This is a genomic window from Nocardia sp. NPDC005745 (genome assembly GCF_040630775.1).
Lineage (GTDB): Bacteria > Actinomycetota > Actinomycetes > Mycobacteriales > Mycobacteriaceae > Nocardia.
In genome coordinates this window covers 57672-109655 of the sequence record NZ_JBEXYF010000025.1, presented here as the reverse complement: position 1 = coordinate 109655, position 51984 = coordinate 57672, and the positions used below count along the sequence as shown (strand labels likewise).

General features: G+C 68.7%; 53 protein-coding genes, 1 tRNA gene and 1 pseudogene (1 of these 55 cut by a window edge). 27 read left to right on the top strand and 28 right to left on the bottom strand.

Going from position 1 to position 51984, the window contains the following annotated elements; translation table 11 throughout:
- From ABZ420_RS24900 to ABZ420_RS24885, 4 genes are all read left to right on the top strand, one after another.
- The coding region (locus ABZ420_RS24900; RefSeq protein WP_357127082.1) for a hypothetical protein at nt 1–186 on the top strand (186 nt) is incomplete at its 5' end.
- Nucleotides 187–352: 166 nt separating this feature from the next.
- On the top strand, nt 353–1648 hold the full coding sequence (nhaA, locus tag ABZ420_RS24895) for a Na+/H+ antiporter NhaA (RefSeq protein WP_357127079.1): 1296 nt from the start codon (nt 353–355) through the stop codon (nt 1646–1648).
- A gap of 33 nt (nt 1649–1681) precedes the next feature.
- Nucleotides 1682–2188, top strand: a complete 507-nt coding sequence (locus ABZ420_RS24890; RefSeq protein WP_063052025.1) for a phage holin family protein — start codon at nt 1682–1684, stop codon at nt 2186–2188.
- 45 nt (nt 2189–2233) lie between these two features.
- A complete protein-coding gene (locus tag ABZ420_RS24885; protein WP_357127076.1) occupies nt 2234–3169 on the top strand; it encodes an alpha/beta hydrolase in 936 nt (311 codons plus the stop codon).
- 53 nt (nt 3170–3222) lie between these two features.
- Here ABZ420_RS24885 and ABZ420_RS24880 read toward each other — a convergent pair whose 3' ends face one another.
- From ABZ420_RS24880 to nth, 4 genes are all read right to left on the bottom strand, one after another.
- Nucleotides 3223–4416 (bottom strand): MarP family serine protease, encoded by a 1194-nt coding sequence (locus ABZ420_RS24880; RefSeq protein ID WP_062978082.1) that lies wholly within the window; start codon nt 4414–4416, stop codon nt 3223–3225.
- Nucleotides 4413–5129 (bottom strand): CoA pyrophosphatase, encoded by a 717-nt coding sequence (locus ABZ420_RS24875; protein WP_357127072.1) that lies wholly within the window; start codon nt 5127–5129, stop codon nt 4413–4415. The genes ABZ420_RS24880 and ABZ420_RS24875 overlap by 4 nt, the downstream gene beginning before the upstream one ends.
- Nucleotides 5130–5214: 85 nt before the next feature.
- The gene (locus ABZ420_RS24870; protein WP_357127069.1) at nt 5215–5859 is read right to left on the bottom strand and encodes a TlpA disulfide reductase family protein; all 645 of its coding nucleotides are present in this window, start codon (nt 5857–5859) and stop codon (nt 5215–5217) included.
- Nucleotides 5856–6557 (bottom strand): endonuclease III, encoded by a 702-nt coding sequence (nth, locus tag ABZ420_RS24865; RefSeq protein WP_357127093.1) that lies wholly within the window; start codon nt 6555–6557, stop codon nt 5856–5858. Before nth ends, ABZ420_RS24870 begins: the two co-directional genes overlap by 4 nt.
- Before the next feature lie 223 nt (nt 6558–6780).
- Here nth and ABZ420_RS24860 point away from each other — a divergent pair, with 223 nt between their 5' ends.
- Both ABZ420_RS24860 and ABZ420_RS24855 read left to right on the top strand, forming a co-directional pair.
- Nucleotides 6781–7023 (top strand): hypothetical protein, encoded by a 243-nt coding sequence (locus ABZ420_RS24860; RefSeq protein WP_040864458.1) that lies wholly within the window; start codon nt 6781–6783, stop codon nt 7021–7023.
- Between the two features lie 132 nt (nt 7024–7155).
- Nucleotides 7156–7830 (top strand): Crp/Fnr family transcriptional regulator, encoded by a 675-nt coding sequence (locus ABZ420_RS24855; RefSeq protein ID WP_039794544.1) that lies wholly within the window; start codon nt 7156–7158, stop codon nt 7828–7830.
- A gap of 65 nt (nt 7831–7895) precedes the next feature.
- Here the strand turns inward: ABZ420_RS24855 and ABZ420_RS24850 are convergent, their stop codons facing one another.
- The 3 genes from ABZ420_RS24850 to ABZ420_RS24840 are packed head-to-tail and all read right to left on the bottom strand — an operon-like array spanning nt 7896 to nt 9364.
- Entirely contained in the window at nt 7896–8687 is a 792-nt protein-coding gene (locus ABZ420_RS24850; protein WP_357127066.1) for an MBL fold metallo-hydrolase, read from the bottom strand.
- 39 nt (nt 8688–8726) lie between these two features.
- Nucleotides 8727–9185, bottom strand: coding sequence for a RidA family protein (locus tag ABZ420_RS24845; protein WP_357127063.1), 459 nt, complete (start codon nt 9183–9185; stop codon nt 8727–8729).
- A gap of 17 nt (nt 9186–9202) precedes the next feature.
- The gene (locus tag ABZ420_RS24840) at nt 9203–9364 is read right to left on the bottom strand and encodes a DUF4177 domain-containing protein (RefSeq protein ID WP_085994820.1); all 162 of its coding nucleotides are present in this window, start codon (nt 9362–9364) and stop codon (nt 9203–9205) included.
- A 731-nt stretch (nt 9365–10095) separates the two neighbouring features.
- Between ABZ420_RS24840 and ABZ420_RS24835 the strand changes: the two genes are divergently transcribed.
- Nucleotides 10096–11133 (top strand): ArsA-related P-loop ATPase, encoded by a 1038-nt coding sequence (locus ABZ420_RS24835; protein ID WP_357127060.1) that lies wholly within the window; start codon nt 10096–10098, stop codon nt 11131–11133.
- Complete coding sequence (locus ABZ420_RS24830) at nt 11130–12269, top strand: ArsA family ATPase (protein WP_357127057.1); 1140 nt, start codon at nt 11130–11132, stop codon at nt 12267–12269. Before ABZ420_RS24835 ends, ABZ420_RS24830 begins: the two co-directional genes overlap by 4 nt.
- 94 nt (nt 12270–12363) lie before the next feature.
- On the opposite strand, the gene ABZ420_RS24825 is transcribed toward ABZ420_RS24830, so the two are convergent.
- Complete coding sequence (locus ABZ420_RS24825; protein ID WP_014981178.1) at nt 12364–12687, bottom strand: WhiB family transcriptional regulator; 324 nt, start codon at nt 12685–12687, stop codon at nt 12364–12366.
- A gap of 367 nt (nt 12688–13054) precedes the next feature.
- On the opposite strand from ABZ420_RS24825, the gene ABZ420_RS24820 reads away from it, so the two are divergent.
- Nucleotides 13055–15424, top strand: coding sequence for a transglycosylase domain-containing protein (locus tag ABZ420_RS24820; RefSeq protein ID WP_357127054.1), 2370 nt, complete (start codon nt 13055–13057; stop codon nt 15422–15424).
- Nucleotides 15425–15478: 54 nt separating this feature from the next.
- Here ABZ420_RS24820 and ABZ420_RS24815 read toward each other — a convergent pair whose 3' ends face one another.
- A complete protein-coding gene (locus ABZ420_RS24815; RefSeq protein WP_040864453.1) occupies nt 15479–15943 on the bottom strand; it encodes a GatB/YqeY domain-containing protein in 465 nt (154 codons plus the stop codon).
- 133 nt (nt 15944–16076) lie between these two features.
- On the opposite strand from ABZ420_RS24815, the gene ABZ420_RS24810 reads away from it, so the two are divergent.
- The 4 genes from ABZ420_RS24810 to ABZ420_RS24795 all read left to right on the top strand — a co-directional run bounded on the left by ABZ420_RS24810 (nt 16077) and on the right by ABZ420_RS24795 (nt 19852).
- Nucleotides 16077–17039 (top strand): metallophosphoesterase, encoded by a 963-nt coding sequence (locus ABZ420_RS24810; RefSeq protein ID WP_357127051.1) that lies wholly within the window; start codon nt 16077–16079, stop codon nt 17037–17039.
- A 653-nt stretch (nt 17040–17692) separates the two neighbouring features.
- Nucleotides 17693–18706, top strand: a complete 1014-nt coding sequence (locus ABZ420_RS24805) for a hypothetical protein (protein WP_357127048.1) — start codon at nt 17693–17695, stop codon at nt 18704–18706.
- Nucleotides 18707–18766: 60 nt separating this feature from the next.
- Nucleotides 18767–18840: transfer RNA gene (locus tag ABZ420_RS24800), tRNA-Pro, on the top strand.
- Between the two features lie 289 nt (nt 18841–19129).
- The gene (locus ABZ420_RS24795; protein ID WP_357127045.1) at nt 19130–19852 is read left to right on the top strand and encodes an SDR family NAD(P)-dependent oxidoreductase; all 723 of its coding nucleotides are present in this window, start codon (nt 19130–19132) and stop codon (nt 19850–19852) included.
- Nucleotides 19853–19893: 41 nt separating this feature from the next.
- Here ABZ420_RS24795 and ABZ420_RS24790 read toward each other — a convergent pair whose 3' ends face one another.
- Entirely contained in the window at nt 19894–20352 is a 459-nt protein-coding gene (locus ABZ420_RS24790) for a hypothetical protein (protein ID WP_357127042.1), read from the bottom strand.
- A gap of 204 nt (nt 20353–20556) precedes the next feature.
- Between ABZ420_RS24790 and ABZ420_RS24785 the strand changes: the two genes are divergently transcribed.
- The 4 genes from ABZ420_RS24785 (at nt 20557) to ABZ420_RS24770 (ending at nt 28004) form a co-directional block, all read left to right on the top strand.
- Entirely contained in the window at nt 20557–21264 is a 708-nt protein-coding gene (locus tag ABZ420_RS24785; RefSeq protein WP_357127040.1) for a GntR family transcriptional regulator, read from the top strand.
- 12 nt (nt 21265–21276) lie between these two features.
- Nucleotides 21277–24885, top strand: a complete 3609-nt coding sequence (gene uca / locus ABZ420_RS24780; protein WP_357127037.1) for an urea carboxylase — start codon at nt 21277–21279, stop codon at nt 24883–24885.
- Nucleotides 24886–26613 carry an allophanate hydrolase gene (gene atzF, locus ABZ420_RS24775; protein WP_357127034.1) on the top strand — a complete coding sequence of 576 codons (1728 nt, stop codon included), beginning with the start codon at nt 24886–24888 and terminating at the stop codon, nt 26611–26613.
- 161 nt (nt 26614–26774) lie between these two features.
- Nucleotides 26775–28004, top strand: a complete 1230-nt coding sequence (locus tag ABZ420_RS24770) for an FAD-dependent monooxygenase (protein WP_357127031.1) — start codon at nt 26775–26777, stop codon at nt 28002–28004.
- Between the two features lie 66 nt (nt 28005–28070).
- Here ABZ420_RS24770 and ABZ420_RS24765 read toward each other — a convergent pair whose 3' ends face one another.
- Together ABZ420_RS24765 and ABZ420_RS24760 are read right to left on the bottom strand one after the other, a co-directional pair.
- Nucleotides 28071–28661: a helix-turn-helix domain-containing protein gene (locus ABZ420_RS24765; protein WP_357127028.1), complete on the bottom strand. Its 591-nt coding sequence runs from the start codon at nt 28659–28661 to the stop codon at nt 28071–28073.
- 146 nt (nt 28662–28807) lie between these two features.
- Nucleotides 28808–30034, bottom strand: coding sequence for a cytochrome P450 (locus ABZ420_RS24760; RefSeq protein WP_357127025.1), 1227 nt, complete (start codon nt 30032–30034; stop codon nt 28808–28810).
- A 419-nt stretch (nt 30035–30453) separates the two neighbouring features.
- On the opposite strand from ABZ420_RS24760, the gene ABZ420_RS24755 reads away from it, so the two are divergent.
- Both ABZ420_RS24755 and ABZ420_RS24750 read left to right on the top strand, forming a co-directional pair.
- Nucleotides 30454–30591 (top strand): hypothetical protein, encoded by a 138-nt coding sequence (locus ABZ420_RS24755; protein WP_157114101.1) that lies wholly within the window; start codon nt 30454–30456, stop codon nt 30589–30591.
- A 281-nt stretch (nt 30592–30872) separates the two neighbouring features.
- Entirely contained in the window at nt 30873–31268 is a 396-nt protein-coding gene (locus ABZ420_RS24750; protein ID WP_357127022.1) for a VOC family protein, read from the top strand.
- 78 nt (nt 31269–31346) lie between these two features.
- Here the strand turns inward: ABZ420_RS24750 and ABZ420_RS24745 are convergent.
- The 3 genes and pseudogenes from ABZ420_RS24745 to ABZ420_RS24735 all read right to left on the bottom strand — a co-directional run.
- Nucleotides 31347–31453 (bottom strand): annotated as a pseudogene (locus ABZ420_RS24745) (class A beta-lactamase); the annotation flags it as partial.
- 68 nt (nt 31454–31521) lie between these two features.
- Entirely contained in the window at nt 31522–32994 is a 1473-nt protein-coding gene (locus ABZ420_RS24740; protein ID WP_357127019.1) for a catalase, read from the bottom strand.
- 63 nt (nt 32995–33057) lie between these two features.
- Nucleotides 33058–33483: a Fur family transcriptional regulator gene (locus tag ABZ420_RS24735; protein WP_357127016.1), complete on the bottom strand. Its 426-nt coding sequence runs from the start codon at nt 33481–33483 to the stop codon at nt 33058–33060.
- A gap of 481 nt (nt 33484–33964) precedes the next feature.
- On the opposite strand from ABZ420_RS24735, the gene ABZ420_RS24730 reads away from it, so the two are divergent.
- Nucleotides 33965–35206 carry an APC family permease gene (locus tag ABZ420_RS24730; protein WP_357127013.1) on the top strand — a complete coding sequence of 414 codons (1242 nt, stop codon included), beginning with the start codon at nt 33965–33967 and terminating at the stop codon, nt 35204–35206.
- A gap of 236 nt (nt 35207–35442) precedes the next feature.
- The gene (locus ABZ420_RS24725) at nt 35443–36792 is read left to right on the top strand and encodes a serine hydrolase (protein WP_357127010.1); all 1350 of its coding nucleotides are present in this window, start codon (nt 35443–35445) and stop codon (nt 36790–36792) included.
- Nucleotides 36793–36805: 13 nt separating this feature from the next.
- Here ABZ420_RS24725 and ABZ420_RS24720 read toward each other — a convergent pair whose 3' ends face one another.
- The 4 genes from ABZ420_RS24720 to ABZ420_RS24705 form a co-directional block, all read right to left on the bottom strand.
- On the bottom strand, nt 36806–37729 hold the full coding sequence (locus tag ABZ420_RS24720; RefSeq protein WP_062972272.1) for an aminotransferase class IV: 924 nt from the start codon (nt 37727–37729) through the stop codon (nt 36806–36808).
- Between the two features lie 61 nt (nt 37730–37790).
- Nucleotides 37791–38048, bottom strand: coding sequence for a Txe/YoeB family addiction module toxin (locus tag ABZ420_RS24715; protein WP_357127007.1), 258 nt, complete (start codon nt 38046–38048; stop codon nt 37791–37793).
- A complete protein-coding gene (locus ABZ420_RS24710) occupies nt 38045–38293 on the bottom strand; it encodes a type II toxin-antitoxin system prevent-host-death family antitoxin (RefSeq protein ID WP_357043570.1) in 249 nt (82 codons plus the stop codon). The genes ABZ420_RS24715 and ABZ420_RS24710 overlap by 4 nt, the downstream gene beginning before the upstream one ends.
- Before the next feature lie 106 nt (nt 38294–38399).
- Nucleotides 38400–38825, bottom strand: a complete 426-nt coding sequence (locus ABZ420_RS24705) for an SgcJ/EcaC family oxidoreductase (RefSeq protein ID WP_357127004.1) — start codon at nt 38823–38825, stop codon at nt 38400–38402.
- 84 nt (nt 38826–38909) lie between these two features.
- Between ABZ420_RS24705 and ABZ420_RS24700 the strand changes: the two genes are divergently transcribed.
- A complete protein-coding gene (locus ABZ420_RS24700; protein WP_357127002.1) occupies nt 38910–39473 on the top strand; it encodes a helix-turn-helix domain-containing protein in 564 nt (187 codons plus the stop codon).
- Between the two features lie 60 nt (nt 39474–39533).
- On the opposite strand, the gene ABZ420_RS24695 is transcribed toward ABZ420_RS24700, so the two are convergent.
- Entirely contained in the window at nt 39534–40568 is a 1035-nt protein-coding gene (locus tag ABZ420_RS24695; protein ID WP_357126999.1) for an aspartate-semialdehyde dehydrogenase, read from the bottom strand.
- Between the two features lie 3 nt (nt 40569–40571).
- Nucleotides 40572–41837, bottom strand: a complete 1266-nt coding sequence (locus ABZ420_RS24690) for an aspartate kinase (protein WP_040864436.1) — start codon at nt 41835–41837, stop codon at nt 40572–40574.
- A 163-nt stretch (nt 41838–42000) separates the two neighbouring features.
- Here ABZ420_RS24690 and ABZ420_RS24685 point away from each other — a divergent pair, with 163 nt between their 5' ends.
- Nucleotides 42001–42414 carry a secondary thiamine-phosphate synthase enzyme YjbQ gene (locus ABZ420_RS24685; RefSeq protein ID WP_357126996.1) on the top strand — a complete coding sequence of 138 codons (414 nt, stop codon included), beginning with the start codon at nt 42001–42003 and terminating at the stop codon, nt 42412–42414.
- Nucleotides 42415–42503: 89 nt separating this feature from the next.
- Here ABZ420_RS24685 and ABZ420_RS24680 read toward each other — a convergent pair whose 3' ends face one another.
- Together ABZ420_RS24680 and ABZ420_RS24675 are read right to left on the bottom strand one after the other, a co-directional pair.
- Nucleotides 42504–43079 (bottom strand): dihydrofolate reductase family protein, encoded by a 576-nt coding sequence (locus tag ABZ420_RS24680; protein WP_357126993.1) that lies wholly within the window; start codon nt 43077–43079, stop codon nt 42504–42506.
- A 27-nt stretch (nt 43080–43106) separates the two neighbouring features.
- On the bottom strand, nt 43107–43682 hold the full coding sequence (locus ABZ420_RS24675; RefSeq protein WP_357126990.1) for a dihydrofolate reductase family protein: 576 nt from the start codon (nt 43680–43682) through the stop codon (nt 43107–43109).
- Nucleotides 43683–43737: 55 nt separating this feature from the next.
- Between ABZ420_RS24675 and ABZ420_RS24670 the strand changes: the two genes are divergently transcribed.
- A complete protein-coding gene (locus tag ABZ420_RS24670; protein ID WP_357126987.1) occupies nt 43738–44331 on the top strand; it encodes a TetR family transcriptional regulator in 594 nt (197 codons plus the stop codon).
- Nucleotides 44332–44395: 64 nt separating this feature from the next.
- Nucleotides 44396–44587, top strand: a complete 192-nt coding sequence (locus ABZ420_RS24665) for a DUF1918 domain-containing protein (protein ID WP_040864432.1) — start codon at nt 44396–44398, stop codon at nt 44585–44587.
- Between the two features lie 82 nt (nt 44588–44669).
- Here ABZ420_RS24665 and ABZ420_RS24660 read toward each other — a convergent pair whose 3' ends face one another.
- Entirely contained in the window at nt 44670–45017 is a 348-nt protein-coding gene (locus ABZ420_RS24660) for a sporulation protein (protein ID WP_357126985.1), read from the bottom strand.
- A 252-nt stretch (nt 45018–45269) separates the two neighbouring features.
- Between ABZ420_RS24660 and ABZ420_RS24655 the strand changes: the two genes are divergently transcribed.
- Nucleotides 45270–45728 (top strand): SRPBCC family protein, encoded by a 459-nt coding sequence (locus ABZ420_RS24655; RefSeq protein WP_357126982.1) that lies wholly within the window; start codon nt 45270–45272, stop codon nt 45726–45728.
- Nucleotides 45729–45811: 83 nt separating this feature from the next.
- Nucleotides 45812–47023, top strand: a complete 1212-nt coding sequence (locus ABZ420_RS24650) for a low temperature requirement protein A (protein WP_357126979.1) — start codon at nt 45812–45814, stop codon at nt 47021–47023.
- Here ABZ420_RS24650 and ABZ420_RS24645 read toward each other — a convergent pair.
- The 4 genes from ABZ420_RS24645 to ABZ420_RS24630 all read right to left on the bottom strand — a co-directional run.
- Nucleotides 47001–47876 (bottom strand): ion transporter, encoded by an 876-nt coding sequence (locus ABZ420_RS24645; protein WP_357126976.1) that lies wholly within the window; start codon nt 47874–47876, stop codon nt 47001–47003. The genes ABZ420_RS24650 and ABZ420_RS24645 overlap by 23 nt on opposite strands.
- Before the next feature lie 106 nt (nt 47877–47982).
- The gene (locus ABZ420_RS24640) at nt 47983–49602 is read right to left on the bottom strand and encodes a GMC oxidoreductase (protein ID WP_357126973.1); all 1620 of its coding nucleotides are present in this window, start codon (nt 49600–49602) and stop codon (nt 47983–47985) included.
- A gap of 76 nt (nt 49603–49678) precedes the next feature.
- The gene (locus ABZ420_RS24635) at nt 49679–51307 is read right to left on the bottom strand and encodes an alpha/beta hydrolase (protein WP_357126970.1); all 1629 of its coding nucleotides are present in this window, start codon (nt 51305–51307) and stop codon (nt 49679–49681) included.
- Between the two features lie 95 nt (nt 51308–51402).
- Nucleotides 51403–51984, bottom strand: the 3' portion of a protein-coding gene (locus tag ABZ420_RS24630) for a sulfite exporter TauE/SafE family protein (RefSeq protein ID WP_357126968.1). 186 nt of this gene lie beyond the right edge of the window; 582 of the gene's 768 nt are visible here — the last part of the coding sequence; its start codon lies beyond the right edge, outside the window; the stop codon is at nt 51403–51405.

Sequence of the window (51984 nt, the reverse complement as noted above, 5' to 3'; positions counted from 1 at the left end):
GCCCACCACATCAGCCCCATCGCCAAACCCCGCGAAATCCACATCGTCCCCGAACTCCCCAAAACCCGCAGCGGCAAAATCATGCGCCGCCTCCTGCGCGACATCGCCGAAGGACGCGAACTCGGCGACACCTCCACCCTCGTCGACCCGAGCGTCTTCGAGGCGATCCGGGCAGGCAAGGACTGACCGAGCAGCGCTGAGACGGCCGGTGGCGGACCTGTCACCGGCCGCACCCGTTAAGATTGCGTGAGGTGTGCCGGGAAGTCTGGTCGGCGAGCGGTCGCGCACCCGTTGAGCCGGTTCCGGCGGGTGGCGCCGCAGTGCTGCCCGATCGCCGCCCGAAAGGTTTCCCGTGATCACGCGAGTGCACTCGGAATTGTCCCGCTACCTCCGCACGGAAACCTTCGGCGGCGCACTGCTTCTGATCGCGGCCGCGATCGCGTTGCTGTGGGTGAACTCGCCCTGGGCAGCGAGTTATGTGTCGATGACCGAGACGGTCGTCGCGATCCCGCCGCTGCACCTGGACCTGACCTTGGCCGACTGGGCCGAGGACGGCCTGCTGGCGGTGTTCTTCTTCGTCGCCGGACTGGAACTCAAACGTGAACTGGTCGTCGGCGAACTCGCCGACCGCCGACGCGCCACCCTGCCGGTCATCGCGGCGATCGGCGGCGTGGTCACCCCCGCGCTGATCGCGGCGGTCGTCGGGTTCGGCATCCCCGGCATGGAGCGCGGCTGGGCCATCCCGGTCGCCACCGACATCGCGTTCGCGCTCGCCGTGCTGGCGCTGACCGGTTCGCGCATCCCGGCGGGCGCGCGGGTGTTCCTGCTCAGTCTCGCGGTGGTCGACGACCTGATGGCGATCGTCGTGATCGCGGTGCTGTTCACCACCGCGGTGTCGCTGCTGTGGTTGCTCGTCGCGGCCGGATGCTTCGCCGGGTGGTCGATGGGGCAACGCGCGCGGATCGGCACGCCCTGGCTCTATGTCCCGCTGGCGTTGGTGTCCTGGTACGCGCTGCACGAGGCGGGCATCCATCCCACGCTGGCGGGCGTCGCGCTCGGCCTGCTCACCCGGGTGCGCCCGGATCCCGGAGAACGCCGAACGCCCGCCACCCGGCTCGAGCACCTCTTCCAGCCGGTCTCCGCCGGGTTCTGCGTTCCGCTGTTCGCCCTGTTCGCCGCCGGGGTTCCGTTGAATCCCACGGTATTCGGCGAGTTGTACACCAATCGGCTCGCGCTCTCCGTGATTCTCGGGCTCCTTGTTGGCAAGCCCCTCGGGATCTTCGGGATGAGCTGGGTGGCAATCCGGTTGGGCGTCGCGAAGCGCCCCAGCGGGCTCGGCTGGCGGGACATGTTCGCCCTGTCGGTGCTCGGCGCGATCGGCTTCACGGTTAGCCTTCTCGTGGCGGAACTCGCGCTCGCCGATGTCGCGGACGTCGAGTTGGCGAAAGCCGCTGTGTTGGTCACATCAATGGCGGCGTCGCTCGCCGGTTCGGCGCTACTGTTGCGGCGTGGGCGTGTCCACCAGGCTCGGCGGGACGCCCGTGCGCTAGAACGTGAACAGTACGGCGGCACGAGCGATCCGCCCGGAGGCGGTAGCCTGCGTGACCACGGAGGGCACCGGGAGCGCCGCCGATCGAACGGGAGTTGAAGCAGTGCCGGGACAGGGAGAAGGGTCGACCAAGTGAGTTTCAACCACGGCGGTAACGGGAGCGGCGCGGAGCGCGGTCGTACGGTCACCTCCATTCCCCTCACAGACGCCGATCCGCTCGGCTCCGCGAGCTTCGGGAGCCTGGTCCGCGACGCCGCCGAGCAGATGTCGACCCTGGTGCGCGCCGAGGTCGAACTGGCCAAGGCCGAGGTCACCGGTGAGATCAAGAAGGGCCTGCAGGGCAGCGTCTACTTCATCCTCGCGCTCACCGTGCTGCTGTTCAGCACCTTCTTCTTTTTCTTCTTCCTCGGCGAACTGCTCGACGTGTGGCTGGCGCGCTGGGCGGCCTTCCTGATCGTCTTCCTGCTGATGGTCGTGGCCACCGCGGCACTGGCGTTCCTCGGATACCGGCGGGTGAAGAAACTGCGCGCGCCGGAGAAGACGATCGATTCGCTCAAGCAGGCGCGCACGGTGCTGCCGCACAGCTTGGGCGCGTCCGCGCACGACGACCGTCTCGCCCTGGAGAAGCCCGCTTCCTAGGCGCGCGTGCGCGAGCCGGTACGACGGCTACTAGGCTCGGTCGCCGTGTCGGCGAACTTGCTTCCGGATCCGTCCAGCGTCCGTTACGACGGACCGTGGACGCATCGGGACGTGCGCGCCAATGGCATTCGATTCCACGTGGTGGACGCGGCGCCCGAGCGGGCCGACGCTCCGCTGGTCGTGCTGCTGCACGGCTTCGCGGACTTCTGGTGGTCCTGGCGTCACCAATTGACCGGCCTGGCCGATCTCGGTTACCGCGTTGTCGCCGTCGACCTGCGCGGCTACGGCGACAGCGACAAGCCGCCGCGCGGCTACGACGGCTGGACGCTCGCCGGTGACGTCGCAGGCCTCATCCGGGCGCTCGGCTACACCGAGGCGACGCTGGTCGGGCACGCCGACGGTGGACTGGTCTGCTGGACCACCGCAGTGCTGCATCCGCGACTGGTTCGCTCGATCGCGCTGGTCGGCTCGCCGCATCCGTCGGCGCTGAAGAGTTCCGTGCTGCGCAACCGCCGCCAGCGCGCGGCCTGGCTGCCGAACTTCCTTCGCTACCAGCTGCCCCGGTACGGCGAACACTTGCTGACCACCGCCGACGGCTTCGAGGTGGAGCGGCTGCTGCGTCAGCGGGTGAGCGCGGGATGGACCGGCACCGCCGAATTCGTCGACACCGCCCAGCGGATGCGTTCGGCGATCCGGATTCCCGGCGCCGCGCATTGTGCGCTGGAGTACCAGCGCTGGGCCTTCCGCAGTCAGTGGCGTCCGGACGGCCGCCGGTTCATGGCGACCATGCGCGAACCCATCCGCATCCCGGTCCTGGCCCTGCGCGGCGATCTGGACCCGTACGTGCTGGCGGGAACCTTCCGCCGCGATCCTCATCTCTCACCGGAGCGGCGACTGGTCACCATCCCGGCGGCGGGGCACTTCGCCCACCAGGAGAACCCGGACGCCGTGACGACGGAACTGGCCAAACTTCTGGCCTGAGCCGCGGGAAATGCCTCCCCGGCCACGAATTACCTGTGGCCGGGGACGCCGATTCAGCTGAGAACGCAGGCGCCGGTGTCCACCGCGGCGCTGACCCGTTCGGCCGCGTCGAGCTGCGCGCGGACCTCCGCGAGCGTGAGCACGTAACCGGTGTCGTCGTCGGTGACGGCGGCGCCGAAGACCACGCCGAGCACCTGCCCGTCGGTATCCACCAGCGGCCCACCGGAATTACCCGCCCTGACCTGGCCGCGGACGGTGTAGACCTCGCGTTCGACGGTGCCGTTGCGGTAGATGGTCGGACCGGTCAGATCCAGGGTCTCGCGCACCCGGGCGGCGCTCGCGGTGTAGGGGCCGCCACCGGGGTAACCGAGCACGATCGCGCTGTCGCCCGACCGCGCGGGCGCGGGCGCGCGCGGGACCACCGGGGCGGTGAGACCGGGCACGGCGAGCACCGCGACGTCCTTGGACGGGTCGAACAGGACCACGTTCGCGTCCAGCGGGCCGCGCGGGGTGTCCACCGCGACGCTCGTGGTGCCCGCGACGACGTGGGCGTTGGTCATCACGCGCTCGGGCGCGATGACGAAGCCCGAGCCCTCCAGCGCCCGCTGACAACTCGGCGCGACCCCGCGGATGCGCAGCACGCTCTGCTGGAGCGAGGCCGCGACCGGGCTGGCCAGCACGCTCGGATCGGGGGGTTCCACGGCCGCGATCGGCGCCCGACCGAACGGCCCGATCACGTCCGGCAAGCCGGAGGTGTTGAGCAGCTTGGAGAACTCGTTGGGCAGCCTGCGCAGCCAGTTCGGCGCGACGTCGTTGACATCGGCGAGCACCCGCGAGCCGTTGATCGCCGTCGCGATGGCCGGCTGCGACGACGTGGCCAGCGGCAGTGCCAGCAGCCACGCGGTGACCAGCACGGCGACCGCCTGCAACACCGCGCCGACCGCGCTGTCCACGCTGCGCGTGAACGGATGACGCATGCCGCTGCGCGCGGCGCGCCCCAGCACCATGCCCGCGACCTCACCGACGATCACCAGCACCACGATCAGCAGCACACCGGTGAGCACTCTGGTGCGGCCCTCGTCGACGTGCACCAGGATGTGCGGCGCGATCAGAATGCCCGCGACCGCGCCGAGCACCACACCGAGGAAGGCCAGCGCGGAGGCCACCGCGCCCTGACGCCATCCCGAGGAGGCGGCCAGCAGCGCCAACAGCACGACGGCGATGTCGAGCCAGGCCGACGAACTCATAACGTCATCCCCACGGCGGCGAGTGCGGTCTCCAGATCACGAACGTCCCCGTGGTCCCATGCTCGGTCCCAGCCGCAGGCCTTGCTGATCCCGGCGAGGATGCCGCCGGTCAGACCCCAGACCAGCATCCCGTCGACCTGGAACGCCGGGCTCTGATAGCCCATGGGGCTGCGGACCAGGAAGCGGTTGGCCGGATCCAGCAGCTGCGCGAGCGGGACGCGCACGACCCGCTCGGTCTCGCTCCGGTCGACCACCCCCACCGCGCCCGGCGTGCGCCAGTACGCGACCACCGGCGTGACGTCGAAGCGAGACGGCGGCACGAACAGTTTCGGCAGCACCGCGAACGGCTCGACACCGGAACGGTCGAGACCGGTCTCCTCGCACGCTTCGCGCAGCGCGGTATCGATCGGCCCGGCGTCGCCCGGGTCGACCGCACCGCCGGGGAAGGCTACTTGGCCTCGGTGCTGGCGCATGGTGGAGGCGCGCTGGGTGAGCAGCACCTCCGCGTCGGCGGGCAGTCCGCCGGGCGCGGCCGGGTCCGGCTCGGGCGAGCCGCCGAACAGTACGAGCACCGCCGCTTGCCGCGGCTTCGAAGTCAGGGTCAGGGCGCGGCGCAGCACACGCTCCCTGGTCAGGGTGTCGGCGTTCTCGGTAGCCGGTTCGGCCGAGCGGGTCAGCCATTCCGGGATGCCGGGCGGCATTTCGATGCTCAACACACACCTCCCCCGCGCATTCGCTCACCGGCCCGCGTGCACGCCCGCACCGTCACCTCCACCATTGATTCGTCCACCCGCATTGTCACGCGGCCACTCCGAGCTTGCCCGCGACCGTATTCGCGATGTCATCCACCCCGCCGAAAGGCCGCACCACGACGTCGGCGACCGATCCGTCGGCACGCACCAGCACCGAGATCGGCAACACCGCGGGAGCCCCGACGGCCGTACGCACTCGCGCGTCGGCGTCCGAAACGCCGGGCAACCGCACCTCCAGCCCACGCAGCCGGGACAGTGCCTTGGCCTCATCAGGGTCGCTGTGCACGGTCAGCACGGTAATCGCGTTCCCGGCGCGTTGGGCGTATTGCTGCAAATACGGCAACTCCTGGGCGCACGGTGCGCACCAGTAGGCCCACAGGTTCAGCAGAGCGGGCTTGCCCGCCAGCGCGGCGGCCAGGTCCACCGGCCTGCCGTTCGCCAGGCAATCCAGCGTTATCCCGGCCAGCGGCCCGCTGCCGGTGGCGGCGGCGCCGGGACAGTCGGGCAAATGGGCGGCGGCGCGCAGGTCATCGGAGACGCCGGAGGCGGCGGGGGGCGACTGCGGCTCCTCCGTCGCGTCGTCGCCGCGCGGCCACACCGCGACCGCCAGCGCCAGCGCCACGATCAGACCTGCCAGTGCCCAGCGCCACGTATGCCCCCTCCTCCTTCGGCCCGAGGGCTCCGAGCTCACCGGCCCACCAGCTCCAGCAGATGCTCGCGCTCCGGCCCTTTCACCAGCTTGGCCGCGGCCTCCGGATCGGTCGGCCCGATACCGAACGACGGGCAGTCCTTGGCCAGGACGCAAGCGCCGCACGCCGGCTTGCGCGAATGGCAGACCCGCCGTCCGTGGAAGATCACCCGGTGCGAGAGCATCGTCCATTCCTTGCGCTCGATCAGCGCGCCGACGATGTGCTCGACCTTGACCGGGTCTTCCTCGTCGGTCCATCCCCAGCGGCGCACCAGACGGCCGAAATGGGTGTCGACCGTGATGCCAGGCACACCGAACGCGTTGCCGAGGATGACGTTGGCGGTCTTGCGCCCGATGCCGGGCAGCTGGACGAGTTCGGTCAGGGTGTGAGGCAATTCACCGTCGTATCGTTCCAGCAGCGCCTGGCCGAGTCCGATCAGCGAGGCGGCCTTGTTCCGGAAGAAGCCGGTCGGCCGGATGTATTCCTCCAGCTCCGCGCGGTTTGCCTCGGCGTAGGCGCGGGCGTCGGGGTACCGGGCGAACAGCGCGGGCGTGGTGAGATTCACCCGCTCGTCGGTGCACTGTGCCGAAAGTATTGTCGCGACCGCCAATTCGAGCGGTGTGGTGAAATCCAGCTCACAATGCGCGTCGGGGAAAGCGGTCGCCAGTTCGCGGTTCATCCGGCGCGCGCGGCGGACCAGCCCGAGCCGGGTTTCCGCCTGTCGCGCCCTGGTTTTCCGTTGTGGAGCCGCGGCGGCGACCGGCGGCGTTCCGTTGGGATCGGAGCCGGGGGCAAGCCCGTTCCCGGCGGCGGTGGAGGGGGAGACGCGCACGCGTCCACCATACGGAATCGGCAGACAACGTTGCCCTTCCAGTTCAGTTGCCGTGTTCCATCTGAGACCTCGACGGTGTTTACTGCTCGTCATGCAAGGACTCGCTGTGGTGCTCTTCCCAGTGGTGCTGATGCTGTTCGCACTGGGTATGGAGCGGGTCGAGAACCGGCTCCGCAAGCTTCTCGAACCCGACGAAGAGGTTCAGCAGTACCTGGACAAGGCCAGTAACGCCGAGGTGAAAGAGCTGACGAAGCTCGGTCTGCCCGCCGCCGTGGCCCGGATGCGCAGGCGTCGCTCCCGCGGTGACGAGATGGACGTGGCCCGCGCGAGCTGACCCGGCGTGCGCGCCGCGCAATCCACTCGTTACGTGGTGTCCGTCACTACGCTGTAGTGACGCCGCGTAGACTGCGCTGTTGGCCGAGTCGCTTCGGTCCAGTACAGAGCCATTTCCCTAAGGAGCACATTCGTGGACGAGGCCCTCGCCAGAGCAGGCATCTTCCAGGGCGTCGAGCCCACTGCGGTGGCCGCCCTCGCCAAGCAACTTCAGCCGGTGGATTTCCCGCGCGGTCATGTCATCTTCAACGAGGGTGAGCCGGGCGACCGGCTGTATATCATCACGTCCGGCAAGGTGAAGATCGGACGCCGCTCGCCCGACGGCCGCGAGAACCTGTTGACCATCATGGGCCCGTCCGACATGTTCGGCGAGCTGTCGATCTTCGATCCGGGCCCGCGCACCTCCACCGCCACCACGGTGACCGAGGTGCGTGCGGTGACGATGGACCGCGACGCCCTCAAGACCTGGATCGACCAGCGGCCCGAGATCGCCGAGCAGTTGCTGCGCGTTCTCGCCCGCCGCCTGCGCCGGACCAACAACAACCTGGCCGACCTGATCTTCACCGACGTCCCCGGCCGGGTCGCCAAGGCGCTGCTGCAGCTCGCACAGCGCTTCGGCACCCAAGAGGCGGGCGCGCTGCGGGTCACCCACGACCTGACCCAGGAGGAGATCGCCCAGCTGGTCGGCGCCTCCCGCGAGACCGTGAACAAGGCGCTCGCCGACTTCGCGCACCGCGGCTGGCTGCGGCTGGAGGGCAAGAGCGTGCTCATCTCCGATTCCGAGCGCCTGGCCCGTCGCGCCCGGTAACGCACGGACTCCACGCCGAACGCCGGGTTCAGCGCTCCACTGAACCCGGCGTTCTGTCGTTCCGGCTAGCCGTGCACGCGCAGGTATTCCAGCTGCGCCTGCACCGAACTGCGCGCCGCGGGCCACAGCCGCTTGTCCACGTCGGCGTACACGCGCCGCACGACCGCCATCGCGCCAGCGTCCGCGCCGAGAACCCGCAGTGCCTCCCGCACCTGACCGAGGCGCTCGTGCCGATGCGCGATGTAATACCGGGCGACCGGTTCCAGATCCGGGTGGTCCGGGCCGTGCGCTGGCAGCAACGCCTTGCCCTGGCCCGCCTCGATCAATCGGTCCAGCGAGGACAGATAGTCGGCCAGCGTGCCGTCGCTGGAGTCCAGCACGGTTGTGCCCGCGCCGAGGATCGTGTCGCCGGTCAGCACCGCGTCGTCGAGGACGAAGCTCACCGAGTCACCGGTGTGACCCGGCGTGGCCAGCACGGTGATGCGCAGGCCCGCCGCCTCGATCACCTCGCCGTCGACGAGGGGAGCGGACGAGCCGCGCAGGAAGCCGGAGTCCTTGGCGCGCACCGGCGTCCCGGTCAGCTCGACCAGCCGATCGATACCGCCGGTGTGGTCGTGATGGCGGTGGGTGATCAGCGTGAGCGCGATCCGGCCACCGGTGGCCTCGGCGATCGCGGCCGTGTGCGACTTGTCCTTCGGTCCCGGGTCCACCACCACACAGTCCGACCGTCCCGGCGCGCGCAGGACCCAGGTATTGGTTCCGTCCAAGGTCATCTGCCCCGGATTGTCGGCGAGCAGCACCGCCGCCGTCTCGGTGACCTGCCGGAGCTGCCCGTAGGCGGGGTGAGTCAACGTCATCGCAAAACCTCGGATAGAAACGGAGCCGACAGTTCCGGTCTAGCGCACCTCGGCGATCAGTTCGACTTCGACCGGAGTGTTGCGGGGAAGTTCGGAGACGCCCACGGCCGAGCGGGCGTGCTTGCCCGCGTCACCGAAGACCTGGCCGAGGAACTCCGACGCGCCGTTGATCACAACCGGCTGATCGCCGAATCCAGGTGCCGAGGCGACGAACCCGACCACCTTCACGATCCGCACCACCGCGTCCAGGCCCACCAGGTCGTGCACCGCCGCCAGCGCGTTCAGGGCGCACAGCCGGGCAGCCTCCTCGGCCTCCTCGATCGAGACCTCGGCGCCGACCTTGCCGACCGCGGACAACTGGCCGTTCACGAACGGCAACTGACCGGAGGTGTAGACCAGCGACCCGGTACGGATCGCGGGAATGTAGGCCGCGACCGGGGCCGCGACCGGAGGAAGGGTGATTCCGAGCTCGGCGAGGTTCTTCTCCCACTGGGTCATCGCGTCACCGTCCTTCGCTACTTGGGCCGCTTGAGGTAGGCGACGTGCTGCTCACCGGTCGGACCGGGCAGCACGGTGACCAGCTCCCAGCCGTCGGCTCCCCACTGATCGAGAATCTGCTTGGTCGCATGCGTCAGCAGCGGCACGGTCGCGTACTCCCACAGGGTCGTATCACTCATGAGCGAGAAGCGTAGCTGTGTTGGATTTGCAGCGCCTTCGGCGCTGCGTGTTCGCGGCCCCTTTGTGGCTCGCGTGTGCGCGACCGCCGCTGGCGACTTCGTCGCGGACGCGACGGCCGCGCACACGCGAGCCGGGCCGCGAACGGCGCATGCTCGGTCTCGCTTCGCTCGAAACCCGGAGTTCGGGTGCGCTGGGGGCGTCGGTATTCGGACGCCGGATATGGGGCGTGCGGCTCGAGTGAGTTGATCATCACCCCGCCCGGTGCGGGATGGTCCTCCGTGGAAGTGCGGCCGCTCTCGCATGCGAGCGCTGTGTTGATTTGCCGACGTCAACGGGATGCTCGGTCTCGCTTCGCTCGAAGAACATGGTTGGGGTGCGCTGGGCGCGTCGGTATTCAGGTGCCGGATATAGAGCATGCGGCTCGAGCGAGTTGATCATCACCTTGCACGGTGCGGGATGGTTGTTCTACGGCTCGGCATTCAGCCCGCGAACGAACGATGCTCGGTGTGGCCTTGCTGCGAAGACAGGGACGGTGGAGTGGGAACCTGGTCCGGATCACCCCTGGTGGCTTCGCATAGTGCGATGGCGATTCATGAGGGAGACGGCCACTTCGCCGGGTGTGCCGGGTCTCGAGCGGCGGCGGGGGTGAGAGCTGGGACCGGCCCGTGTGACCCACCCGTCTGGTACGGCCGGTGCCCCGCTGTGGCGGACCAGTTATAGGCTCGCGATCGTGGGAGTACCAACTGCAGGGCCGCTTTCGGCGGAGCCGGGACTGGACACAAGGTGGCCGAAGCGCGCTGAGCAGGCCCGCTTGCACTACGTCTCCGGCAAGGGAGGCACGGGCAAGTCGACGGTTGCCGCAGCGCTGGCCCTGGCGCTCGCCGCGGGCGGGCGCCGGGTGCTGTTGGTCGAGGTGGAGAGCAGGCAATCGATCGCGCAGCTGTTCGACCTGCCGCCGCTGCCGCCGACCGAGACACGGATCGCCACCGCCGACGGCGGCGGCGAAGTGGTCGCGCTGGCGCTGGACATCGAGCACGCCTTCCTCGAATACCTCGACATGTTCTACAACCTCGGCTTCGCGGGCCGCGCGATGCGCCGGATGGGGGCCATCGAGTTCGTCACCACGATCGCGCCCGGTCTGCGCGACGTCATCCTGACCGGCAAGATCAAGGAATGCGCGGTTCGCGTGGACAAATCCGGTAGGCGGGTCTACGACGAAATCGTGGTCGACGCACCGCCCACCGGCCGGATCGCCGGCTTCCTCGACGTCACCAAGGCCATGGCCGAGGTGGCCAAGGGCGGGCCGATCGCTTCGCAGGCCGAGGGCGTGTCGCGGCTGCTGCACTCCGATCAGACCATGATTCACCTGGTCACGCTGCTGGAGGCGCTGCCGGTGCAGGAGACCGCCGACGCGATCGCCGAACTCACCGCCGCCGACCTGCGCATCGGCACCGTCATCGTGAACCGCGCGACCGAAGGCCAACTCCCGCCCGAACTGGGCGCCCAGGCCGCTCGCGGCGAACTGGACGCCGACGCCATCCGCGCGGGCCTCACCTCCGCGGGCATCACCGTCACCGACGGCGACTTCCAGGGGCTGCTCACCGAAACGATCGAGCATGCCGCCACGCTGCAAGCACAGGACGACAGCGCCGAGGAACTGGCCAAGGTCGACATCTCCCGGCTCTACCTGCCCGCCCTCCCGGACGGGATGGACCTGGGCGGACTGTACGAACTAGCCGAACACCTCACCGCACAGGGAGTCCGATGAGCACGCCGACCCATCCCACGGCTGCCCCGCTGGATATTTCGCGGATCATCGCCGACCCGTCCGCCCGGGTCGTGGTCTGCTGCGGCTCCGGTGGCGTCGGCAAGACCACCACCGCCGCCGCCCTCGCGCTGCGCGCCGCCGAGGAAGGCCGCAAGGTCGTGGTGCTCACCATCGACCCCGCGCGCAGGCTGGCCCAGTCACTGGGCGTCGCCGACCTCGGCAACAACCCCCAGCGGGTGGCGCTCGGCCCCGAGGCCAAGGGCGAACTGCACGCGATGATGCTCAACATGCGCCGCACCTTCGACGACATGGTGCTCGAGCACACCAGCGGGGAGAAAGCGGAGCAGATCTTCGCCAACCCCTTCTATCAGACGGTCGCCTCCTCCTTCGGCGGCACACAGGAATACATGGCGATGGAGAAGCTGGGGCAGCTGGCCCACCGGGGCGAGTGGGACCTGATCGTGGTCGACACCCCGCCTTCGCGCAACGCCCTCGACTTCCTGGATTCTCCCAAGCGGCTGGGCAACTTCCTCAACGGCCGCATGATCCGGGTGATCATGGCGCCCGGCCGGGGCGTGACCCGTCTCGTGACCGGCGCGATGAGCCTGGCGGTGCGGGGTGTGTCCACCGTCGTCGGTGGGCAGATGCTCAAGGACGCGTCGAACTTCCTGCAATCCCTGGAGTCGCTGTTCGGCGGCTTCCAGGAGCGGGCCGAGCGGACCTTCGCCATGCTGTCGAAGCCGGGTACGCACTTCCTCGTGGTGGCGGCGCCGGAACCGGACGCGCTGCGGGAGGCCTCGTTCTTCGTCGACCGCCTCTCCACCGAGCGGATGCCGCTGGCGGGGCTGGTGCTCAACCGCACCCATCCGGTGCTGAGTTCGCTGCCCGCCGATCACGCGCTCACCGCCGCCGACCAGGTGGCGGATTCCGATCCGCTCACCGCGGCGGTGTTGCGGGTGCACGCCCGCCGGGTCGTCACCGATAAACGCGAGCAGCATCTGCTGCACCGCTTCACCGGCGCGCATCCGCGGGTGCCGATCGTCTCGGTCACCGCGCTCCCGTTCGAGGTGTCCGATCTCGACGCGCTGCGCGTCGTGGGCGATCAGCTCACCGGCACGGCGCGCGCGACCGCCTGATACTTAGGCGTATCCGCTATTGCTCCGAACGGAAATATTGCTCCTGAAACGAAACTGAGCCCGCTCGCGCGGGCTCCGTTTCGATGTGGCCGGATTACATCGCCACTTGATGCTGGCGCTGGGCCTGGAAGAAATCGGCCCACGAGGTCACTTCCGGATGCTGCTTCAACAGGGCGCGACGCTGCCGTTCCGTCATGCCGCCCCACACACCGAACTCGACGCGGTTGTCCAGCGCGTCGGCGCCACACTGCATGAGCACGGGACAGTGCCTGCAGATCGTCGCCGCTTTGCGCTGCGCCGCGCCGCGGACGAACAACTGATCGGGATCCACTTCCTTGCATCGGGCCTGGGCTACCCAGGCGATCCTTGCTTCGGCCTGCTCCACGTCCAATCGAGCGATGGGGGTTGTCATGTGCATTTGGTGTGCCCCTTTGCAGTCCGAACACCGGGTCAACGGCGCTCCAGAATCGCGTTGCCACCGCGCAGCACCCAAACCCCGCTGCGAAGTGCACCACATTCCACTTTGAGTGTTAGCTCTATCACACTGGGTTCTCAATCTAGGTAAAGGTATGGCGCTTGCGCAAGACCACCTCGAGATTTTTTGGTACGTCCGTCCCTGCAAAGCGGGGCGCGCACTGGACGGGCAGGCAGATTGCGTACGCGCCCTCATGCGACACGCCGCCCCCGATCGCGCGACACGCCCATTCCGGTTCGCGAACAACCAGTTACGACCCCCGGACAAATGCCGCCAAGAAGGCTCGAACCGCAACCCGTAGTCTTGTTTCGTGCCGATCACACATACGCTCGCGCGGCTGGCCGGCAGTTGCGTGCTGGCCTCCGTGCTCGTCGCCGGGTTGTTGTTCCCGCTCGCCGGCGGCTTCGGGTTCGTCTCCAACCGTGCCGCCGACGCCGTCGACAACGTCTCCTCGGAGCTGGTCGAGGGCACGGCGCCCGCGGTCTCGACCATGGTCGACGCGGCGGGAAATCCGATCGCCTGGCTGTACGAGCAGCGCAGATTCGAGGTCCCCAGCGACCGGATCTCCAACGACATGAAACTGGCGATCGTGTCCATCGAGGACCGTCGCTTCGCCGACCACGAGGGCGTCGACTGGCAGGGCACGCTGCGCGCGTTCCTCACCAACAGCGCCAGCGGCGAGGTCCAGCAGGGCGCCTCGACGCTGGACCAGCAGTACGTGAAGAACTTCCAGCTACTGGTGGTGGCCAAGACCGACGCCGAGCGGCGCGCCGCCATCGAGACCACTCCGGCCCGCAAGATCCGGGAGATCCGGATGGCGCTCACGCTCGACCGGGAGCTGACCAAGGACGAGATCCTCACCAGGTACCTCAACCTCGTCCCGTTCGGTAACTCGTCCTACGGCATCCAGGACGCCGCGAAGACCTACTTCGGCGTCGACGCGGCCGATCTGAACGTCTCACAGGCCGCGATGCTGGCGGGCATGGTGCAGAGCTCGTCCAAGCTGAACCCCTACACCAACCCGGACGGCGTGCTGGCCAGGCGCAACACGGTGCTGGACACGATGATCCAGAACATTCCCAGCCGCGCAGAGGAGTTCCGCGAGGCGAAGACCAAGCCGCTGGGCGTGCTGCCGGAGCCCAAGGGCCTGCCGCGCGGCTGCATCGCGGCCAACGACCGCGGCTTCTTCTGCGACTACGCGCTGCAGTACCTGGCCAACGCAGGCATCAGCCGCGAACAGATCGAGAAGGGAGGATATCTGATCAGGACCACCCTCGATCCCGCCGTGCAGGACTCGGTGAAACGAGCGGTGACCGACGCGGCGAACCCGAATTTGGACAACATCGCGGAGGTCATGTCCGTGGTCGCGCCGGGGCATGACACGCATCCGGTGCTCGCGATGGCCAGCAGCCGCACCTACGGCCTGAACCGGGACGCCAACGAGACCGTGCAGCCGCAGCCGTACTCCATGGTCGGCGACGGCGCGGGCTCCATCTTCAAGATCTTCACCACCGCCGCGGCCATGGAGAAGGGCCTCGGCATCGATGCCCAGCTCGAGGTACCAGGGCGGTTCGAGGCCAAGGGCATGGGTAACGGTGGCGCCCGCGGGTGCCCGGCCGCCACCTACTGCGTGGAGAACGCGGGCCGGTACAAGTCGCCCATGTCGGTGACCGAGGCCCTGGCCACCTCGCCGAACACCGCGTTCGTGAAGTTGATCCAGGCCGTTGGGGTCACCCCCACCGTCGACATGGCCGTCCGGCTCGGCATGCGCTCGTTCACCGAAGCGGGCACCTCCGGCCACGGCAACCAGAGTCTGGCGGACATGATCAAGGACCAGAACCTCGGCTCGTTCACCCTCGGCCCGGTCGCGATCAACCCACTCGAGCTGTCCAACGTGGCCGCGACGCTGGGTTCCGGCGGCCGGTGGTGCCCGCCGAACCCGATCAAGGAGGTCATCGACCGCGAGGGCAAGCAGGTGCCGCTGACCCAGCAGGCCTGCGAGCAGGTGGTCGAGCCCGGCCTGGCCAATACTTTGGCCAACGCGATGAGCAAAGACGACATCTCGGGCACGGCGGCGGCCGCGGCCCAGTCGGTGGGTTGGAATTTCCCGATGTCGGGCAAGACCGGTACGACCGAGAGCCACCGCTCCTCGGCCTTCCTCGGCTTCACGAACGCGCTGGCGGCCGCGGTCTACGCGTACGGCGACAGCCCCACCCCCGGCGAGATCTGCTCGTTCCCGCTGCGCAACTGCGGCGACGGCAACCTGTTCGGCGGTAACGAGCCCGCTCGCACCTGGTTCAACGCGATCAAACCGGTGATACCGCTGTTCCCGCCGCCCGGGTTGCCCCCGCTGGACGACAAGTACGTGCGCGGCGCGAACAACGCGCAGGTGCCCGATGTCGTCGGCAAGACCCAGGGCGAGGCCACCGCGGCGCTGGTGGCCGCCGGCTTCCAGGTGTCGCCGGTGACCGGGGCAGGCGATCGCCCCAAGGGCACCGTGATGGGCACCGCGCCGAACGGGTCGGCGATCCCCGGCTCGGTGATCACGCTGTACATCAGCGACGGCACCGTCCGGGCCGCGCCGCCGCCCGGGCCGCCCGCCCCGCCGCCGGGCATCCCGGGACTGCCGCTGCCGCCGCTGCTGCCACCGATCCCGATTCCGATCCCGATCCCGCGCTGACAGGAGAAAGGGGCCGCGAACCACACGGTTCGCGGCCCCTTTCTCGTCGCGGTCCTACAGCCGCGCCTTCACTGCGGCCGAAATGCGCGAGCCGTCGGCCTTGCCCGCGGCGAGCCCGGTGGCGATCTTCATGACCTGCCCCATCTGGCGCATGCCGGGACGCTCGCCGATCTCCTCGGCGACCTGTGCGATGGCGGTGTCGGCGAGGTCGGCGACTTCGGCGTCGGTCAACTGGGTCGGCAGATACTCGTCGATGATGCGCGCCTCGGCGTGCTCGTTCGCCGCCAATTCGCCGCGCCCGGCCTGCGTGTATACCTCGGCCGATTCGCTGCGCTTCTTCGACTCCTTCTGTAGCACGGAGACGACCTCGGCGTCGGTGAGCTCACGCGCCTGGGTGCCGGCGACCTCGGCGGTCTGGATCGCCGACAGCAACATCCGCAACGTGGAAAGGCGCAGCGTGTCCTTGGCTTTCATCGCGGCGGTGAGATCCGCTCGCAGCTGCGATTTGAGTTCCGACATGCCGCTCACGGTAGCGGCTCCGGGGCGGTGGTCCCACTACATTTGCCGCGCGGCCCGATTTCTCGCCGAGAAAAGGGGCGCTTGTGCGGAAACACACTCGGCGCTCCTGCGCGAGGTCACCTATGCTGGGCAAATGCCCGTGATCTCGACCTCTGCTGTACGTACGACCGCGCTGGGAGCCGCCGGGGCCGCGGTGGCCGGAATCGGCTACGCCTCGCTGGTCGAACGCAACGCCTTCGTTCTACGGGAGGCGACCATGCCTGTGCTGGCACCGGGGTCGTCGTCGTTGCGGATGCTCCACCTCAGTGACCTGCACATGACGCCCGGGCAGAAGCTCAAGCAGCAGTGGCTGCGGGAACTGGACCGGCTGGAGCCGGACCTGGTGATCAACACCGGCGACAATCTCTCGCACCAGAAGTCGGTGCCCGCGGTGGTCCAGGCCCTCGGCGGATTGCTCTCCCGCCCGGGGCTTTTCGTTTTCGGCAGCAACGACTATTTCGCGCCGGTGGCGAAGAACCCGCTGAAGTACTTCAAGAAGGATCACCGCCGCACCTACGGCGCTCCGCTGCCGTGGAAAGACCTGCGCGCGGCCTTCACCGAGCGCGGCTGGCTCGACCTGACGCACGTGCGCCGCGACCTCGAGGTGGCCGGTATCCGCATCGCCACCGCCGGCGTCGACGACCCGCACCTGCAGCGCGACCGGTACGACACCGTCGCGGGAGCCCCGAACCCGCTGGCCGATCTACGGCTCGGCCTCACCCACTCCCCCGAGCCCCGAGTGCTGGACCGCTTCGCCGAGGACGGGTACGACCTGGTGCTGGCCGGGCACACCCACGGCGGCCAGTTGTGCCTGCCCGGCTACGGCGCGCTGGTCACCAACTGCGGAATCGACCGCTCCCGGGTGAAGGGTTCCTCGAAGTGGGGCGAGCACACCCGGTTGCACGTCTCCGCGGGTGTCGGCACCTCCCCGTGGGCGCCGTACCGCTTCTGCTGCCGCCCCGAGGCGACCTTGTTGACGCTGGTCGCCGCGCCGCCGAAGCGACCGGGAGCCGACACGGGCCACGGAGTGTCGGCATCGGAGGCCGTCGCCCGCTAAGGTCCCCTGCCGAGACGTGTGGCAGGTAGGGGACAACTGTGAGTGGATTCGACGACCGGCGCGACGACCCGACGATCATGGGGCGGCCCGCCGGGCCGCCGGATCCTCGGCGACAGCCCTTCAGCGCACCGCATTCCGCGTTTCCTCCGGCGGACGCCGGCGCCCGGCCACCGGAGGCAGGAGCCGGTAGCCCCCAAGAGTGGTCCCCCTGGCAGCCGGGCGGATACGAGCAACCGGCACGCCCCCCTGTCACGCCTTGGCAGCGCGGCGCGTCGGAGCAGCCGAACGGGCCTGCCCCGATGTCCCCGTGGCAACCGGGAGCCGCGACAGGTGACGGCGACGGACCGCTGTATCCGGGGCAGGCCGACCCAGCCACGCAGTGGCAGCCGAACCGAGAGCCCGCCCCGGCACTCCCGTGGCAACCCGGCGTCCAGAGCGACCCACCGACATCTCGGCTGTCGGACAGCGACTCGGGCTCGCAGCCGCCCACACCGGCCGAGCCGACCGTGCTCGCCGAGTGGGTCAGCCGACGGCCAGGGACCCCGGGCCGCGACGATCCCACCGGGTCGGCCCCACCCTTCGGGCAGACACCCTCCGACCAGTGGCCCCCGCAGACCCCGCCGGATCTCGTGCACGGGCGCAACGATCCGACGATGCTCGGACAGCCGCTCGGAGCACTCGACCAGCCCGCCCCCTTCGGCAACCGGCCGCCGGGCCCCGGCGGCCAAGCGACGCCCCAGTTCGGCTATCCGGGCGCCGATCCGTTCGGTCAGCCGGTCCAGGCTTCGCAGTGGCAACCCGCAGGCGGCCCGGTGCAGTACGGCACCCCGCCGGATGGGCGGTATCAGCCCGGCTACGGCCCGCAGGGCGGATTCGGAGGACCACCACCGAACCATCCGAACGGGAGCGGCCGAGGAAAGCTCGTGCTGTCCGCCGGCCTGGCGGTGCTGCTGGTGGCCGGTCTCGTGGCCGGGGTAGTAGCCCTGAGCACGATGAAGACGGACAATGATTCCGCTCGGGACACCGCTCCATCGATGGTGAACGCCCTCACCACCACGACGGTGGACGCGCCCACCCGGACCACGGCCAAAGCGGCACCCACGACGACCGCGCGGGGCTCCGGTGACAAAACACCGGTGATCCCCGGATACCAGGTCGTCAGGGCACCCGACAGCGGCGCAGCCTACGACGTGCCCGGCGACTGGACGATCGCGCCGCAAGGCACCATCGGCGGCTTCGGCGAGCCCCCGAATGCCGTCGCGGGTAAAGGCCTGGCCAGCGAGGGCAAGGGCTACTGCCCCGGATCGACCCGCACCGTCGCTTTCCTCACCGGCTCGGGGACCTCCGACCCGGGAAAGGCGGCCACCGAACTCGGCGTCAAGACCGCCACACTCGCCTATACGGGGACGCCCGGCGGCACACCCGCGCTGCCCATGCCGATGGCTTCGCTGGACGGCTCCCAGCACGGTATGTTCGTGGAGACCAAGGGCACCGTCACCGACGCCAAGCCCGGCTGCGCGAAGGCGTACTCCGTGTACACCGCGGCGTTCCCCAACGACAACGGGACCTTCGTCATGGTGATCGCCGCCGACACCGGCGTCCCGCACGCCCTCGACGCCGACACCGCCAAGCGCATCTTCACCAGCATCCGGCCCCTCGCAGGCTGACTGACCTGCCGGTTTAACGTCTCGGGCCGCCCTGTTGTAAGCTACTCCAGGTCCACTTCACGGGGTGTGGCGCAGCTTGGTAGCGCGCTTCGTTCGGGACGAAGAGGTCGCAGGTTCAAATCCTGTCACCCCGACTCGTGGTTGAGACGACGGGAAGGCCCCTGACCGGTTCACGGTCGGGGGCCTTCCTCGTTATCGAGGACAGCGGTGGCGACGCCGATACCGGAGAGCAGCGAAAAGCAGGGTCGAACGCCTGCGTGCGACCGGACTCGGGCGCTGCCCGTCCCGCGGGCATTGTGGCCGCTCGCCATTGCCGACGAACCCGACACGATGACGGTCGGAGGTCCGTCGTAGGTTGGACCGCTGGTATGCGGGAATATCATCGCTGGAGCCTTATTTCCGCAATCGACGAAAGGTCGGCAGATGAGCAAGCCCGCCGATAGCGTGCCCGCGGACAAACCGCTGTCCGGGAAGACCGCCCTGGTTACGGCGGCCTACACCGGAATCGGCCGGTCGATCGCGAAAACGCTTGCCGCGCAGGGTGCACAGGTCGTGGTGCACCATCCGCACTTTCCCGAGCCCGCCGCGGACGTGGTGAAGGAGATCACCGAGGCAGGCGGCTCGGCGCTGGCACTGGCCGCGGACATCGCCGATCGCGGTGAGTACGAGGAACTGGTGCAGGCGCTGCTCGACGAATGCGGCGGCTGGCACGTGCTGGTCAACACCGCGGCGGTACCGGAGTCCGAGCCGTTCCCGAAGCTCAGCTCGGAGGCGTTCGACAGCGCTTTCGCGGCGACGGTGAAGGGCGTGTTCCACGGCCTGCAACTGGCCTTGCAGCATTTGGCCGACGAGGGCCGGATCATCACCGTCTGCGATCCCGCCGACCCGGGCAGTGCGGTGCACGACGCGACGCGCGGCGCGGTCGAGCAGCTCGGCCAGGCCGTGGCCCCGGACTTCGTGCCGCGGCGGATCACCGTCAACACGGTCAGCTACGGCGTCGGCACGACCGACAACGCGGAACTCGAGACCGCCCTCGCCGCGCTCGAGCCGGCCGAGCCGGGCGCGGTGGTCGCCTATCTGGCCGGTGACGCGGCGAGCACGGTGAACGCGCAGGTGATCCGGCTCAACGGCACCGGCGGCCGGTAGCCCGGCGGCGCGCCCGTCGCAGCGAGCGCGCCGCGGGACGATCAGGCGACGATCGTGCTGCCGTAGGTACTGAACCCACGGCCCAGCGCCTGGCAGGCGAAGCTGCCGTGGAAACCGACCTGGCACGACGCTCCGGCGTGCTCGATGATCGGACCCCACTGTCCCGAGCCGGTCTTCACGTCGTCGATGCGGGGATTGCCACCCGGCAGGGTGTACGGCGTGCCCGGGTCGAAGGTGGGATGCGCGGGCAGCCAAGGCTGGTCGATCGCTATTTCGTTCACCGGCACCGGCACCGGCACGTACGTGTCGCCGATGTAGTAGCTCATATACATGGGAGAGGCGAGATCGCATCCGAGCGATCCGTTCGCGAAGATCGCGCAGTTCGTGCTGCCCACCGAGAAGTACACCGTACCCGGATCCGCTTGGGCGTTACCGGCCGCGAGGATCGGCGCCGCCGCCACGGCGGCGAGTGCTCCGGCGATCTTTGTGCTGCGCTTCATATCGTCTCCTTGTTGCTTCACTGATGGACAACCGGCCCGATGACTCTGCTGAGTCTGTCGAACGGCGAAGAGATTTCGTTTCGCCGGGCCACCACCGACCGGCCGTCCGGACACATCGCCGCGCGCGACGCGGTGAGCAGACGCTAACGCGGCGATAACTTACGGACACCCCATCGACATGCGAGGTCAATAGCGTATACAGCCATGTCGACACGGATAGCGACACTGGCGGACGCGGCGGGCAAATCCCTACGCGACGTGGTGTACGCGGCACTGCGCAGCGAGCTCATGAACGGGGACATCAAGTTCGGCGAACGTCTGACCGAGCCGAAACTCTCCGCGCGATTCGGCATTTCGCGCACACCGATCCGCGAAGCGCTGACCGTCCTGTGCTCGGACGGACTGCTGCAACGCGAAGAATACGGCTTCAGCCCGGTCCGGCCGAGCATCCCGCTGATCCGGGACCTGTACGAGTTGCGAATCACCCTGGAACTGGGCGGTCTTCAGCGCGCGATGACCAATCCCGCGGTCACGCACGACCGGGAGCTGCTGGAATCCGAGCGCGCCGCTTGGCTGGAGCTGCGCGCCGACCCACCGGAACAGGAGCCCGGTTTCGTGGTGCGCGACGAGGAATTCCACGTCACGCTGCTCACCACGGCGGGCAACACCGAGATGGTGCGGGCACTCAAAGCGGTGAATTCCCGCATCCGCCACGTGCGCATGTACGACTTCATGGTCAACAACCGGATCGAGACCACCATCGCCGAGCATCTGGGCATCCTCGACGCCGTGCTGGCGGACGATCTCCCGCTCGCGTATCGGCTGTTGCACACGCACATCGGTGAATCGCTGGACGTGGTGCTCGAACGGGTCACCCGCGCGATCGCGGCGATGTCGCTGGCCACGGATTAACGGGGAGCGGTAGTGGGGCTGGAATTCGATGCGGTGCTCGTCGCGAACCGCGGCGAGATCGCTTGCCGCATCATGCGTACCGCCCGGGCACTCGGGCTGAAAACGGTCGCGGTGTACTCCGACGCGGATGTCGGGGCGGCGCACGTCGAGATGGCCGACGTCGCCGTGCGTCTGGGTCCGGGCCCGGCCGCGGAGTCCTACTTGCGCGCCGACCTGGTGGTGGACGCGGCGCTGGCGACCGGGGCCGGGGCCATTCATCCCGGCTACGGATTCCTCTCGGAGAACGCGGAGTTCGCCACCGTGGTGGAGGAGGCGGGCATCGCGTTCGTCGGCCCCACTGCCGAGCAGCTGCGCGTCTTCGGCGACAAGCACACCGCCCGTACGGCGGCGCGTGCGGTCGGCGTACCGCTAATTCCGGGCAGTGACCTGCTCGAAGCGGCCGATCACGCGGTGGCGGAGGCGGAGCGGATCGGCTTTCCCGTGATGCTCAAGGCGGTCGGCGGCGGTGGCGGCATCGGCATGCAGGCTTGCTTCGGCCCGGACGAGGTGCGCGCGGCCTACGAGCGCGTGCAGCGCATCGCGGCGGCGAACTTCGGTTCGGCGGGCGTCTTCCTGGAACGTTTCGTCGCGCGAGCCAGGCACGTCGAAGTGCAGTTGTTCGGTGACGGCCACGGCCGCGTCGTCAGCCTCGGCACCAGGGACTGCTCGCTGCAACGCCGCAACCAGAAGGTGATCGAGGAGGCGCCCGCGCCGGGACTCACCGCGCAACTGTCGGAGCGCCTGCTCGCCGCGTCCCGGGAACTCGCTCGCTCGGTCGGGTACCGCTCGGCCGGGACGGTGGAATTCGTCTACGACGCCGACAACGGCGCCGCGTCGTTCCTGGAGATGAACACCCGCTTGCAGGTGGAACATCCGGTCACCGAGGCGGTCACCGGCGTCGATCTGGTGGAGTGGATGCTGCGCCTGGCCGGCGGGGACACCTCGATGGTGGACGAACTGCCCGAGAGCGGTCCTGCGATCACCGGTCACGCGGTGGAAGCCCGCGTCTACGCGGAAGATCCCGGCCACGATTACCGCCCCAGCGCGGGCTTGATCACGGCCGCGTGCTTCCCGGACGACGTGCGGGTCGACACGTGGGTCGACACCGGTTCGGAGGTCAGCCCGTATTACGACCCGTTGCTGGCGAAGGTGATCAGCGCGGGCGAGAGCCGAGCGGACGCCTTCGCCGCACTGCGCACCGCGCTCGCCGCCACGCGGATCTACGGCGTGCAGACGAACCTGCCGCAGCTGCGCCAGGCCACGGCCGAGGGCCGGGTGCTGCGCACCGAGCACACCACCACCACGCTGGCCGAGATCCGCCCGGCCGGCCGCCGCATCGACGTACTGCGTAGCGGGACCATGACCACGGTGCAGGACCACCCCGGCCGGATCGGCCTGTGGAACGTCGGCATTCCGCCGTCCGGCCCGATGGACGACCTCTCCTTCACCCTCGCCAACACCGCGGTCGGCAACCCGGCCGGGGCCCCCGCGCTCGAATGCACCCTGGAGGGCCCGCGATTGCGCTTCTCCGATACCACCGTCGTGTGCGTGACCGGTGCGCCTGCTCCAGTGACGATGGACGGCCGCTCGGTGTCCATGTGGGAGCCCGTCACGGTGGCCGCGGGCGCGGTGCTGGACATCGGCGCACCCACCGACACCGGCCTGCGCACCTATCTGGCGGTACGCGGCGGCATCGACGCGCCGCTCTATCACGGCAGCGCGGCCACCTTCACCCTCGGCGGATTCGGCGGGGTGACCGGTAGCGCCGTAACCACCGGCGACGTGCTCGGCATCGCCCCGGTCGACGCGAGCGCACTCGGCTCACCCGCCGCGGTGCCGCCGGATGAGCGGCCCGGCTTCACCCACGAGTGGCAGCTCGCGGTTGGCGTCGGCCCGCAGACCTCCGCGTACTTCACCGACGCCGACATGATCCAGTTCTGCACGCACCCGTGGCGGGTCGGCAGCCACGCCAATCGCACCGGCATCCGCTTGGAGGGCCCGAAACCGGCCTGGTCGCGCACCGATGGCGGCGAGGCCGGGCTGCATCCGTCCAACCTGCACGACAACCCCTACAGCGTGGGCGCGCTGAACGTCTCCGGTGACACGCCGATCCTGCTCGGGCCCGACGGCCCGAGCCTCGGCGGATTCGCCTGTCCGCTGACGGTGGTGTCCGCGCATCGCTGGCGGATGGGACAGTTGCGTCCCGGCGACTCGGTGCGGTTCGTGCCGGTCGACGACGACAAGGCGGCCGCGTTGCGTTCGTCCGGCGGCGGTCGCGTGCCGGATCTGGTCACCGATGCTGCTGCGGCCCTGCGTGATCGCGGTGTTCTCGGCGGACTCGAGGCATCGCGGGACCGTCCGCGGGTGCGGTACCTGCGCGGCGGGGACGACAACGTCCTGGTCGAATACGGCGAGATGGTGCTCGACCTCGGGCTGCGCATGCGGGTGCACGCGCTGGCCGAAAGCCTCGCGGGCGTCCGGCTGCCCGGCATTCTCGACGTGACGCCCGGCGTCCGGTCCCTGCACATCCACTTCGACCCCGCGGTGCTGCCGCTGTATCGGCTGCTCGGCACGTTGACCGAACTCGAACTCGAGTTGCCTGCCACGACCGACCTGGTGGTGCCGAGCCGCACCATCCGGTTGCCGCTGTCGTTCGACGACCCGTCCATCGCCGAAGCCATCGACCGTTACCGCAGCGGTGTGCGCGACACCGCGCCATGGCTACCGTCGAACATCGAGTTCATCCGCCGTATCAACGGGCTCGCCGGCGTGGACGATGTGCGCACCACCGTCTTCGACGCCGAGTACCTGGTGCTCGGACTCGGGGACGTATACCTCGGTGCGCCGCTGGCGGTTCCGCTGGATCCGCGGCACCGCCTGGTCACCACCAAATACAACCCGGCACGCACCTGGACCCCGTCGGATGCCGTCGGCATCGGCGGCAAGTACCTGTGCGTGTACGGAATGGCTTCCCCGGGCGGCTATCAACTGATCGGCCGCACCGTGCCGATCTGGTCCAGCTACCGGCAGTCCGCGCCGTTCGAACCGGGCACGCCCTGGCTGTTCCGGTTCTTCGATCGCATCGTGTGGGAGCCGGTCGGCGCGCAGCAGTTGCTCGAGTACCGGCGCGCGGCCGAGGCGGGCAGGTTCGACGCCGAGGTGAGCGAGGGCAGTTTCGCGCTCGCCGACCACCTGCGCCTGTTGCGCACCGAGGCCGACGCCATCGCCGAGTTCGAGGCCGGGCAGGCCGCCGCGTTCGAGGCGGAGAAGGACGCCTGGCTGGCGGCGGGCGAATTCGAGCGCCGCATCGTCGTGCCCGTCGCCGCGCCGATCGACGACCCGTTCGCCGGGCTGCCCGCCGACGCGACCGTGGTGTCGGCGCCGATGATCGGCAATGTCTGGCGGGTGGAAGTCGAACCAGGTCAGCAGGTCCGGGCCGGTGCGCCGGTGGCCGTCCTGGAGGCGATGAAACTCGAATTACCCGTGCACAGCCCGAGCGCGGGCACCGTGCTGAAGGTGCTGACCACGCCCGGCGCCAAGGTGGAGCCGGGCTCGCCACTAGTAGTGATCGGAGTCGACTGAATGCCCGCAGGCGTCCTAGGCAATACGGCGGCCGACCCCGTCGAACGCGTCGCGGCCGCCTATCGGCGGATCGCCGAGGTCGATCGGCCGGAGGTGTGGATCACCCTACGACCGGAATCCGAGGTCGCCGCCGAAGCGGCCGCCCTCGCGCGGCGGCTCGCCGCCGGAGAGTCCTTGCCGCTGGCCGGAGTTCTGGTGGCGGTGAAGGACAACATCGATGTGGCGGGCCTGCCGACCACCGCGGCCTGCCCGGAGTTCGCCTACCTGCCGGAGGTGACCGCGGCGGCGATCGAGCGATTGCTCGCGGCCGGGGCGCTGGTGCTGGGGAAGACGAACCTGGACCAGTTCGCCACCGGGCTGGTCGGGACGCGCAGCCCGTACGGCGCGGTGCGCAACGCCCGCTATCCGGAGCTGGTGGCAGGCGGGTCCAGTTCCGGTTCCGCCGCCGCGGTGGCACTCGGCATCGCGGACATCGGCATCGGCACCGACACCGCAGGGTCCGGCCGCGTGCCCGCGGCACTGCACGGGATCGTCGGCATCAAACCGACCTTGGGGGTGATTCCGGCGCATGGGACCGTGCCGGCCTGCGCCGATTACGACGCCGTCACGGTCTTCGCCGCCGACCTCGACTCGGCGGTGTCCGCGGCCGCGGTGATGGCGGGCCCCGAGCCGCGCGACCCGCGCAGCCGGACCTGGCCCGCCGACGTCCGGCTGGCCGCCCCGCTCGCGCCGCGCATCGCCGTGCCGCGCCCGGAGGACCTGACCGCGCTCGGCGAGCCGTATCGGGAAGCGTTCGCCCGCACCGTCGCCGGTGTCGCCGATATCGGCGCGAAGACCGAGGAAATCGACATCTCCGTCCTCATAGACGCCGCGCTTCTGCTCTACGACGGCGCGCTCGTCGCCGAACGTCATGCCGCGGTGGGCGCGTTCCTGGACACCGCTCCCGAGGGCGCCGACCCCACGGTCACCGCGATCATCGGCGCGGCGCGGGAGAAGACCGGCACGGCGTTCGCCGCCGATCTCGAGCGGCTGGCCCGCGCGAAGGCGGCGGCCGCCGGACTGCTGCACGGCTTCGACGCACTGCTGCTGCCGACGACCACCGAACATCCCAGCATCGCAGCGGTGCGAGCCGATCCGATTCGAATCAACCGGCGGATGGGCACTTACACCAATTTCTGCAACCTGCTGGACATGGCCGCCGTCGCCGTCCCAGGCGCGTCCACCGCCGACGGCGCGCCGTTCGGAGTCATGCTGGTCACCCCCGCCTTCGCCGATCAGGTGGCCGTCGACCTCGCCGCCCGCCTGCTCGGTTCGGAGAGCTCGCCGCTGCTGGTCGATCGCGGTGTCGACCTCGCCGTCTTCGGAGCACACCTGCGTGGGCAGCCGCTGCACTTCCAGCTCGAGCAACTCGGCGCCCGCTTTCTCGGCGAGATCCGGACCACCGACGCCTACCGGCTGACCGCTCTCGACACCACGCCGCCCAAGCCGGGACTGGTGCGGCACGGACCGGGCCGCGGCGCCCCGATCGAGGGAGAACTGTTCCGCGTCTCCGCCGCCGGATTGGGTGCGTTCCTCGCCGAGCTTCCCGCTCCCATGGCCCTGACCAGCATCGAACTCGCCGACGGCCGCGAGGTCGTCGGTTTCACCTGCACCTACGATGCCGCGAGCGCCGCTACCGACATCACCCATCTCGCGAGCTGGCGCACCTACCTCCAACGTGGTTCCTAGGTCGCGCTTTTCACCGATGGCCCATGGCCGCGAGGGCTCCTCGCCGCCATGGGCCATTGCGCTGCCCACCTGATTAGACATTTGTGCTAGACAGTTGTGCCAGTCTGTGTTAGACATATGTCTAAGACATTTGGTCAATCCAGTGGGAGTCGAGGAAAGTAATGAACGCCAAATCCGTAAGCCAGCTCCGCGTGCTCGTCGCAGGCGGCGGCATCGGCGGCAACGCCGTCGCGCTGCAACTGCTCCGGTCCGGCATCCGGGCCACCGTCGTGGAGCGCGCCACGGCGCCGCGGCCCGGCGGACAGGCCGTCGACCTGCGCGGGCCCAGTCGCGAGGTGGCCGAGCGGATGGGCATGATGCCGGGCATCCGCGACTACCAGCTCGACGAGCGGGGCATGAAGTACGTCGACGACGCGGGCCGCGAGATCCTCCGCATGTCCGCCGAACTCTTCGACGGCAAGGGCGCGGTCGCCGAAATCGAGATCACCCGAGGGGATCTCAACCAGGTGCTGCTCGACCTGCTCGCCGCGGAGGGCGGCGTCGACTACCGGTACGGCGAGTGGATCACCGAGATCCGGCAGGACGACGCGGGCGTCGACGTCACGTTCGCCTCCGGCGCGGCCGAGCGGTTCGACATCGTGATCGGCGCGGACGGGCTGCACTCCGCCACCCGCCGGATGGTCTTCGGCCCCGAGGAACAGTTCGCGACGTACCTGGGCGGATACATGTCGTTCTTCACGCTGGCGCGCCCGGAAGACCTGGAGCCGCACTGGTTCACGATGCATTCGCTGGTGGGCGCCACCGGGCTGGGCATGCGTCCCGACGCCGACCCGGCCACCTGCAAGGCGCTCGTCGTGATCCGCTCGGCCGCCGATCCCGCGCTGCGCCGGGATGTCGCCGCACAGCAGCAGTTCATCCGCGACCGCCTGGCCGGCGGCGGCTGGGAATCGGCTCGCGTCGCGGCGGCCGTGTCCGAGGCGCCGGACTTCTACTTCGACGAGCTGGCCCGGATCGACATGCCGAGCTGGGTCGAGGGCCGGGTGGTCCTGCTCGGCGACGCGGGTTACTGCGGTTCACCGCTCACCGGCCAGGGAACCGCGATGGCGCTGGTGGGCGCGTACGTCCTCGCCGGTGAGCTGGCCGCGCACGCCGACAACCCCGGCCGGGGCCTGGCCCGCTACGAAGAAGTGCTGCGTCCCTTCGTGAAGACGGCCCAGCAGTTGCAGCCGGGCGGCCTGAACGCCATGACGCCCAAGTCCCGTTTCGGCATCCGCGCGGGCCACGCCCTCAGCAAGCTGATGATGTCGAAGGCGATGCGCCCGGTGATGATGCGGATGTTGAGCAAGACCGAGAGCTACGACCTGCCCGACTACTCGGCCGCGACGGTCTGAGCCGACGCGCGGCGGGGTCGCGCTTCGACCGGAGTCCCGCGCGGCTCCGGTCGACGACGTGCCGGATCAGGCGATCACCGTCCGGTCGTCGAGCAGGAACGGCAGCACGAAGTCGCGCAGCATCGCCCGTTCCTCGTCTTCACCCGCACCGGGCAGCGTCAGCAACGACACCATCGCACGCACCACCCACCGACCGAGGCGCTCGGCGGCGATCGCGGGCAGCCCGGGGCGGAATCCGGCGACGAAGTCCGTGGCCAGCGCGTCCACCACGCCCGCCGAATTCGCCAGCTGGGCAACGATGCCCGCGTTCGACGGTTCGAACCAGACCGCCAGATGCGGCGTTTTCCGTACCTCGGCGAGCAGCGCGGTCAACGTGTCGAGCAACTGCTCCCCCGGCTCCGCGCTCGCGGGCACCGCGCGGTCGCGCCAGACTCGCTCGATCAACTGCCGCGCCTCCCGCCCCGCGAAGGCCACATACAGCGCCTGCCGATTCTCGAAGTAGCGATACAGCGTCGCTCTGGAACAGCCTGCGGCGTCGGCGACTTCGGCCATGCCGACCCCGCTGACACCCTTGTCGATGAACAGCGCGCGCACCGCGTCGAGAATGCGCTCACCGGCCAGCTCGGTGCGGCCGTCGGCCAGCCAATCGCCACTCATTGCCGTGTCCTCTCCTACTTCACCGCACCGCGGCGCCACTCCGACAGCGGTGCGGACCGCCGCACCGAGTTCTCCGGCCCGCCGACGCCGGATTCACCGGCTGCGGCGCGGGCGGACGTGCGCGGTCCGGCTCGCGCCATCGCCGCTCAGCCCCTGCACCGGAACGGCACAGTAGTCGGCCTGCGAACGTACGGACCGCTCGCGTACTCGACCGCGTCGATGTCGACCACGTACTCGGGGAACCGATCGAGCAACTCCTCGAGCGCGACCCTGGCCTGCATCCGCGCCGCCGCCGCACCGAGACAGTGGTGCGGCCCGTGCCCGAAGGTGAGGATGCGCTGCGGGTTCCGGTCGATGTCCAGTTCGGCGGCGTCCGCGCCGAACGCGCGCTCGTCGCGGTTGGCGGACCCGTACACCAGCAGCACCTTCCGCCCCGCCGGCACCGTTTTCCCGGCCAGTTCGACATCGCGCGTCGCGGTTCGCGCCAACCCTTGCACCGGTGAGGTGAGCCGGGCGAACTCCTCGATCGCGACGCGAATCCGGTCCGGCTCCGCGGCGAGTGCGGCGCGCTGGCCCGGGTGCTGTTGCAGCAGTTGCACGGCGCCGCCGAGCAGGCCCGTGGTGGTGTCGTTGCCGCCCGCGACCATGGTCCAGGCGTAGGCGAGGATTTGGATCAGCCCGCGCACGTCCGTGTCGTCGGCCGCCATTCCCGCTTGGACCAGCAGTGACACCGTGTCGTCGCCGGGATCGGAGCGCCTGCGTTCGATCAGCCCGGCGAAGTAACCCATCATCTCCGCCGACGCCGCCTGCGCCTTGGTGTTCGTCCGGTCGATGCTGCCCGCGACGACGGCGTCGGTCCACCCGTCGAACCTCGCCCGGTCCTGTTCGGGCACCCCGAGGTAGTACGCCACCACCATGCTCGGCAGCGGCTTGAACAGCTGCTCGACGATGTCACCGCCGCCCTGTGCCCCGAGGTGGTCGAGCCGGTCGCGCACGAACCGGCGGACCACCGGCTCGACTTCCTCGACCTGACGCGGGGTGAACCCGCGAGCGACCAGTTTGCGGAAGTCGGTGTGCTGCGGCGGGTCCTGCATCACCAGCGGGGGGTTGTCGGTCAGGCCGAGTTCGTCGAGTTCGCCGTATTCCACCGTCAGCCCGTCGCGAGAGGAATACGTTTCGCTGTCGCGTGCCGCCGCGTACACGTGCTCGTGCCGGGTGAGCACCCAGTAGTCGTTCTCCGGGCGCGCCGCCGGTACGACGTGCTGTACCGGATCGTGCTCACGCAGCGCCCCGTACATCTCCCAAGGCGATGCCCAAGTGGGGCCGGAACGGAGTTCGAACACCGGAGCCGACCGATACGCAACGTTCACCATGTATCGACCGTAAGACAGAACTACGAATCTGTCTAGAACAGGTTTCAGAAGGTGGGCCGATCACCCTCGCGACCAGCCCAGCCGCACCCTTCCGCTGCGGACTCCGCGCCGGGGCACTCATCGGTTACCTTCGGCAGCGGCAACCACCGTGTCGTTGCCGGTCAGCTCCAGGAAGAGCCGGTGCGAGCGTCCGCTCCGCGTCCGCGTCCGCCGGGCCGGCCACCCCTCGTAGACCGGCCCGGCGGACACCACCCCCGAGGTCCGGCCTGTCACCCCTCGAGACAGGTCGTTCCCCGGTTCGCACCTTCGGTGCTGGGCTTGTTCCTCCCGCGAGACAAACAATGCAGGCCGGCGCTTGGCACGCACTTAAGAACACCTTGCAAGATCGAAACCGCAGGTGAGTGCACCTTTATCAAGCGGTGCCCGGCAAGCTCCTACCGCGCGGAGCCGGATCGCGGGATGATGGTGACGAGTGCGCCGAACGATTGGGAGCGACGATGGAAACCGTGGTGGTCTGGATTCTGGCCAGCCTGCTGTACTGGTGGGGCCTGCTGTAGGTGTACGAACCTGGCCGCCCGAACCCGGCCAGGTCCACTACAGGTCGTCGTAAATCTTGCTGGAAGGCTTGCCGACGCCGATCGACTCGGACGCCGCCTTTCACCGCACCGGCACCGAGACTGGCCGATGGACCAGCGGCGGCCGGGCGATCCGCGGTGACGGAATCCGTCATACCATCCGTGTCGCGTGTCCGATCCCGGCGTATGCCGTGGCAGGAAGGGCCGCGGCGCACGATGGCGCTCCAAACTCGGTCCGGACTGTTCCGAGAAAAGGAGTGAAGATGCTTACTGTCCTACCCATCAGGTACGTCGCGGACGTGGAAGCGTGCCGGGAGTTCTATGCCGGCCTCGGGCTGGCGCTCGACCCGGAGGGGAGTCTCGATGTCTGGGCGCAACTTTCGGGCGACGCGGGCGCGGTCGGGTTGCACGACTTCAGGGTGTCCAAGGGGCGTCCGGCCGGATCGGTCGAGCTCGGCTTCGCGACCGACGAGAAGCTGGAAGTGGTCGCGAATCGGCTGCGCGAACGAGGCTACGACTACGAGATCCATGACGAGGACTTCGGCCGCAGCTTGCGGGTCGTCGATCCGGACGGCGTGACGCTCCAGATCCAGGAGATCGACATGGAGATCGCCAAGGCGTCCGAGTCCGCCTTGGCGACGGACACGCGCGACGAGTGACACCGATCGGCTCGGTGTAGCGATCGCCGGTAGGTCGAGCGCGTCGCCCAGCGCCGAAGCGCGGTAGTCCGCCGTCGGCGCGGCGGGCGTGGTGGCGTCCCGCTCGTCACCGGGGATCGCGGTGTCGAGTTCCGTTTCCCAGCGGTCGAGCCTGCTCGCCGGATCGCCTGCACCTACCGGGCGAACAGGATCGTCCGGACACGCCGAAGGCAGGCGCGCGCCGATGACGCACACCTGCCTTCGATGCGGGCGCTCAGCCCTGCGAGCTGTCGTCGAGCCCGGCGCGCACGCCCTCCTCGACCCGCTTGCCGAGGTCGGCGTCCACGTTCTTCCAGTACTCGAAAACCCGGCCGAGCACCGGTTCCCGCACACCGCCGAGCACGTGGCCGACGATGTTGCGCACCAGCCGCTCGCGTTGCGCGTCGTCGAGCACCTCGCGGACCAGGGTGCCCGCCTGGGTGAAGTCACCGTCCTCGGCGTGCCGGAGGTAGCCCGTCCGCACGATGGCCGGGTCGAAGTCCCAGATGCCGCCGTCGGCCGCCCGCTCCGGGGCGGCGTGCGGGCCACCGAACGAATTCGGCGCGTACACCGGCACATTCGGCTCGTTGTAGTGGTACCGCATGGCGCCCTCCTTGGAGTAGGAGTTCACCTCCGCCGCCCTGGCCTGGTTCGGCGGCAACTGCGCGTAGTTCGTGCCGATGCGGTAGCGGTGCGCGTCCGCGTAGGCGAAGACGCGGCCGAGCAGCATCTTGTCCGGCGAGAAGCCGATGCCGGGAACCACATTCGACGGCTCGAACGCGGCCTGCTCGATATCGACGAAGTAGTTGCGCGGGTTGCGGTTCAGCGTCCACTTGCCGACTTCGAGCAAGGGGTAGTCCTTGTGCGACCACACCTTGGTCAGGTCGAACGGGTTGAACCGGTAGCCTTCCGCCTCCGCGCCCGGCATGACCTGCACGTACACTGTCCAGCTCGGGAAGTCGCCGCGCTCGATCGCCTCCCACAGGTCCTTGCGGTGGTAATCGGCGTCCTCGCCCGCGATCCGGTCGGCGTCGGCCTGGGTCAGGTATTCGATGCCCTGGTCGGTCTTGAAGTGGTACTTGACCCAGAAGCGCTCGCCCGCGGCATTGATCCACTGATAGGTGTGCGATCCGTAGCCGTTCATGTGCCGGTAGGACTTCGGGATGCCGCGATCGCCCATCAGCCAGGTCACCTGGTGCGCGCTCTCCGGGCGCAGGGTCCAGAAATCCCACTGCATGTTGTGATCGCGAAGACCGTTGCCGGGCAGGCGCTTCTGTGACCGGATGAAGTCGGGGAACTTGATCGGGTCCTTGATGAAGAAGATGGGCGTGTTGTTGCCGACGAGGTCGTAGTTGCCGTCCGCGGTGTAGAACTTCACCGCGAATCCGCGCGGGTCACGCCAGGTGTCCGGGCTGCCCTGCTCACCGGCCACGGTGGAGAATCGCGCCAGCGACTCCGTGCGCGCGCCGGGCTGGAACAGTTTCGCCTTGGTGTACCTGCTGACGTCGTTGGTCACGACCAGTTCGCCGTAAGCGCCCGCGCCTTTGGCGTGCACGATGCGTTCCGGCACCCGTTCCCGGTTGAACTGGGCGAGCTTCTCGATGAGGTAGTGGTCGTGCAGCAGGATCGGGCCTTGTGCGCCCGCGGTGAGCGATTCGTCGTCGCTCTCTACCGGAATACCGGTGTTCGTGGTGGTCGGCTTCGTCATAGGACTCCTCGGCTGGTGGACGTCGTCCCGGGAGTGCTACCCGGGGTGGCAAGGTGCGGACCGCTACTCGGAACGGCAGGTCGGGCACAGCCCCCAGAAGACGACCTCGGCTTCATCGACCACGAATCCGTGAGCGTCCGAAGGGTCCAGACATGGGGCTTCGCCCACGGCGCAGTCGACATCCGCGACCGCACCGCAGCTTCGGCACACCAGATGGTGGTGGTTGTCACCGATCCGGGTCTCGTAGCGCGCGGACGAGCCCGCGGGCTCGATCCGCCGCAGGATCCCGGCGCGCACGCAAGCGTGCAAGACGTCGTAGACAGCCTGCGTGGACACCGAGCCCAGCGCGTCCCGCACGGTGGCGGCCACTGTGTCGGCATCCGAATGCGGCCGCGCGGCAACCGCGTCCAGCACCGCGATCCGCGGGGCGGTGACCCGCAAACCCGCTGCTCGCAGCCACTCGCGTGGATCGGCGCTGTTGGTGTGCATGCTTCGATTCTGGCTCTTTTCTGGAATAAGTCAAGAAAATAATCTGGAATCATTCAAGAAAATTTTCGGGCCCGAAGACCGCGTCTACCGGCCGCGACTCCCCGAGCACGACCTCGAACACGCCCTACCCGAAGTGGCGGGCGTCACAGATCTGCCCCGGAATAGCCTGCGGGAGCCGGTGGTTGAAACCCCTGTCGGCGTCCGGACAGCCCCGGGCCGCACCCTTCGTCGCTTCGAGCGACCACCCGCCGAGAGGCGCTTGTGGGACGTCGACGGTTGTGACACCGATATGGTGTCCGAGCTCGCAGCGCCGCCGGATTCCTCGCGAATCCGGCGGCGTTGTCATTTCCGACCACATCGGTCGAGTGGCACCTGAGCGTGCGGTTCTCGCGATTCGCCGCAGCCATGTGCCACCGACGGAGTTCTGCGCCGAGTCGTACTCGCTCTGCGGCGGCGGGGGCGATGCGGGAGGATGCACTTCATGGCGTCGCGGGACGGGACCTTGCACCGCAGGCTCGGGCTCACCGATTCGGTGGTCATCGGGTTGGGGGCGATGGTGGGGGCGGGGATATTCGCGGCGCTGGCGCCCGCGGCTGCTTCGGCCGGGAGCTGGTTGCTGGTGGCGCTCGCGGTGGCGGCGGTGCTTGCGTACTGCAACGCGACGTCGTCGGCACGGCTGGCGGCGCGGTATCCCGTGTCCGGTGGAGCGTATGTCTACGGCCGGGAGCGGCTCGGGCCGTTCTGGGGATATCTCGCGGGGTGGGGATTCGTCGCGGGCAAGTCCGCCTCGTGTGCGGCGATGGCGCTGACCGTCGGTAGCTACGCCTGGCCCGAGCAGGCGCATGCCGTGGCGGTGGGGGCGGTGGTGACGATCACCGCCGTCAACTACACCGGGGTGCAGAAGTCGGCGTTCGTGACCCGGGTGCTCGTCGCGGTGGTGCTCGGGGTGCTGGCCATCGTCATCGTGATCGGGCTTGCGGGAACGCACTCGGCGGCAACGGCCTTGCCCGACCGGATCGGCCCGCGCGAGGTGCTCACGGCGGCGGGGCTGCTGTTCTTCGCGTTCGCGGGGTACGCCCGCATCGCCACGCTCGGCGAGGAGGTACGCGACCCGCGACGCACCATTCCCCGTGCCGTCATGATCGCGCTCGGACTCGCCCTCGTGGTCTACGCGCTGGTGGCGGTCGCGGCGCTGAGCGTGCTCGGCTCCGCCGGATTGGCCCAGGCCACCGATCCACTGGCGCGAGTGGTCGGTGCGGCAGGCGTCCCCGCGGCCGCTCCGGTGGTGCGGATCGGCGCGGTACTCGCGGCGACCGGATCGCTGCTCGCGTTGATCCTCGGCGTATCACGCACGGTGCTCGCCATGGCGCGGGACCGTTATCTGCCGGGCGCGCTCGCCGCCGTGCATCCGCGGTTCGGGGTGCCGCACCGCGCGGAACTGGTGGTCGGCGCGATGGTCGCCGTGGTGGCCGCTCTGTTCGATCTGCGCGCGGCCATCGGATTCTCCTCGTTCACCGTGCTCTTCTACTACTTGATCGCCAACATCTCCGCCGCCACCCTGACCACGGATGAGAACCGCCCGCCTCGGTGGGTTCCCGTGGTCGGCGCGGTGGGCTGCGTCGTCGTCGGGTTCTCCCTGCCCCTCGGCTCCGTGCTCGCCGGGCTCGGCGCGCTGGCACTCGGCACCGCGTTATATGGCCTGGCCAGGCGCTCCCGCCGATGACGCCCGCCCGTCGCGGCACGGACCAGGCCTGCCACCGCACGTGCTCGGCAGGCCGATAGCGGCCACGCGTCCCCGAACGCTCGCCCCTTTGCGCGAGGGGTATGCGATAAGGGTGTCGGCCGATCGAGTTTCAACGACAAGGCGCCCGCGTCCGGACCGACCCGCGCGGATATCGGACGTCCAGTTCCCCGCCTGTTGCCCGTGTGATCAGGCGAAAGGGCGCTAGCCTCTTGCGTATGGGGCGTTTCGGTGGATTCCTGGCGGGAATCGCGGCAGTTTCGCTGGTGGCGGGCAATGTGTTCGCCGGAAGCGCGGTGGCCGCGCCCGGCGAGCAGGTGCGGTGCGCGGTCAGCTCGGGACGTGATCTGGAGCGGGCGGCGCCGGAACAGGTCGGTCTGGATTCCGGGAAACTTCAGGACGCACTGACCTTCGCGTCCGGCCGAAACCGGTTCAACGTGCAGGTGTTCCGGCACAACTGCCTCATCGGCGAGGGTCCGACGAACGACCAGACCGGCAACGTGGCCTGGAACATTTGGAGTTCGACGAAGAGCGTCGTCTCCTTGCTCGCCGGAATCGCCTGGGACCAAGGAAAACTCGATCTCCGAGCACCGATCGACCGCTATCTGCCCGCCGGGCTCGGCGATGCGGCGCACCGGTCGATCACCGTCGAGAACCTGCTCACCGAGACCTCGGGCATGCGGGTCGGCGTGCTGACCGAGGGCGTCACCGGTGTGATCCCGGTCGACCCGGACAGCGCGGTGCAGGCGCTCGGCGTGCCGTTGGACAATCCACCGGGCACCGTCTTCACCTACAGCCAGCGCAATGTCGACCTGCTGGCCTACGTGCTGGAGCTGGCCGTCGGCGAGCCTCTGCAACGGTTCGCGCAGCGCGAGTTGTTCGATCCGCTCGGCATTCTCCGCGGCGATTACTACTGGGCGCGCGACCGCTCCGGGCACACCTATGGCTACGCGCATCTGATGATCCCGCCGAACGACTTCGCGAAACTCGGCCTGCTGGTGAGCAACGACGGGCGATGGGGCGCGCAGCGAATCGTCTCCACCGACTACTTGACCATGGCACGCACGCCGTCGCCCACGAACGCGTGCTACGGCTACCTGTTCTGGCTCGGGAGCGGTTGCGCCGAGATCGCCGACTTCCTGCCCCGTGACGTGTACGCGATGGCCGGGCTCGGGTTGCAGAACGTCTTCGTCATTCCGAGCCTCGATCTGACGGTGGTGTGGACCGGCGTCTTCGGAAACGTCAGCAGCCAGGGCGTGTCGGGCGTCGTACAGAACACCCAGGAACTGCCCTACGAGTTCTTCCGCAAGGTGTTCGACGCGTTCGACGAGCGGCCGGTGCCCGACCCGGGGCCGTACGTCGAGCCGCCGCTGCGGCTGGACCCCCGCCGCTTCGTCGACACGGACATCCTGATCGCGGTGTTCGGGCTCGGTCCCGCCGCCTATCCGGGCTGCAATGTCTTCGCTTGCCTGAATCACCCGCTGGACCCGCCGTTCGCGGACACCCCTCCTGGGTGCGCCATCCTGGTCTGTCTCGGACCCGACCCGCGCACCCCGGGCATCCGCTGAGCGGCGCGGTGGACTACCGGGCCGCGGACAAATCCGTGACCCAGCCGTGCACGCTGTCGGTACGCAGTGCCGCGTAGTGGCGTTTGCGCAGCCCCTGGGAGATCGGACCGGGCACGCCGTTCGCCACGACGCGACCGTCCACTTCGACGACCGGCGCCGCGCCCGCCGACGTTCCGGTCACGAAGACCTCGTCGGCGATGTACAACTCGGTGAGATCGACGGTGCGTTCGACCACCGGAATGCCGTCCTCGGCCGCCAAGGTGAGTACGGTCCTGCGGTTGATGCCGTCGAGGATGTCACAGGAGACATCGGGGGTGATCAGCGTGCCGTTGCGGACCAGGAAGATATTGGCCGCGCTGAGTTCGCAGACGTGCCCGTTGCCATCGAGGAAGACGCAGTCGTCGTAGCCGCTGTCGATCGCGTCCTGCTTGGCCAGCACGGAATTCACATACGCCCCGTTGACTTTCGCACGGGACGGAATCGCGTTGTCCGGAATGCGCCGCCACGGACTCGACTTCAGGCGCATGCCGTCCTGCGGGACGATGGGTACCGCGTCGTAGACGAACATGCTGACCTGGATCGCGCAGCCCCGCACCCGGGTGCCCGGAATGGACTCGACCACATGCACCGTCGCCCGGACGAAAACGTCCTCGCGCGGAGCGTTCACCGCGATCAGTTCCACGACGGTCGCGCGGAACCGTTCGAAATCCCACTCCGCCGCGAACCGATCGATTCCGATGATCTTGCAGGACTCCTCGAGCCGGCGGAAATGATCGTCCAGGCGGAATGCCGTACGCGCTGCTCCATCCACATGCACCGGGAAAACGGTGTAGACGCTGAGTCCGTACAACACCGCCGACGATGCGACGCCCACCGTGGCGGCATCGGCCGCAACGATCCGGTCGCCGAGATACACATGAGGATGAGGATTCGCCATCGGCGCAGGCTAACAGCCGCGCCGTGCGCCGAGCGAGGCCTTTTCGGCGGGCAGACCGAGGTCAGTCGTAGTGTTTGCCCACCTTGGCGATCCAGATCGCATCGTCGACGACGCGGTAGACGATGCGATGCTCCTGCGTGATCCGTCGTGACCAGTACCCTGCCAAGTCGTGCTTCAGAGGTTCGGGCTTACCTATGCCTTCGAAGGGCTCCGCCATGATCGCCTTGATCAGTACATTGACCTTTTTCAGCACGAGACGGTCGCGCTGCAGCCACGCCGAATACTCTTCCCATGCGGATTCGGAGAAAACGACCTTCATTCGATGAGGTCGCGTTCGGCGCCGCCACCATTCTCGAGTTCCTGAATCGATCGGCGTAGGCGCGCCCCATCGCGCCCGCTGAGCAACTCCACGGTCGTCATCAGGGAGTCGTAGTCTTCCTTGGACATGAGCACAGCGTTCCCCCCTTTCGACACGATCTCGATCGTGTCGTGATCCTCATTTACCTTCCTGACCAGGGGAAACAGATTCTTGCGCGCCTCACTGACGGTAATCGCGGCAGCCATGAGTCCCTCCAGCCAGTAGTACGAGATATGGTACCACTTCCCCGCAGCCTACTCATCCGTCCGGCAGCTTCAGGGCCCCGCAAGAGCGACGTTCGGCGCGAACGCGTCATTCGCCGCTCGCCGAGCGGGCGAAGCGGGCGGTGTCCATGTAGTCGCGGAAGAGCACGACCTCGCCGTCGCGGACATGGACGACGTTGACGGACGTACGAACTCGGGCGCGGCCGGATCCCGGGACGGTCATGTCGACCTCGTTCTCCACGAGCAGCACCTCGGGGTCGGTGGTCTCGTAGACCCGGGGATGGATGGCGTGCACTTCGATTCCGGAAATACCCGACCAGCGCTGCGCCAAGTGCTCGCGAATCGCCTCGCGGCCTTCCAAGCGGGCCGGGAGCCCCGGGACGGTGAACGGAATCTCGAAGATGGCATCGGGCGCGAACCGCGCGACGAACGCCTTCGCGTCGCGGGAGCGTAGCTCGCCGAACAGCCGCTCGACCAGCTCACGCGGGCTTTCGACGGGTAAATCGAGAGTCATCACACACCTCCGGATAAGCGGAACGATTGACCCGCTTATCATTCGGAACGAGCGCCCCGTTTGTCAACAGTAAACTCGTGCCTCATGACCGAGCCCGAGCGCCGACCGCTGCGCGCCGACGCCCGCCGCAACCGTGAGCGGGTGCTGGCAGCCGCGCAAGAAGCGTTCGCGGCGGAGGGACTCGCGGTGCCGCTGGACGAGATCGCGCGGCGGGCCGGTGTCGGCGCGGGCACCGTCTACCGGCACTTTCCGACCAAGGAGGCGCTGTTCGAGGCTGCGATCGTGGATCGAGTCGACCGGATCATCGCCTCGGCCCGGGAACTGGCGGACGCCGCCGACCCGGTGCCCGCGTTCTTCGACTTCCTCGCCAGGCTCGTGGCGGAGGGCAGCGTCAAACGCGATCTCGCCGACGCGGTAGGCGGCGCGGATGCCCCGGCGTACCTGCGGCCGGTGCACGAACTGAACACGGTGATCGGCACGCTGCTCACCCGCGCGCAGGAGGCGGGCGGCGTACGCACCGACATCGACGTCGAGGACCTGATGCGCCTCGTCAAAGGCGCGTTCCTCGCCACCCACGGCAGCACGGCCACTCCCGCGCAGCGCGACCGCACCTTCGCCGTCGTCTTCGACGGACTGCGCGCCCGCTGATCGGTTCCGGAAACGACGAACGGGCCACGGAAAGTCCGCGGCCCGTTCGATCGATCTGTCTCAGCGGTCGCCGATCAGCACCTCGGCGATTTGAATGGTGTTGAGGGCAGCGCCTTTACGCAGATTGTCACCGGAGATGAACAGCGCGAGCCCGCGGCCGTCCGGCACGCCCGGGTCCTGGCGGATGCGGCCGACGAGCGACTCGTCGATGCCCGCCGCGCCGAGCGGGGTCGGCACGTCGACCAGCTTCACGCCGGGCGCCTTGGCCAGGATCTCCTTGGCGTGCTCGACCGAGAGCGGCTCGGCGAATTCGGCGTTCACCGAGAGCGAGTGGCCGGTGAAGACCGGCACGCGCACGCAGGTGCCGCTCACGGCCAGATCCGGGATGCCGAGGATCTTGCGGCTCTCGTTGCGCAGCTTCTGATCCTCGTCCGTCTCGCCGGAGCCGTCGTCGACCAGCGAACCCGCCAGCGGAATCACGTTGAACGCGATCGGGGCGACGTACTTGTTCGGGGCGGGGAAGTCCACGGCGCGGCCGTCGTGGGTCAGCTTCTCGGCGTCGCCGATCACCGCGCGGGCCTGGCTCACCAGCTCTTCGACACCGGCCAGGCCACTGCCGGAGACGGCCTGGTAGCTGGACACGATCAGACGGCGCAGACCGGCGATGTCGTGCAGCGGCTTGAGCACGGGCATGGCCGCCATGGTGGTGCAGTTCGGGTTGGCGATGATGCCCTTGACCAGGTTGCGCGTCTGCTCCGGGTTGACCTCGCTGACCACCAGCGGGACCTCGGGGTCCTTGCGCCACGCCGAGGAATTGTCGATCACCGTGACGCCCGCCGCGGCGAAACGCGGCGCCTGCACGCGGGACATGGTGGCGCCCGCCGAGAACAGCGCGATGTCCAAGCCGGACGGATCAGCGGTCTCGGTGTCCTCGACGACTATCTCGCGGCCGCGCCAGGGCAGCGTCTTGCCCGCCGAACGAGCGGAGGCGAAGAACCGCAGCTCGTCGGCCGGGAAGTCGCGCTCGTCCAGCAGTTTCCGCATGACGGCGCCGACCTGCCCGGTCGCACCGACGACTCCTACGCGAACTCCCATGACCTATCGCCCCGTTCCCGCGTGGACCACCGCGACCTCGTCGCCGCCCAGATCGAAGGCCTTGTGCAGCACCTGCACGGCCTCGTCCAGTTCGGTGTCCTTGACCAGCACGGAGATCCGGATCTCCGAGGTGGAGATCAGGTCGATGTTCACACCCGCCTCGGCCAGCGCCTCGCAGAAGGTGGCGGTGACGCCCGGATGGCTCTTCATGCCCGCGCCGACCAGCGACACCTTGCCGATGTGATCGTCGTAGAGCACCTGCGAGAAACCGATCTCGGCCTGGCGCTTGGTCAGCATCTCGACCGCGCGGGCGCCCTCGGACTTCGGCAGCGTGAACGTGATGTCGGTCTTGCCGGTCTCGATCTTCGAGATGTTCTGCAGGACCATGTCGATATTGATCTCCGAGTCGGCGACGGCGCGGAACACCTTGGCGGCGTAGCCCGGTTCGTCCGGCAGCCCGACCACGGTCACCTTGGCCTCGCTGCGGTCGTGCGCGACGCCGGTGAGGATTGCTTGCTCCAAGGGGATGTCCTCCATCGATCCGTAAACGTAGGTACCCTGCTTGTCGGTGTAGGACGAGCGCACATGCACGGGCACGTTGTAGCGGCGGGCGTATTCGACGCAGCGCAGCATCAGCACCTTGGCCCCGCAGGCCGCCAGTTCCAGCATCTCCTCGTAGGAAACCTGCTCGAGCCGCTGCGCGTCGGGCACGATCCGCGGATCGGCGGTGAAGACGCCGTCCACGTCGGTGTAGATCTCGCACACATCGGCCTGCAACGCGGCCGCCAGCGCGACGGCCGTGGTGTCGGAGCCGCCGCGACCCAGCGTGGTGACGTCCCTGCTGTCCTGGCTCACGCCCTGGAAACCCGCGACCAGGACGACGAGGCCCTCGTCCAGTGCGGCGCGGACGCGACCGGGGGTCACATCGATGATCTTCGCGTTGCCGTGCGCGCCGGTGGTGATCACACCCGCCTGCGAACCGGTGAACGAGCGGGCCTCGGCACCGAGGGAGTGGATGGCCATGGCGACCAGCGCGTTGGAGATGCGCTCACCGGAAGTCAGCAGCATGTCCATCTCGCGGGCGGGCGGCGACGGCGCCACCTGCTGCGCGAGATCGAGCAGCTCGTCGGTGGTGTCACCCATGGCGGAGCAGACGACCACCACATCGTGGCCCTGCTTCTTGGTCTCCACGATCCGTTCAGCGACGCGCCGGATACGCTCGGCGGTCGCCACCGAGGATCCTCCGTACTTCTGAACCACGAGAGCCACGACAGGGTCCTCCAAGATCGACAACAAACTGGTAACAGTCATTCAGGGTACCGGCCGGGGCCAGCGGTTTTGCCGCTACCTACCCGGCTTGTGGAAAAGCCCACAGCCGCATCCCATCCCGGTCGCGCCGCGCGGGCCGCGGCGGATGAGGGACGATGTGCACATGAAGAGCACACTGCTCGAGGTGCGAACAGGCCACAATGAAGTGGTACAGGACATCACGCCGCAGTGCGCGACTTTCGCGCACGAAGCAGGCGGCGACGGGCTGCTGCACGTCTTCGTGCCGCACGCCACCGCGGGGATCGCGGTCATGGAACTCGGCGCGCGCAGCGACGACGATCTGCTGGCAGCGCTGCGCGATCTGCTGCCCGCCGACGACCGGTGGCGGCACGCGCACGGCTCGCGCGGACACGGACGCTCCCACGTCATGCCCGCCCTGATCGCGCCGTACGCGACCGTGCCGGTGATCGGCGGGAAGCTCGCCCTCGGCACCTGGCAGTCGATCGCGCTGGTCGATCTCAATGTCGACAACCCGGACCGGCAGGTGCGACTGTCGTTCCTCACCGACGCGACCTGACCCGGGTCTCTCCGGGCGGACGATAACGGGCAGATCGCAGCCGACCCGACCACCGCGCCCCGCCGCGTACCGGAGGCCGGTTCGCCGGGTCAGGCCCGGGTGAACCAGCTGACCTGGACGCCGTCGCCGATGGCCTTGCGCTCGGTCGGCCGGAACAGCGTCGGACGAAACTCGCCCGCGAAGGCGGGTACCCCGGTGCCAGCGACGACCGGATAGCTCTTGATCACCAGTTCATCGATCTCCTCCAGCAGGGCGGCGGCGAGCAGGCCGCCACCCGCCAGCCAGATGTCCTTACCGTCCTGCCGCTTCAGTTCGCGGACCAGCCCCACCGGGTCGCGCTCGACCAGTTCGACCGCCGGGTCATCGATCCGGCCGAGCGTGCTGGACACCACGTACTGCTTCATGTGGGCGTACGGACTGGTCACGCCGATGGCCAGGGCGGGGTCGTAGGTGCCGCGACCCATGACGAGAGTGTCGAACTTCTGATTGGGCGCGTCCACCGCGAGGCCGATGTGTGGCCGCACGTGGGTGGGCAGCGTCTCGGGATACTCCGCGCGCAGCCACTCCCACATGTCATCGCCCACCGGAATGAAGTCGATCTCACCATTCGGCCCCGCGATATAGCCGTCGAGGGACAGACCGACGAAATAGACGAGTTTTCGCATGAAGTACCTTTCGATGGAGGTCGGGGCTCAGGCCCGCGTGAACCAGGTGACCTGAGCGCCGTTGCCGAACTCCTTGCGCTGTACCGGGGCGAACAAAGTGGGACCGAACACGCCGGAGAACGCGGATATCCCGCTGCCCGCGACCACCGGATAGCTCTTGATGATCATCTCGTCGATCTCGCTCAGCAATTGGGCGGCGAGTTCGCCACCGCCGACCAGCCAGATGTCCCCGCCTTCGGCTTGCTTGAGTTCCCGCACCAGGCCGAGTGGGTCGCGTTCGACCAGCTCGACGGCCGGATCGTCGATGCGCCCGAGCGTGCTGGACACCACGTACTGCTTCAGGTGCGCATACGGGCTGGTCACGCCTTCGGACAGGGCCGGTTCGTAGCTGCGGCGGCCCATCACCGCGGTGTCGCACCGCTTGTTCGGTTCGTCCACCGCCATCCCCACGAGCGGACGCAAGTGACTCGGCACGAATTCCGGATACCGGCCGTTGAGCCACGCGCCCATTTCAGCGTCGGACGGATAGAAGTCGAACTCCCCCGCCGGGCCCGCGATGTAGCCGTCCAGCGACACAGCCACGTAGTAGACAAGCTTTCGCATACCAGCACCTCATTTGTAGTACTCTGTTTGTAGTGATTGAAAGATAGTACTACGAATGGAGTGGTGTCAAGTGCGGACCAATCCGGAGCGACGACAGACGCTGGTCGACGCCGCGATCGAGGTCTTGGCGCGCGATGGGGCGCGCGGACTGACCTTCCGCGCGGTGGACAAGGAGGCCGGGGTACCCGCGGGCACGGCGTCGAACTACTTCGCCAACCGCGACGACCTGCTCACTCAGGCGGGCCGGCGGTTCTACGAGCGGCTACAGCCGAGCGAAGCCACGATGACCCAACTGACCGACGGGCCGAAGACCCGCGCCAATATCGTCGAGCTGATGACGGAGACGGTCGGACGCATCGAGGCTTTCCGCACCGGCTACCTCGCGCTGCTCGAATTGCGCCTGGAGGCGACCCGGCGGCCGGAATTGCGCGCGGTGCTGACCGAGCGGGTGCGCGAGGACATCGACTACAACGTGCGCAACCATCTGGCGGCGGGCCTGCCCGGTGACGAGAAGTCGGTGCTGTTGCTCTACCTCGCGCTGAACTGGCTGATCGTCGACCGGATGACGCTGCCCGACGTGTTCACCGAGGAGCAGAGCCGGGCGTTGATCGAAGCCGCGGTCGAGCGCGTGATCAGCGTGGACGACTGAATAGGATCCGGCGCCTTCGCCCGAGTGGTTGTGACGCGCACCACTGGCGTTCGATAATGGGGCGATGATCGCACATGTAGGAGATCGACTCTGCGTGCACGGACACGTGGTGGGAGAAGTGGATCACCTGGCCGAGATCATCGAGGTCCGCGGGCCGGAGGGGACGCCGCCCTACGTGGTGCGCTTCTCCGACGGTCACGAGTCGCTGGTGTATCCAGGGCCCGACGCGATCGTCGAGCCCGCCACATCGGAATGAACGCCGCGCCGGATCGCGCCGGGCGGCCTCGCCCGCGCTCGGTCCGGCGCTCGCCGACGGGAGACGCCGCTCGCCGCGCCGGTCAGGCGCGGCGTTTGGCGTAGCGAGTCAGCGCGAAGGCCAGCACCCCCGCGATCAGCACCTTGCCCGCCGTCTCGATGATCGCGTTGACATCCACGGCCGGATGCCAGGTCAATCGCCCGTCGCGGAGCACATAGGCGCCGACGGGCTTGGCGCCTATTCCGAACGCCACGCCTTCCCCGGCGCCCTCCCCGTCCGGACCGTTGCCGGTACCGCCGCCTCCGCCACCGCCGCCACCGACCGAGGCGGCGGGAATGACTATCGCCCCATCGGATTCGTAGGGCTCGCCGTAGACCCGGCGCACCGTGACCGCGTCCCGCGCCTGCGCCAGCAGTTCGGCGTATTTCATGACATCCTCCCGCCCGACCGACGGCGCCGCAGATCGGCGCCCATTCGGCTCCGATCGTAGGCGCGCGAACCTCCGGCCGGCCCCATCCTTCCGTCCGGAAGTTGTTCCGGCGGTAGCCGATCGCCGATCTCGACCTGATAACGGCACGTTATCCGGTTAGCCGAGATGTGGTCTCGCACAGTCAGGTTGACGAACCGGACAAATCGCGGAGACAATCGGCCGACTTGTCCAACCGGGGGTCGGAGGTATGCCATGCGCACCAAAACGGATATCCGATTCTTCGTCGATACCGATCCCGAACAGGTCATGGATGCCCTGACAGCCGTCGAATCGCTTCCGGAATGGTCGTCCGCCTACAGCGACGTCCGGGTCGCCACCCGCGACGCCCGGCGCAGGCCGCGGCGCGTCTTCCTCAAGGCGGAACTGCTCGGCAGCTCGGATCTTCAAGTGCTCGAATATGATTGGACCGACGACCGGTCCTCCTGGGTGGTCGCCGACAGCACCCGTGGCGTCCGGGGCGGCGGCTTTTTCGAAGTGTCCGACAGCGTCGACGGCACGCACGTCTGGTACCACGTCGAGCTCTATCTGCCCCTCCCTGTTCCCGGATTTCTGCTGAAACGCACTTTCCGCAAGGCCAATGAAGTGGTCGCGGAGTGTTTCATCGATTTCGCCGAGCGGTTCCCCGAAACGGAGACCTATCAACCCGTGTAGCCGCGCTGTGCTCTGCGCGAAATCGGCGGGCGGGCGCGGCAGCGAACCGGCGCCGAACCGACCGGGGTGCGACGATGAGCGGCATGATCGGTTCCAAACGAGTGCGGTTCCAGCCGATGGCCGAAGACGCCTCGGTGACGCAGCTCGAGCTGTTCTTCGACCTGGTGCTCGTCTTCGCGCTGACCATGGTCACCGGCTTGATCGCGGACGACACCAGCGCGAAGAACGCGCTGCGCGCGGTGCTGGTGCTCGCGGTGATGTGGTGGCTGTGGATCGCCTACTCCTGGCTCGGCAATGTGGTCCGCGCCGACGAGGGCATCGCACGGGTGGCGATGTTCGCGGCCATGGGCGGCGCGTTCCTCGCCGCGCTCACCATCCCGGAGGCGTTCGACGACAAGACCGGCGGATGGTTCGGGCCGCTGGTCTTCGCCGTCGCCTACCTGGTCGTGCGGTTGGTGCACTTCGGGATGTTCTGGCTGGCCAGTGCCGATGACCCGCAATTGCGCGGCCAGTTGCTGCGCTGGGCGCTCGGTTCGATCACCCTCGGCACCACGCTGCTGGTCGTCGCCGCGCTGACCACCGGCAGGGTGCAGATCGCGCTGTGGATCGCCGCGATAGCGGGCGACTACCTGTGGACGTTGTTCGCAGGCACCGATTGGCGCTTGAATTCGGCCAGGCATTTCGTCGAGCGCTACGGACTGATCGTCATCGTCGCGCTCGGTGAATCGATCGTCTCGATCGGCATCGGGGTGGCCGGCCTGCCGATCTCTTGGCCGATCGCTCTCGGCTCGCTACTCGGCCTCGCCATTTCCGGTCTGCTGTGGTGGGCGTACTTCGACGTCGCCGCTCTGGCGGTGGAGCACGAACTCGTCCACGCCGAGGGCAGGCGGCAGATCAAGATCGCGCAGGGTTCCTACACCTTCTGGCATTTCCCGATGATCGTCGGGATCATCGCGCTGTCACTGGGGTTGAAGAAAGTCCTCTACTACGTCGGGGATTCCTCGCACCACACTCTGAAGGACGCGCTGTACGGTATCCCGCTCTACGCGCTCTACGGCGGCGTCGTGCTGTATCTGATCGGTCTGGTGGGGTTCAAGCACTTCGCCACCGGCACCGTCACGATGCCCCGCGTGGTCGCCGTTGTGGTGCTGCTGGCGCTCATCCCGCTGGCCTGCGCCCTGCCCGCGCTGGCGTCGCTGGCCCTGCTGTGCGTCGTCCTGATCGCGCTGATCGCCTGGGAGACCGTACGTTTGGCGCAGCCGCGGGACGCGATCAGGCACGCGGTGCCCGAATGACGCGATGCCGCACGCAGTCCTCGTCGGGTGTCGGCCCGTAGGCGGACGGCGGCACCCGCACACCGTCGCGGACCGCGTCGCGGATCTGATCGATGTTCTCCCGCAGCACGTCCGCGACGAGTTCGTCGGTGCGCGGATCCTCCAGCACCTGGAACACGATGCGGAAGGTGGTGTCGGCGATCAGCCGGATGATCTCGTCGTGGAACGGGATGTAGCGCACCCGGCCCGCCTGCGGGTCCTTCTTGATCAGCTCGAGGATCATCTCGTCCAGCTCGGTGCGGTTCTCCTCCAGGGCGGCCGCGATGTTGCGGGTGTAGTGGCCGGTGCGCAGCACCTGCGCCACCTCGTCCATCACCGCGATCGTCATCGGACGGCGGATGGTGTCGACGATGGTCGCCACGAACCGGTTCACCACCGCGGCCGTCACCCGGTCGCCGAACAGGCGATCGGCCACCCTGGCCAGCCGGACGACGATCACCACGATCCGCAACAGCCGGAAGCCGCGGAAGAACAGGCTGGTCACCGGGATCATGCCGAGGACCTCGTACCAGTACACGAGCGGGAAGGTCCACGGCCAGCCCGCGCGGCGCCAGCGCCACAGGAACTCGAGCGCGAACACCGCGCACAAGGACCAGTCGGCGACCACGACCGCGTGGTAGGTGTGCCCGGAGACCGGGAAGAAGGTGATCCAGGCGACCAGCGCCACGGAGATGACGGCCAGCGCGAGCATCACGAAGTCGGTCCACAGCATCGGCGGCTTGCGCGGATAGTCCTGCGGCTGCGGCGATTCCCGCAGCCCGTATCGATCGGCGGAGGAACTCTCGATGCCCGAGCTGGAAGCGGGAGCGGACACTGCGAATCCCTTCGACGCCGAACGGTGCCGCCGACATTAGTACGCCGAAAGCATGCTCGGCACGGTTGGCGATACTCCCGGACGCATCGCCCGGAGACCTACGTGCTCAGCGACCGGCGCGAACGATCGCCTCGATATTGCGTTCGGCCAGCGCGGCGATGGTGAGCGACGGATTGACCGTCCCCGTGCTGCCCGGTATCGCCGCGCCGTCCATCACGTAGAGGCCGGGATGACCGTGCACGCGGCCGTAGCCGTCGGTGGCCCGCCCCAGTACCGCTCCGCCGAGCGGATGCGCGGTGAACAGCGCGTTCGCGTCGTAGCCGAGTGCGCTGTACTCGACGAGGGCGTCCGCTCGTTCGGCGATCCGGTGGTCGACGGCCCTGGCCGCCGCCACGGTGTCCTCCCGGTTCTTGGTCGACCAGCTCAGCCCGACCCGGTTCGCGGCCCGGTCGTAGCCGAACCGGGTACGGGTCGGGTCGAGCACCATGCCGAGCGAGGCGAGCGCGCCGGTCTCGAACGGGATCCCCGGGATGTACCAGCTCTCCAGGGTCAGCGGTACGCCGGATTCGTCGAAGATTCGGCTCGCGCTCGGCACGCCTTGGCCGTGACCGGCGAGCGCGCTGGCGCCGCGGGCGAGCACCACATCGCCGTTGGTGCCCCAGCCGTCGCCGACGTGTTCGTTCAGGTTCGGCAGCGCACCGGTGGCCTGGGCGCGGACCAGCAGTTCGGAGGTGCCGATCGATCCGGCGCCGAGGAAGAGCCGATCGCAGGTGAGCGTGCGGGTGGACAGCACCTCACCGGTCGGCGACAGCTTCGTCACGGTGACCGCGTAGCGGCCCCCGGATTCCTGCGCGATGGCGTCCACCCGATGGCCGGGGAAGACCCCGCACCGTCCGGTGCCCTGCGCGTAGGCCAAGTAGTTCTGGTTCAGGTCGAACTTGGCGCCGTTGGAGTTGCCCAGGTTGCTCCTGGCCGCCGTGGCCGAAGGTTTCGCGCCGCCGGCGAGTTCGGCGCGCAGGATGTCCCAGTTGAAGATCGAGTCGTTCGCCTGCGGCTGGTAGCCGGCTTTGCGCACCTGGTCGTCCCAGGCGCGGGAATGCGTGAACGGCGAGGAGTTGTAGATGTCCGCGGGCATCGGGCTCAGCCGCAGCATGTCCCGCACGCGCGGGTAGTAGACGCGCTCCATCTCGCCGTAATCGACGGTGCCACCGAAGACGTGGTCGAAGAAGCGGCGCTGCGGGGCGATCATGGCCCCGCTGAAGATCACCGAGCCGCCGCCCACCGCCGCCGCGCGCCACACGTCGATGCCCGGATACTCGGTGCAGTCCAGCACGCCGCCGAAACTGGCGAAATGCATCGGCACCTTGGTGACGCCGGTGAACTGGGTGCGGTGCCAGAAGCCGCGGCCATCGGGCAGGTCGTCGCCGGTGAAGATCTCCCGCCACGGGTCGTTCGGCCAGCGCGAACCGCGTTCCAGCACGGTGGTGACGATTCCGGCCTCGGCCAGGCGCAACGCGGTCACGGCGGCGCCGAAGCCCGAGCCGATGACGATCGCGGGCGAGTGCTCCGCCGGGTCGGGAATCGGGGCGAAGATCTCCGGCACCCAGGCGCGGAACAAGGCCTCCCACATCGGGTCGGCGGACGCCGTGCTCGTCCCCGTCATCGTCCCCACAGCACCGAGCAGGGCGGCGGTGCCCGCCGCCTTGAACAAGGCACGTCTACGCACCGGTCACCTTCCATCATCAGGCTTAGCGTGCGCAGATTACCGGTATTCCCGTTTTGTGAACAGATATCCGTTTTCGCTATCGGTCGAACGGCAGCTCATCGGCGCGACAAGTCGCTCCGGGGGCGGGTAGCTGTAGGTCGATGAGATAGCGCTCGCGCAGCTTCCGGGTGCATTCGTTCAGCGGAGTGTGCCCGTACCCGTCCTCGACGACGACCAACCGGGCGTTCACCAATTCCTGCTGCGCGCGCCGTGCGCCGCTGAGCGGAGTGACCGGGTCGAATCGGTTGTCGACCAACACGGCCGGGGTGTCCGATCGCAGGATCCACGGCCCGGTATACCGCTGGGCATACCCCTCGGGCGGGGACGGCCAGAAGGCGCACACGTGGAGCAACGACAACCAGAACGCGCCGTAGGTCGGGCTGACGTCGGCCAGATCCCTTGCCATGGCGGGCCATTGCCCGGGATCACGCGGAAAGGTGTTGTCCGCACAGGAAATCGCGGTGAAGGAGTCGAGGAATCCGTCCGATTGCTCGGTCGCCGAGAGGATCTCGCCCACCGCGTCGGGATTACCCGCCGGTCCGCGTTCCAGTTCGGCGAGCAGTTCGGCCAGAGCGGGCCAGCCCCGCTCCGGGTCGTACAGCAGCAGCGCGTGCGACGACAGCACCTCGGCATAGGTGACCGTCCGCGCCCGCTCTCCGGCCCCTACTACGAGCGGACCCTCGCGAAGACGTTGCAGCACAGCGTCATTGCGGGCGCGAAGGTCGGCGGGGCGGACGGGAGCGCCCGCACCTCCGCTCACCACGGCATCGCCCTGACCGCCCGGCGCGGCGAAGGCGCAGCGCTCCCGTCCCGCGTCTGCGCACAGCCGCAGGAATTCGCCGAGCACTTCTTCGGTTCCGGCCGCGCGATTCTCCACGGCGCTTCGCGTGTCGTTGGTGTAGGTGTCCGGGTCGATCACCGACGCCAGGTGCAGCGCGCGCACCCGATCGCCGAACAGCGCGCCGTATACCTGGCCCAGATAGCTCGCGTAGGAACCGCCTTCATAAGTCAGCTGCGGATCGCCGACGGCTCGGCGCAGCAGGTCCAGGTCGCGTGCCGCATCGACGGTGGTCAGGTGCCCGAGCAGCGCGCCGCCGTGCGCCGCGCAACCGGCGGCCAGCTCGCGGCTCGCCGCGTCGGCCGCCCGCTCCTGCTCGGGGTTCGCCGGCGGCAGCAACGCGCCGGACCAGAACCGCCGCTGCTGCTCGGTGTCCGCGAAACACCGCACCTGCCCGCTCCGGCCGATACCGCGCTGGTCGAAGGTGATCACGTCGAAGCGGCGCGCGAGCTCGCCGCCGAGCAGTTCCCCTTGTTTCGCCCAGCGCAGCCCCGACCCACCGGGACCGCCGACGGCGGAGAACAGCGTGCCGATCCGCCGCTGCGGGTCGGTGGCCTGCTGGCGCACCACCGCGAGCCCGAGGGTCGGCCCGTCCGGTTGCGCGTAGTCCACCGGCACCTGCGCGGTGGCGCATTGGAACCTGTTCAGCTTCGGCTCCGCGCACGGAGCCCACTCGAGCAGCGGCGTCGGCGCCGCGTCGGCCTGCGCGGCCAGTTCCGCGACCGCCGACTCGTGTCGGCTCGGCGGACCGCCGCAGCCGCTCACCGCGGGCAGCGCGGCGGCGAGGGCGGCGGCGATGACGATCTTCCAGCTAGGCACGGCACTCATCCTGTGCCCCGTGTGGGCGGGCGTCGTCCCCCTGAGGATTGACATCCCACCCTGAGATCTTCGCGACACTACCTCGGCACCCGGCGCGGCCCGTCCTAGGAAGCCATCAGGCGGATCACCGCGATGAGGCCGACGACGACGATGACCGCGCGCAGCGCGACCGGCGGCATCCGCCTGCCCAGCCGTGCGCCGAGCTGCCCGCCGATGATCGAGCCGAGCGCGATCAGCGCCGCCGCACGCCAGTCGACGTCCGCCACGACGATGAAGATCAGCGCGGACACCGCGTTCACGATCAGGGCGAGCGCGTTCTTCACTCCATTGAGGCGCTGGATGTCGTCGTGTACGAAGACGCCCAGCAAACCGATCAGCAGCACGCCTTGGGCGGCTCCGAAGTACCCGCCGTAGACACCTGTGGCGAAGATCGCGGCGAACAGGACGGGGCCGCCGTGCGCGGGCGCCGGGGCGCCGTCGGTCTCCCTGCGGCGCTTGACCCAGTCCGCCAATCGCGGCTGCACGACCACCAGCACCAGTGCCAGGATGATCAATATGGGCACGATCGCCTTGAACGCGCCGGCCGGCAAGACCAGCAGCAGGACCGCGCCGGTGATGCCGCCGAGCAACGACGCGGTGCCCAGCCGCACCAGCCGGTCGCGCTGGCCTGCGAGTTCCCTGCGATA

Coding starts and splice junctions, on each gene's coding strand:
- ABZ420_RS24650 (WP_357126979.1), top strand. CDS start 45,812: ATGATCGGTTCCAAACGAGTGCGGTTCCAGCCGATGGCCGAAGACGCC.
- atzF (WP_357127034.1), top strand. CDS start 24,886: ATGCCCGCAGGCGTCCTAGGCAATACGGCGGCCGACCCCGTCGAACGC.
- ABZ420_RS24795 (WP_357127045.1), top strand. CDS start 19,130: ATGAGCAAGCCCGCCGATAGCGTGCCCGCGGACAAACCGCTGTCCGGG.
- ABZ420_RS24750 (WP_357127022.1), top strand. CDS start 30,873: ATGCTTACTGTCCTACCCATCAGGTACGTCGCGGACGTGGAAGCGTGC.
- ABZ420_RS24705 (WP_357127004.1), bottom strand. CDS start 38,825: ATGACTCTCGATTTACCCGTCGAAAGCCCGCGTGAGCTGGTCGAGCGG.
- ABZ420_RS24635 (WP_357126970.1), bottom strand. CDS start 51,307: ATGAGTGCCGTGCCTAGCTGGAAGATCGTCATCGCCGCCGCCCTCGCC.
- ABZ420_RS24810 (WP_357127051.1), top strand. CDS start 16,077: ATGCCCGTGATCTCGACCTCTGCTGTACGTACGACCGCGCTGGGAGCC.
- ABZ420_RS24700 (WP_357127002.1), top strand. CDS start 38,910: ATGACCGAGCCCGAGCGCCGACCGCTGCGCGCCGACGCCCGCCGCAAC.
- ABZ420_RS24760 (WP_357127025.1), bottom strand. CDS start 30,034: ATGGTGAACGTTGCGTATCGGTCGGCTCCGGTGTTCGAACTCCGTTCC.
- ABZ420_RS24715 (WP_357127007.1), bottom strand. CDS start 38,048: ATGAAGGTCGTTTTCTCCGAATCCGCATGGGAAGAGTATTCGGCGTGG.
- ABZ420_RS24680 (WP_357126993.1), bottom strand. CDS start 43,079: ATGCGAAAACTCGTCTATTTCGTCGGTCTGTCCCTCGACGGCTATATC.
- ABZ420_RS24860 (WP_040864458.1), top strand. CDS start 6,781: ATGCAAGGACTCGCTGTGGTGCTCTTCCCAGTGGTGCTGATGCTGTTC.
- ABZ420_RS24805 (WP_357127048.1), top strand. CDS start 17,693: ATGCTCGGACAGCCGCTCGGAGCACTCGACCAGCCCGCCCCCTTCGGC.
- ABZ420_RS24740 (WP_357127019.1), bottom strand. CDS start 32,994: ATGACGAAGCCGACCACCACGAACACCGGTATTCCGGTAGAGAGCGAC.
- ABZ420_RS24790 (WP_357127042.1), bottom strand. CDS start 20,352: ATGAAGCGCAGCACAAAGATCGCCGGAGCACTCGCCGCCGTGGCGGCG.
- ABZ420_RS24785 (WP_357127040.1), top strand. CDS start 20,557: ATGTCGACACGGATAGCGACACTGGCGGACGCGGCGGGCAAATCCCTA.
- ABZ420_RS24770 (WP_357127031.1), top strand. CDS start 26,775: ATGAACGCCAAATCCGTAAGCCAGCTCCGCGTGCTCGTCGCAGGCGGC.
- ABZ420_RS24815 (WP_040864453.1), bottom strand. CDS start 15,943: ATGTCGGAACTCAAATCGCAGCTGCGAGCGGATCTCACCGCCGCGATG.
- ABZ420_RS24880 (WP_062978082.1), bottom strand. CDS start 4,416: ATGAGTTCGTCGGCCTGGCTCGACATCGCCGTCGTGCTGTTGGCGCTG.
- ABZ420_RS24725 (WP_357127010.1), top strand. CDS start 35,443: ATGGGGCGTTTCGGTGGATTCCTGGCGGGAATCGCGGCAGTTTCGCTG.
- ABZ420_RS24720 (WP_062972272.1), bottom strand. CDS start 37,729: ATGGCGAATCCTCATCCTCATGTGTATCTCGGCGACCGGATCGTTGCG.
- ABZ420_RS24670 (WP_357126987.1), top strand. CDS start 43,738: ATGGAGTGGTGTCAAGTGCGGACCAATCCGGAGCGACGACAGACGCTG.
- ABZ420_RS24660 (WP_357126985.1), bottom strand. CDS start 45,017: ATGAAATACGCCGAACTGCTGGCGCAGGCGCGGGACGCGGTCACGGTG.
- ABZ420_RS24765 (WP_357127028.1), bottom strand. CDS start 28,661: ATGAGTGGCGATTGGCTGGCCGACGGCCGCACCGAGCTGGCCGGTGAG.
- ABZ420_RS24735 (WP_357127016.1), bottom strand. CDS start 33,483: ATGCACACCAACAGCGCCGATCCACGCGAGTGGCTGCGAGCAGCGGGT.
- ABZ420_RS24655 (WP_357126982.1), top strand. CDS start 45,270: ATGCGCACCAAAACGGATATCCGATTCTTCGTCGATACCGATCCCGAA.
- ABZ420_RS24665 (WP_040864432.1), top strand. CDS start 44,396: ATGATCGCACATGTAGGAGATCGACTCTGCGTGCACGGACACGTGGTG.
- ABZ420_RS24710 (WP_357043570.1), bottom strand. CDS start 38,293: ATGGCTGCCGCGATTACCGTCAGTGAGGCGCGCAAGAATCTGTTTCCC.
- ABZ420_RS24695 (WP_357126999.1), bottom strand. CDS start 40,568: ATGGGAGTTCGCGTAGGAGTCGTCGGTGCGACCGGGCAGGTCGGCGCC.
- ABZ420_RS24730 (WP_357127013.1), top strand. CDS start 33,965: ATGGCGTCGCGGGACGGGACCTTGCACCGCAGGCTCGGGCTCACCGAT.
- ABZ420_RS24830 (WP_357127057.1), top strand. CDS start 11,130: ATGAGCACGCCGACCCATCCCACGGCTGCCCCGCTGGATATTTCGCGG.
- ABZ420_RS24850 (WP_357127066.1), bottom strand. CDS start 8,687: ATGACGTTGACTCACCCCGCCTACGGGCAGCTCCGGCAGGTCACCGAG.
- ABZ420_RS24845 (WP_357127063.1), bottom strand. CDS start 9,185: ATGACCCAGTGGGAGAAGAACCTCGCCGAGCTCGGAATCACCCTTCCT.
- ABZ420_RS24825 (WP_014981178.1), bottom strand. CDS start 12,687: ATGCACATGACAACCCCCATCGCTCGATTGGACGTGGAGCAGGCCGAA.
- ABZ420_RS24675 (WP_357126990.1), bottom strand. CDS start 43,682: ATGCGAAAGCTTGTCTACTACGTGGCTGTGTCGCTGGACGGCTACATC.
- ABZ420_RS24685 (WP_357126996.1), top strand. CDS start 42,001: ATGAAGAGCACACTGCTCGAGGTGCGAACAGGCCACAATGAAGTGGTA.
- ABZ420_RS24840 (WP_085994820.1), bottom strand. CDS start 9,364: ATGAGTGATACGACCCTGTGGGAGTACGCGACCGTGCCGCTGCTGACG.